Origin of the sequence: Pseudomonas sp. IT-196MI5 (assembly GCF_949767415.1) — a bacterium.
Lineage (GTDB): Bacteria > Pseudomonadota > Gammaproteobacteria > Pseudomonadales > Pseudomonadaceae > Aquipseudomonas.
In genome coordinates, this window is record NZ_CATKPZ010000066.1 from 1 (window position 1) to 55536 (window position 55536).

Annotated in this window: 58 protein-coding genes and 4 tRNA genes (1 of these 62 only partly in view); 56 read left to right on the top strand and 6 right to left on the bottom strand. The window is 57.6% G+C overall.

All coding sequences use genetic code 11. The annotated features are described in order from the left end of the window. Nucleotides 1-87 precede the first annotated feature (87 nt). The 49 genes from birA to bfr all read left to right on the top strand — a co-directional run bounded on the left by birA (nucleotide 88) and on the right by bfr (nucleotide 35504). Nucleotides 88-1047, top strand: a complete 960-nt coding sequence (birA, locus tag ACM6IK_RS24315) for a bifunctional biotin--[acetyl-CoA-carboxylase] ligase/biotin operon repressor BirA (protein WP_414876361.1) — start codon at nucleotides 88-90, stop codon at nucleotides 1045-1047. Beyond that, complete coding sequence (locus ACM6IK_RS24320) at nucleotides 1037-1786, top strand: pantothenate kinase (protein ID WP_414876362.1); 750 nt, start codon at nucleotides 1037-1039, stop codon at nucleotides 1784-1786. The genes birA and ACM6IK_RS24320 overlap by 11 nt, the downstream gene beginning before the upstream one ends. 7 nt (nucleotides 1787-1793) lie before the next feature. After that, on the top strand, nucleotides 1794-2234 hold the full coding sequence (locus tag ACM6IK_RS24325; RefSeq protein ID WP_414876363.1) for a hypothetical protein: 441 nt from the start codon (nucleotides 1794-1796) through the stop codon (nucleotides 2232-2234). Nucleotides 2235-2376: 142 nt separating this feature from the next. After that, nucleotides 2377-2461, top strand: a tRNA-Tyr gene (locus ACM6IK_RS24330). A gap of 24 nt (nucleotides 2462-2485) precedes the next feature. Beyond that, nucleotides 2486-2559: transfer RNA gene (locus ACM6IK_RS24335), tRNA-Gly, on the top strand. Nucleotides 2560-2585: 26 nt separating this feature from the next. Continuing rightward, nucleotides 2586-2661, top strand: a tRNA-Thr gene (locus tag ACM6IK_RS24340). A 174-nt stretch (nucleotides 2662-2835) separates the two neighbouring features. Beyond that, nucleotides 2836-2911 (top strand) — tRNA-Trp (locus ACM6IK_RS24345). 45 nt (nucleotides 2912-2956) lie between these two features. Next, the gene (secE, locus tag ACM6IK_RS24350) at nucleotides 2957-3325 is read left to right on the top strand and encodes a preprotein translocase subunit SecE (protein WP_007984402.1); all 369 of its coding nucleotides are present in this window, start codon (nucleotides 2957-2959) and stop codon (nucleotides 3323-3325) included. Between the two features lie 9 nt (nucleotides 3326-3334). Continuing rightward, nucleotides 3335-3868 carry a transcription termination/antitermination protein NusG gene (gene nusG / locus ACM6IK_RS24355; RefSeq protein WP_007984405.1) on the top strand — a complete coding sequence of 178 codons (534 nt, stop codon included), beginning with the start codon at nucleotides 3335-3337 and terminating at the stop codon, nucleotides 3866-3868. A gap of 117 nt (nucleotides 3869-3985) precedes the next feature. Further along, nucleotides 3986-4417, top strand: a complete 432-nt coding sequence (rplK, locus tag ACM6IK_RS24360) for a 50S ribosomal protein L11 (RefSeq protein ID WP_007933726.1) — start codon at nucleotides 3986-3988, stop codon at nucleotides 4415-4417. Next, nucleotides 4417-5112 carry a 50S ribosomal protein L1 gene (gene rplA, locus ACM6IK_RS24365; protein WP_003186095.1) on the top strand — a complete coding sequence of 232 codons (696 nt, stop codon included), beginning with the start codon at nucleotides 4417-4419 and terminating at the stop codon, nucleotides 5110-5112. The genes rplK and rplA overlap by 1 nt, the downstream gene beginning before the upstream one ends. A 198-nt stretch (nucleotides 5113-5310) precedes the next feature. Then, nucleotides 5311-5811, top strand: a complete 501-nt coding sequence (gene rplJ / locus ACM6IK_RS24370; protein WP_007970413.1) for a 50S ribosomal protein L10 — start codon at nucleotides 5311-5313, stop codon at nucleotides 5809-5811. A gap of 75 nt (nucleotides 5812-5886) precedes the next feature. Beyond that, nucleotides 5887-6252, top strand: coding sequence for a 50S ribosomal protein L7/L12 (gene rplL, locus ACM6IK_RS24375; RefSeq protein WP_108218340.1), 366 nt, complete (start codon nucleotides 5887-5889; stop codon nucleotides 6250-6252). Between the two features lie 220 nt (nucleotides 6253-6472). Then, a complete protein-coding gene (gene rpoB / locus ACM6IK_RS24380; protein ID WP_108218341.1) occupies nucleotides 6473-10546 on the top strand; it encodes a DNA-directed RNA polymerase subunit beta in 4074 nt (1357 codons plus the stop codon). A 64-nt stretch (nucleotides 10547-10610) separates the two neighbouring features. Beyond that, nucleotides 10611-14810 (top strand): DNA-directed RNA polymerase subunit beta', encoded by a 4200-nt coding sequence (rpoC, locus tag ACM6IK_RS24385; RefSeq protein ID WP_108218342.1) that lies wholly within the window; start codon nucleotides 10611-10613, stop codon nucleotides 14808-14810. Nucleotides 14811-15026: 216 nt separating this feature from the next. Next, a complete protein-coding gene (rpsL, locus tag ACM6IK_RS24390; RefSeq protein ID WP_003186084.1) occupies nucleotides 15027-15398 on the top strand; it encodes a 30S ribosomal protein S12 in 372 nt (123 codons plus the stop codon). A gap of 108 nt (nucleotides 15399-15506) precedes the next feature. After that, nucleotides 15507-15980 (top strand): 30S ribosomal protein S7, encoded by a 474-nt coding sequence (gene rpsG / locus ACM6IK_RS24395; protein ID WP_133752890.1) that lies wholly within the window; start codon nucleotides 15507-15509, stop codon nucleotides 15978-15980. A 30-nt stretch (nucleotides 15981-16010) separates the two neighbouring features. Next, nucleotides 16011-18116: an elongation factor G gene (gene fusA, locus ACM6IK_RS24400; RefSeq protein WP_007994652.1), complete on the top strand. Its 2106-nt coding sequence runs from the start codon at nucleotides 16011-16013 to the stop codon at nucleotides 18114-18116. A gap of 30 nt (nucleotides 18117-18146) precedes the next feature. After that, a complete protein-coding gene (gene tuf, locus ACM6IK_RS24405; protein WP_008053875.1) occupies nucleotides 18147-19340 on the top strand; it encodes an elongation factor Tu in 1194 nt (397 codons plus the stop codon). Between the two features lie 157 nt (nucleotides 19341-19497). After that, nucleotides 19498-19809: a 30S ribosomal protein S10 gene (rpsJ, locus tag ACM6IK_RS24410; RefSeq protein ID WP_003186070.1), complete on the top strand. Its 312-nt coding sequence runs from the start codon at nucleotides 19498-19500 to the stop codon at nucleotides 19807-19809. 80 nt (nucleotides 19810-19889) lie between these two features. Then, a complete protein-coding gene (gene rplC / locus ACM6IK_RS24415; RefSeq protein WP_003186059.1) occupies nucleotides 19890-20525 on the top strand; it encodes a 50S ribosomal protein L3 in 636 nt (211 codons plus the stop codon). A gap of 12 nt (nucleotides 20526-20537) precedes the next feature. Beyond that, a complete protein-coding gene (gene rplD, locus ACM6IK_RS24420) occupies nucleotides 20538-21140 on the top strand; it encodes a 50S ribosomal protein L4 (protein ID WP_003228735.1) in 603 nt (200 codons plus the stop codon). Continuing rightward, nucleotides 21137-21436: a 50S ribosomal protein L23 gene (gene rplW, locus ACM6IK_RS24425; RefSeq protein WP_002555488.1), complete on the top strand. Its 300-nt coding sequence runs from the start codon at nucleotides 21137-21139 to the stop codon at nucleotides 21434-21436. Before rplD ends, rplW begins: the two co-directional genes overlap by 4 nt. A gap of 14 nt (nucleotides 21437-21450) precedes the next feature. Next, nucleotides 21451-22275, top strand: a complete 825-nt coding sequence (rplB, locus tag ACM6IK_RS24430; protein WP_003228734.1) for a 50S ribosomal protein L2 — start codon at nucleotides 21451-21453, stop codon at nucleotides 22273-22275. A 16-nt stretch (nucleotides 22276-22291) separates the two neighbouring features. Continuing rightward, on the top strand, nucleotides 22292-22567 hold the full coding sequence (gene rpsS / locus ACM6IK_RS24435) for a 30S ribosomal protein S19 (protein WP_002555486.1): 276 nt from the start codon (nucleotides 22292-22294) through the stop codon (nucleotides 22565-22567). Between the two features lie 11 nt (nucleotides 22568-22578). Continuing rightward, nucleotides 22579-22911, top strand: a complete 333-nt coding sequence (gene rplV / locus ACM6IK_RS24440) for a 50S ribosomal protein L22 (RefSeq protein ID WP_003103908.1) — start codon at nucleotides 22579-22581, stop codon at nucleotides 22909-22911. 13 nt (nucleotides 22912-22924) lie between these two features. Further along, a complete protein-coding gene (gene rpsC / locus ACM6IK_RS24445; protein WP_008065719.1) occupies nucleotides 22925-23611 on the top strand; it encodes a 30S ribosomal protein S3 in 687 nt (228 codons plus the stop codon). 12 nt (nucleotides 23612-23623) lie between these two features. Beyond that, the gene (gene rplP, locus ACM6IK_RS24450; RefSeq protein ID WP_003232424.1) at nucleotides 23624-24037 is read left to right on the top strand and encodes a 50S ribosomal protein L16; all 414 of its coding nucleotides are present in this window, start codon (nucleotides 23624-23626) and stop codon (nucleotides 24035-24037) included. Beyond that, on the top strand, nucleotides 24037-24228 hold the full coding sequence (rpmC, locus tag ACM6IK_RS24455) for a 50S ribosomal protein L29 (RefSeq protein WP_002555481.1): 192 nt from the start codon (nucleotides 24037-24039) through the stop codon (nucleotides 24226-24228). Before rplP ends, rpmC begins: the two co-directional genes overlap by 1 nt. A gap of 2 nt (nucleotides 24229-24230) precedes the next feature. Then, the gene (gene rpsQ / locus ACM6IK_RS24460) at nucleotides 24231-24497 is read left to right on the top strand and encodes a 30S ribosomal protein S17 (protein ID WP_003176419.1); all 267 of its coding nucleotides are present in this window, start codon (nucleotides 24231-24233) and stop codon (nucleotides 24495-24497) included. Between the two features lie 23 nt (nucleotides 24498-24520). After that, on the top strand, nucleotides 24521-24889 hold the full coding sequence (gene rplN / locus ACM6IK_RS24465) for a 50S ribosomal protein L14 (protein WP_002555479.1): 369 nt from the start codon (nucleotides 24521-24523) through the stop codon (nucleotides 24887-24889). A gap of 11 nt (nucleotides 24890-24900) precedes the next feature. Continuing rightward, nucleotides 24901-25215 carry a 50S ribosomal protein L24 gene (rplX, locus tag ACM6IK_RS24470; protein ID WP_003176416.1) on the top strand — a complete coding sequence of 105 codons (315 nt, stop codon included), beginning with the start codon at nucleotides 24901-24903 and terminating at the stop codon, nucleotides 25213-25215. A gap of 22 nt (nucleotides 25216-25237) precedes the next feature. Continuing rightward, on the top strand, nucleotides 25238-25777 hold the full coding sequence (gene rplE, locus ACM6IK_RS24475; RefSeq protein ID WP_003210069.1) for a 50S ribosomal protein L5: 540 nt from the start codon (nucleotides 25238-25240) through the stop codon (nucleotides 25775-25777). Nucleotides 25778-25790: 13 nt separating this feature from the next. Then, nucleotides 25791-26096, top strand: a complete 306-nt coding sequence (rpsN, locus tag ACM6IK_RS24480) for a 30S ribosomal protein S14 (RefSeq protein WP_003176414.1) — start codon at nucleotides 25791-25793, stop codon at nucleotides 26094-26096. A gap of 209 nt (nucleotides 26097-26305) precedes the next feature. Further along, nucleotides 26306-26698 carry a 30S ribosomal protein S8 gene (rpsH, locus tag ACM6IK_RS24485; RefSeq protein WP_003186040.1) on the top strand — a complete coding sequence of 131 codons (393 nt, stop codon included), beginning with the start codon at nucleotides 26306-26308 and terminating at the stop codon, nucleotides 26696-26698. A gap of 12 nt (nucleotides 26699-26710) precedes the next feature. Beyond that, complete coding sequence (gene rplF, locus ACM6IK_RS24490; RefSeq protein WP_003176412.1) at nucleotides 26711-27244, top strand: 50S ribosomal protein L6; 534 nt, start codon at nucleotides 26711-26713, stop codon at nucleotides 27242-27244. Between the two features lie 10 nt (nucleotides 27245-27254). Further along, nucleotides 27255-27605 carry a 50S ribosomal protein L18 gene (gene rplR, locus ACM6IK_RS24495; RefSeq protein ID WP_003186037.1) on the top strand — a complete coding sequence of 117 codons (351 nt, stop codon included), beginning with the start codon at nucleotides 27255-27257 and terminating at the stop codon, nucleotides 27603-27605. 3 nt (nucleotides 27606-27608) lie between these two features. Further along, nucleotides 27609-28109 (top strand): 30S ribosomal protein S5, encoded by a 501-nt coding sequence (gene rpsE, locus ACM6IK_RS24500; protein ID WP_003186035.1) that lies wholly within the window; start codon nucleotides 27609-27611, stop codon nucleotides 28107-28109. Between the two features lie 2 nt (nucleotides 28110-28111). Further along, nucleotides 28112-28288: a 50S ribosomal protein L30 gene (gene rpmD / locus ACM6IK_RS24505; protein ID WP_003186033.1), complete on the top strand. Its 177-nt coding sequence runs from the start codon at nucleotides 28112-28114 to the stop codon at nucleotides 28286-28288. A gap of 3 nt (nucleotides 28289-28291) precedes the next feature. Next, nucleotides 28292-28729: a 50S ribosomal protein L15 gene (gene rplO, locus ACM6IK_RS24510; RefSeq protein ID WP_003228720.1), complete on the top strand. Its 438-nt coding sequence runs from the start codon at nucleotides 28292-28294 to the stop codon at nucleotides 28727-28729. Further along, complete coding sequence (secY, locus tag ACM6IK_RS24515; protein WP_003228718.1) at nucleotides 28730-30058, top strand: preprotein translocase subunit SecY; 1329 nt, start codon at nucleotides 28730-28732, stop codon at nucleotides 30056-30058. Between the two features lie 24 nt (nucleotides 30059-30082). Next, nucleotides 30083-30199 carry a 50S ribosomal protein L36 gene (gene rpmJ, locus ACM6IK_RS24520; protein WP_002555468.1) on the top strand — a complete coding sequence of 39 codons (117 nt, stop codon included), beginning with the start codon at nucleotides 30083-30085 and terminating at the stop codon, nucleotides 30197-30199. A gap of 130 nt (nucleotides 30200-30329) precedes the next feature. Further along, nucleotides 30330-30686, top strand: a complete 357-nt coding sequence (rpsM, locus tag ACM6IK_RS24525) for a 30S ribosomal protein S13 (RefSeq protein ID WP_009045849.1) — start codon at nucleotides 30330-30332, stop codon at nucleotides 30684-30686. 30 nt (nucleotides 30687-30716) lie between these two features. Further along, complete coding sequence (gene rpsK / locus ACM6IK_RS24530) at nucleotides 30717-31106, top strand: 30S ribosomal protein S11 (RefSeq protein WP_002555466.1); 390 nt, start codon at nucleotides 30717-30719, stop codon at nucleotides 31104-31106. 18 nt (nucleotides 31107-31124) lie between these two features. Next, nucleotides 31125-31745 (top strand): 30S ribosomal protein S4, encoded by a 621-nt coding sequence (gene rpsD / locus ACM6IK_RS24535; protein WP_003176404.1) that lies wholly within the window; start codon nucleotides 31125-31127, stop codon nucleotides 31743-31745. A gap of 22 nt (nucleotides 31746-31767) precedes the next feature. Next, on the top strand, nucleotides 31768-32769 hold the full coding sequence (locus ACM6IK_RS24540) for a DNA-directed RNA polymerase subunit alpha (RefSeq protein ID WP_007970428.1): 1002 nt from the start codon (nucleotides 31768-31770) through the stop codon (nucleotides 32767-32769). Between the two features lie 42 nt (nucleotides 32770-32811). Beyond that, the gene (rplQ, locus tag ACM6IK_RS24545; RefSeq protein ID WP_007970429.1) at nucleotides 32812-33198 is read left to right on the top strand and encodes a 50S ribosomal protein L17; all 387 of its coding nucleotides are present in this window, start codon (nucleotides 32812-32814) and stop codon (nucleotides 33196-33198) included. A gap of 237 nt (nucleotides 33199-33435) precedes the next feature. Continuing rightward, the gene (locus tag ACM6IK_RS24550) at nucleotides 33436-34890 is read left to right on the top strand and encodes a catalase (protein ID WP_414876364.1); all 1455 of its coding nucleotides are present in this window, start codon (nucleotides 33436-33438) and stop codon (nucleotides 34888-34890) included. Nucleotides 34891-35039: 149 nt separating this feature from the next. After that, nucleotides 35040-35504 carry a bacterioferritin gene (bfr, locus tag ACM6IK_RS24555; protein ID WP_414876365.1) on the top strand — a complete coding sequence of 155 codons (465 nt, stop codon included), beginning with the start codon at nucleotides 35040-35042 and terminating at the stop codon, nucleotides 35502-35504. 179 nt (nucleotides 35505-35683) lie between these two features. Here the strand turns inward: bfr and uvrA are convergent, their stop codons facing one another. Further along, nucleotides 35684-38518: an excinuclease ABC subunit UvrA gene (gene uvrA, locus ACM6IK_RS24560; protein ID WP_414876366.1), complete on the bottom strand. Its 2835-nt coding sequence runs from the start codon at nucleotides 38516-38518 to the stop codon at nucleotides 35684-35686. Between the two features lie 191 nt (nucleotides 38519-38709). Here uvrA and ACM6IK_RS24565 point away from each other — a divergent pair, with 191 nt between their 5' ends. Both ACM6IK_RS24565 and ACM6IK_RS24570 read left to right on the top strand, forming a co-directional pair. After that, entirely contained in the window at nucleotides 38710-40107 is a 1398-nt protein-coding gene (locus ACM6IK_RS24565) for an MFS transporter (protein WP_414876367.1), read from the top strand. 9 nt (nucleotides 40108-40116) lie between these two features. After that, nucleotides 40117-40632 carry a single-stranded DNA-binding protein gene (locus ACM6IK_RS24570; protein ID WP_007970128.1) on the top strand — a complete coding sequence of 172 codons (516 nt, stop codon included), beginning with the start codon at nucleotides 40117-40119 and terminating at the stop codon, nucleotides 40630-40632. A 104-nt stretch (nucleotides 40633-40736) separates the two neighbouring features. Here the strand turns inward: ACM6IK_RS24570 and ACM6IK_RS24575 are convergent, their stop codons facing one another. Further along, entirely contained in the window at nucleotides 40737-41285 is a 549-nt protein-coding gene (locus tag ACM6IK_RS24575) for a cysteine hydrolase family protein (protein ID WP_414876368.1), read from the bottom strand. A 101-nt stretch (nucleotides 41286-41386) separates the two neighbouring features. Between ACM6IK_RS24575 and ACM6IK_RS24580 the strand changes: the two genes are divergently transcribed. The 3 genes from ACM6IK_RS24580 (at nucleotide 41387) to ACM6IK_RS24590 (ending at nucleotide 44541) form a co-directional block, all read left to right on the top strand. Next, nucleotides 41387-42379, top strand: coding sequence for a GlxA family transcriptional regulator (locus tag ACM6IK_RS24580; protein WP_414876369.1), 993 nt, complete (start codon nucleotides 41387-41389; stop codon nucleotides 42377-42379). Nucleotides 42380-42683: 304 nt separating this feature from the next. Further along, on the top strand, nucleotides 42684-43793 hold the full coding sequence (locus ACM6IK_RS24585; protein WP_414876370.1) for a DUF3182 family protein: 1110 nt from the start codon (nucleotides 42684-42686) through the stop codon (nucleotides 43791-43793). Beyond that, nucleotides 43783-44541: an alpha/beta hydrolase family protein gene (locus ACM6IK_RS24590; protein WP_414876371.1), complete on the top strand. Its 759-nt coding sequence runs from the start codon at nucleotides 43783-43785 to the stop codon at nucleotides 44539-44541. The genes ACM6IK_RS24585 and ACM6IK_RS24590 overlap by 11 nt, the downstream gene beginning before the upstream one ends. Nucleotides 44542-44677: 136 nt before the next feature. Here the strand turns inward: ACM6IK_RS24590 and ACM6IK_RS24595 are convergent, their stop codons facing one another. From ACM6IK_RS24595 to ACM6IK_RS24605, 3 genes are read right to left on the bottom strand one after another with little or no spacing between them, the layout of a single operon-like run. Then, on the bottom strand, nucleotides 44678-45664 hold the full coding sequence (locus ACM6IK_RS24595) for a lysylphosphatidylglycerol synthase domain-containing protein (RefSeq protein ID WP_414876372.1): 987 nt from the start codon (nucleotides 45662-45664) through the stop codon (nucleotides 44678-44680). Further along, nucleotides 45651-46940, bottom strand: a complete 1290-nt coding sequence (gene clsB, locus ACM6IK_RS24600) for a cardiolipin synthase ClsB (RefSeq protein WP_414876373.1) — start codon at nucleotides 46938-46940, stop codon at nucleotides 45651-45653. The genes ACM6IK_RS24595 and clsB overlap by 14 nt, the downstream gene beginning before the upstream one ends. Continuing rightward, nucleotides 46937-47701 carry an endonuclease/exonuclease/phosphatase family protein gene (locus ACM6IK_RS24605; protein ID WP_414876538.1) on the bottom strand — a complete coding sequence of 255 codons (765 nt, stop codon included), beginning with the start codon at nucleotides 47699-47701 and terminating at the stop codon, nucleotides 46937-46939. Before ACM6IK_RS24605 ends, clsB begins: the two co-directional genes overlap by 4 nt. Before the next feature lie 614 nt (nucleotides 47702-48315). Between ACM6IK_RS24605 and ACM6IK_RS24610 the strand changes: the two genes are divergently transcribed. Further along, nucleotides 48316-50427 (top strand): mechanosensitive ion channel family protein, encoded by a 2112-nt coding sequence (locus ACM6IK_RS24610; protein ID WP_414876374.1) that lies wholly within the window; start codon nucleotides 48316-48318, stop codon nucleotides 50425-50427. Between the two features lie 155 nt (nucleotides 50428-50582). Here ACM6IK_RS24610 and ACM6IK_RS24615 read toward each other — a convergent pair whose 3' ends face one another. Beyond that, nucleotides 50583-54899, bottom strand: a complete 4317-nt coding sequence (locus ACM6IK_RS24615; RefSeq protein ID WP_414876375.1) for a DNA glycosylase AlkZ-like family protein — start codon at nucleotides 54897-54899, stop codon at nucleotides 50583-50585. A 305-nt stretch (nucleotides 54900-55204) separates the two neighbouring features. Between ACM6IK_RS24615 and ACM6IK_RS24620 the strand changes: the two genes are divergently transcribed. After that, nucleotides 55205-55536 carry the start of a sugar nucleotide-binding protein gene (locus tag ACM6IK_RS24620; RefSeq protein WP_414876376.1) on the top strand. It continues 553 nt past the right edge of the window, so the window shows 332 of its 885 coding nt (coding positions 1-332); it begins with the start codon at nucleotides 55205-55207; its stop codon lies beyond the right edge, outside the window.

Here is a 55536-nt window from a genome sequence, read left to right on the forward strand (position 1 = left end):
GTCGCGGAAAAGCCACGGCTGCTGGATTTCTATGCAATCGCTCGGTGCGTGGCTATCATGCGGGCCTCATTGTGAGGCGAGACCTGCATGCTGACGTTGTTAAAGCTTCTTAAAGATGGCCGATTCCATTCAGGACAAGCTTTGGGTGCTGCCCTGGGCATCAGCCGTAGTGCTGTGTGGAAGCAGCTTCAGCATTTGGAAGCTGAGCTGGGTTTGTCTATTCATAAGGTTCGTGGGCGCGGCTATCAATTGTCCGCGCCATTGGCGCTGCTCGATCCTGCCGAGATAAGCGCTCAGGCGCACTCTTGCGCCTGGTCCGTCCAGGTTTACGACTCAATCGACTCCACTAATGCCGAAGCGCTGCGCGCTATTGAGCGTGGGCAGGCAGCGCCCTTTGTGGTGCTTTCGGAGCGGCAGACAGCCGGACGCGGGCGACGTGGTCGCAAGTGGGTCAGTCCATTCGCAGAAAACGTCTATTACAGCCTGGTGCTACGTATTGATGGTGGGATGCGTCAGCTGGAGGGCTTGAGTCTTGTCGTTGGACTCGCTGTCTTGCAGACGTTGCGTGAGCTCGGTATTGCATCCGCTGGATTGAAATGGCCTAACGATGTTCTTGTAGGTCAGAAAAAAATCGCGGGAATACTGCTCGAGTTGGTTGGTGATCCTGCTGATGTGTGCCACGTGGTTCTGGGGGTGGGAATCAATGTCAACATGCAGTCCGCTGACGAGGTGGACCAGCAATGGACATCCATGCGGCTCGAGTCAGGTAAATTGTTTGATCGCAACCAATTGGTCGCGATGCTGGGGGAGATGCTGCAGCGATACCTGGCTCGTCACCAGGCGGGTGGGTTTTTGGCCATCCAGTCAGAGTGGGAGCAGAATCACCTGTGGCAAGGGCGAAACGTGTCGTTGATTGCCGGTGTTAATAAAGTTGATGGTGAGGTGCTTGGTATTGATGGCCAGGGCGCCTTGCGCCTGAAGGTGGATGGTGTGGAGAAAGTCTTCAGTGGTGGTGAATTGAGCCTGAGGTTGCGTGATGATTCTTGAGCTCGATTGTGGGAATAGTTTCATCAAGTGGCGCGTGCTTGCCGATAATGCCGGGCAGGTGCTTGGTGAGGGGGTCGTCGATTCCAATCTCGCATTGCTTGAGGGATTGAGGGGGCTCAAGGGGCTTGCCCTTACGTTTTGCCGGCTGGTGAGCGTCAGGACCGCGGAGGAGACCGCTGCGCTGACGTCTTTGCTGAGGGATGCCTTCGATGTGCCGGTTGTGTGCGCGTCGCCTGCGCGCGAAATGTCTGGCGTGCGCAATGGGTATGAGGAGTTTGAGCGGCTGGGTCTGGATCGGTGGCTGGCAATGCTTGGAGGCTTCCATCTGGCTTCAGGTGCGTGCCTGGTGCTCGACTTCGGTACAGCCGTGACCGCTGACTTTATCGCTGCGGATGGAGAGCACCTGGGTGGTTTCATCTGTCCGGGGATGCCGTTGATGCGCAACCAGTTGCGCACCCACACTCGCAAAATTCGTTATGGGGACCTGGCGGCTGAGCGGGCTCTGGAGAATCTTGTTCCAGGTCGCGCGACTGTTGAGGCTGTAGAGCGTGGCTGTTTGTTGATGTTGCGCGGCTTCGTATTGACTCAGCTCGAGTTGGCGCGCACCTACTGGGGTGAGGACTTTGCCGTGTTTCTCACCGGGGGAGATGCGAGCCTGGTTGCTGAGGTCGTGCCTCAGGCCAGGGTTGTTCCGGACTTGGTGTTTGTCGGATTGGCCATGGCCTGTCCCTTGTCCTGAGGTTTTTATGCGTTGGTTGTTTCTGCTGCTGCTTGTCCTCAATGGCTTCTACTACATCTGGCATCAACAAGAGGCTCCTCTGCGCGCGAAGGATGTCACGCCTTTGAGTCTGTATCGCGGCTCTCAACAAGATATCCGCTTGCTAAGCGAAGCAAGTGGCGTCTCCAAAGACAAGGCTGAGGCTGTCTCGACAGACAATGGCTGCCTTTATCTGGGCGGCTATACGCGCCAGGAGGCCGCGCAGGCGGTTGAGCGGCGCTTGAGCGGGATGGAAGTCAAGTATCAGTCCCTGCCGAAAGCTGCGACTGAGGGTGCGGGGTATTGGGTGCGTATCGCACCGGAAAGCCGGCGTTGGCTGGACGATTTGCAGTTGCAAAACCTTTCTAAAGAATTCAATGAGTTAAAACATAAAATAATGCCGTGCGAAGGGGTTGCGCCCACTGAATAGTTTGCATAGAATGGCGCCCGCTCCACAGCGAACACCGGAAACGGTAAGCGATGTGAAGCGAGGTCAACGCAGCTAACCTCAAGATTTTATTGAGAAAATGCTTGACAGAAGGCTGGCATGATGTAGAATGCCGGCTCGCTTAGGAGGGGTTCCCGAGCGGCCAAAGGGATCAGACTGTAAATCTGACGTCTACGACTTCGAAGGTTCGAATCCTTCCCCCTCCACCATTTTTAGCGAGAGCTGTAAGCCTCGCGGGTATAGTTTAGTGGTAGAACCTCAGCCTTCCAAGCTGATGATGCGGGTTCGATTCCCGCTACCCGCTCCACGTTTACAGGTTTTGCACAGTGTTACGCTCTTGTAGCTCAGTTGGTAGAGCACACCCTTGGTAAGGGTGAGGTCAGCGGTTCAAATCCGCTCAAGAGCTCCATATAACAAGGCAGATATGAAAATATCTGCCTTTGTTTTAGGTGGTAGTGGTTGCGCCTGATTGTGTTTCTGAAGGTTGCCGGTGTCATGGATGTCGGTGTTGCAACCAGGATTGCCTGGTAAGTGTTGTAAAGTCTTTTTCGGGTCGGCATAATGGTCGGCCTGATTTTGTTTTAGGTCAGTAGCTCAATTGGCAGAGCGACGGTCTCCAAAACCGTAGGTTGGGGGTTCGATTCCCTCCTGACCTGCCAGATTCACTCGGTGTGTCTGGCTTTCTTTTCACAGGATCTTCATAGATGACTCCTAAAGCTGAAGCTCAAGGCTCTCGTTTCGACCTCCTCAAGTGGCTTGTAGTAGTCGCTCTGGTGGTTGTTGGCGTTGTTGGCAATCAGTACTTTTCTGCTTCGCCGATCCTGTACCGTGTACTCGCATTGCTTGCTATTGCTGCTGTAGCTGCCTTTGTAGGCCTGCAGACAGTCAAGGGCAAGTCTTTCTTTGTACTGGTTAAGGAAGCGCGCACCGAGATTCGTAAAGTCGTTTGGCCAACTCGCCAAGAAACCACGCAGACCACGTTGATCGTTGTGGCTGTTGTCCTGGTTATGGCGTTGCTGTTGTGGGGGCTTGATTCCCTGCTCGGCTGGCTTGTTTCCTTGATCGTCGGCTAAGGGTGTCCCGTGGCTAAGCGTTGGTATGTTGTGCATGCTTACTCCGGTTACGAGAAGCATGTAATGCGCTCGCTGATCGAGCGCGTAAAGCTGGCCGGTATGGAAGATGGCTTCGGCGAGATTCTGGTTCCCACTGAAGAAGTGGTTGAAATGCGCAATGGCCAGAAGCGCAAAAGCGAACGCAAATTCTTCCCTGGCTATGTGCTGGTGCAGATGGATATGAATGAGGGTACTTGGCACTTGGTCAAGGATACTCCTCGGGTGATGGGTTTCATTGGCGGTACTGCCGATAAGCCTGCGCCAATCACCGATAAAGAAGCAGAAGCGATTCTGCGCCGCGTTGCCGATGGCAGCGACAAGCCGAAGCCGAAGACGTTGTTCGAGCCGGGTGAGTCGGTGCGTGTCAACGACGGCCCGTTTGCGGACTTTACCGGTGTTGTTGAAGAAGTTAACTACGAAAAGAGCCGGATCCAGGTCGCAGTGCTCATTTTCGGTCGCTCTACTCCGGTGGAGCTCGAGTTCAGCCAGGTCGAAAAGGTCTAGTTGAACAAAAATCCCAACCCCGCAGCCCTAGGCTGTGGGGTTTTGTCGTCACTGGGATAAACGCGCAAGTAACCGGGGAGCCTTTCGAGGCGTTCGAACCCGTAATTGGAGTGCCTCATGGCCAAGAAGATTACCGCTTACATCAAGCTGCAAGTGAAAGCCGCTCAGGCTAACCCAAGCCCACCTGTTGGTCCTGCTCTGGGTCAGCACGGCGTGAACATCATGGAATTCTGCAAGGCTTTCAACGCCCGTACTCAGGGTCTTGAGCCAGGTCTGCCGACTCCAGTGATCATCACTGTCTACAGCGACCGTAGCTTCACTTTCGAAACCAAATCCACCCCTGCTTCGGTTCTGCTGAAGAAGGCGGCCGGTCTGACCAGCGGTTCCGCTCGTCCGAACACCGTTAAGGTTGGCACCGTGACTCGTGCTCAGCTGGAAGAAATCGCGAAAACCAAAAACGCGGATCTGACTGCAGCTGATATGGAAGCAGCCGTGCGTACTATCGCCGGTTCTGCTCGTAGCATGGGCCTTAACGTGGAGGGTGTGTAATGGCTAAGCTGACCAAGCGTCAAAAGGCTATCGCCGGCAAAATCGAAGCAGGCAAGGCCTACAACTTTGTAGACGCTGCTGCCCTGCTGGCCGAGCTGTCGACTGTCAAGTTCAGCGAGTCGTTTGACGTAGCTGTGAACCTGGGTGTTGACCCGCGTAAATCCGACCAGGTCGTTCGTAGCGCTACTGTGCTGCCACACGGCACTGGCAAGACCGTTCGCGTTGCTGTGTTCACCCAGGGTCCAGCTGCTGAAGCCGCTCTGGCTGCCGGCGCTGACCGCGTAGGCATGGACGACCTGGCTGCCGAAATGAAAGGCGGCGACCTGAACTATGACGTAGTGATCGCATCCCCGGATGCCATGCGCGTTGTGGGTCAGTTGGGTCAGATCCTCGGTCCACGTGGCCTGATGCCTAACCCTAAAGTCGGCACCGTAACTCCAGACGTAGCTACCGCGGTTAAAAACGCCAAGGCTGGTCAGGTTCGTTATCGCACCGACAAAAACGGCATCATCCACACTTCCGTTGGCAAGATCGGCTTCGACGCCGTCAAGCTGAAGGAAAACGTTGAAGCCCTGATCGCTGATCTGAAGCGTATCAAGCCAGCTTCCTCGAAAGGCATTTACGTCAAGCGCGTTACCCTGAGCACCACTATGGGCCCAGGTCTGGTCATCGACCAAAGCTCGCTCGACGCGTAAGACACAGATTGGCGCAAGTAATTGCGCCAATTGAAAAATTGGGGTCCCTGCCTGGCGGGGGCTATCCAAGACCGTAGGCGACGCAAGTCTTAAACCACAAGCCTACGCAGATGGTGCTCCCGGTTCCTTACCGAATCAGACACCAAAACGACATCCGGTTTCGACCAGATGAAACGGTAACAAGCAGGAGTTAAACCCGTGGCAATTAAACTCGAAGACAAGAAGGCCATCGTCGCTGAAGTCAACGAGGCTGCCAAAGTCGCTCTGTCCGCTGTCGTGGCTGATGCCCGTGGCGTAACAGTAGGCGCGATGACCGGACTCCGTAAAGAGGCTCGTGAAGCTGGCGTTTACGTACGTGTTGTACGTAACACCCTGCTCAAGCGCGCTGTTGCCGACACTGAATTCAGTGTCCTCAACGACGTGTTCACTGGCCCTACCCTGATTGCGTTCTCCAAGGAACATCCAGGCGCTGCTGCCCGGATCTTCAAGGAATTCGCAAAGGGTCAGGACAAGTTCGAGATCAAGGCAGCTGCGTTCGAGGGCAAGTTCCTCGCAGCTAACCAAATCGACGTACTGGCAACTCTGCCGACCCGTGACGAAGCAATTTCTCAGCTGATGAGCGTGATTCAAGGCGCTACCAGCAAATTGGCTCGTACTCTGGCGGCAATTCGCGACCAGAAAGAAGCTGCTGCAGCCTAAGGCTCGTCAACTTCTCGCGTTTTTTGTTTTTTTCGATGGTCGCGTAGGCCGTCCCCAATATCAGGAATTAGATTCATGTCTATCTCTCAGAACGATATCCTTGAAGCAGTTGGCAACATGTCCGTAATGGAAGTTGTTGAGCTGATCAAAGCTTTCGAAGAAAAATTCGGTGTTACCGCTGCTGCTGCATCGGCAGGTCCTGCCGCTGCTGCCGCTGTTGTTGAAGAGCAAACTGAATTCAACGTCATGCTGCTGGAAGCTGGCGAGAAGAAAGTTAACGTGATCAAGGCAGTACGTGAACTGACCGGTCTGGGCCTGAAAGAAGCCAAGGCTGTAGTTGACGGCGCTCCTGCCATGGTTCTGGAAGCAGTGACCAAAGATGCAGGCGACAAAGCCAAAGCAACTCTGGAAGAAGCAGGCGCTAAAGTCGAGCTGAAGTAAGCATCGACTTTGCTCCTCCAGCCCGAGCGTTAAGCGACAGGCTGATGGCTGGTGGCTCTTGCCACCGGCCTTTTTCCGTTACTGGCAGCCGACTCGGTCGGTGCCGATAACGTGCTGTAACCACCCGATGCGGTGGCGCAAACCATGGGGTTTGCACGATTTTCTGGCTGCTCCCGTCGGGAGGGGCCAAACAAGCAGGTGACCAAGCTGGGGAACGCTGATGGCTTACTCATATACTGAGAAAAAACGTATCCGCAAGGACTTTAGCAAGTTGCCGGACGTCATGGATGTGCCGTACCTCCTGGCCATCCAGCTGGATTCGTATCGTGAATTCTTGCAAGCGGGAGCGACTAAAGATCAGTTCCGCGACGTGGGCCTGCATGCGGCCTTCAAATCCGTTTTCCCGATCATCAGCTACTCCGGCAATGCTGCGCTGGAGTACGTCGGTTATCGCCTGGGCGAACCGGCATTTGATGTCAAAGAATGCGTATTGCGCGGTGTAACTTACGCCGTACCTTTGCGGGTAAAAGTGCGCCTGATCATTTTCGACAAAGAATCGTCGAACAAAGCGATCAAGGACATCAAAGAGCAAGAAGTCTACATGGGTGAAATCCCCCTGATGACTGAAAACGGTACCTTCGTAATCAACGGTACCGAGCGTGTAATCGTTTCTCAGCTGCACCGTTCCCCGGGCGTGTTCTTCGACCACGACCGTGGCAAGACGCACAGCTCCGGTAAACTGCTGTACTCCGCGCGCATCATTCCTTACCGCGGTTCGTGGCTGGACTTCGAGTTCGACCCGAAAGACTGCGTGTTCGTGCGTATCGACCGTCGTCGCAAGCTGCCTGCCTCGGTACTGCTGCGCGCGCTGGGCTATACCACTGAAGAAGTGCTGGACGCGTTCTACACCACCAACGTATTCCACGTGAAGGGCGAGACCCTGAGCCTGGAACTGGTGCCTCAGCGCCTGCGCGGTGAAATCGCTGTCCTCGATATTCTGGATGACAAAGGCAAGGTTATTGTCGAGCAGGGTCGTCGTATCACTGCTCGCCACATCAACCAGCTGGAAAAAGCCGGGATCAAAGAGCTGGATGTGCCTCTGGACTACGTCCTGGGTCGCACAACCGCCAAGGTCATCGTGCATCCGGCAACCGGCGAAATCCTGGCAGAGTGCAACACCGAGCTGAACACCGAGATCCTTGCCAAAATCGCCAAGGCTCAGGTTGTTCGCATCGAAACTCTGTACACCAACGATATCGACTGCGGTCCGTTCGTCTCCGACACCCTGAAGATCGACTCCACCAGCAACCAATTGGAAGCGCTGGTCGAGATCTATCGCATGATGCGTCCTGGCGAGCCGCCAACCAAAGACGCTGCCGAGACCCTGTTCAACAACCTGTTCTTCAGTCCTGAGCGCTATGACCTGTCTGCGGTCGGCCGGATGAAGTTCAACCGTCGTATCGGTCGTACCGAGATCGAAGGTTCGGGCGTGCTGTGCAAGGAAGACATCGTCGCGGTACTGAAGACCCTGGTCGACATCCGTAACGGTAAAGGCATCGTCGATGACATCGACCACCTGGGTAACCGTCGTGTTCGCTGCGTAGGCGAAATGGCCGAGAACCAGTTCCGCGTTGGCCTGGTACGTGTTGAGCGTGCGGTCAAAGAGCGTCTGTCGATGGCTGAAAGCGAAGGCCTGATGCCGCAAGACCTGATCAACGCCAAGCCAGTGGCTGCGGCGGTGAAAGAGTTCTTCGGTTCCAGCCAGCTGTCCCAGTTCATGGACCAGAACAACCCGCTGTCCGAGATCACCCACAAGCGTCGTGTTTCTGCACTCGGCCCTGGCGGTCTGACTCGTGAGCGCGCCGGCTTTGAAGTTCGAGACGTTCACCCGACGCACTACGGTCGTGTTTGCCCGATCGAAACGCCGGAAGGTCCGAACATCGGTCTGATCAACTCCTTGGCTGCCTATGCGCGCACTAACCAGTACGGCTTCCTGGAAAGCCCGTACCGCGTGGTGAAAGACGCTCTGGTCACCGACGAGATCGTGTTCCTGTCCGCCATCGAAGAAGCCGATCACGTGATCGCTCAGGCCTCGGCCACGATGAACGACAAGAAAGTCCTGATCGACGAGCTGGTAGCTGTTCGTCACTTGAACGAATTCACCGTCAAGGCGCCGGAAGACGTCACCTTGATGGACGTATCGCCGAAGCAGGTAGTTTCGGTTGCTGCGTCGCTGATTCCGTTCCTCGAGCACGACGACGCCAACCGCGCGTTGATGGGTTCGAACATGCAGCGTCAAGCTGTACCAACCCTGCGTGCTGACAAGCCGCTGGTAGGTACCGGCATGGAGCGTAACGTAGCCCGTGACTCCGGCGTTTGCGTCGTGGCTCGTCGTGGCGGCGTGATCGACTCCGTCGACGCCAGCCGTATCGTGGTTCGTGTTGCCGATGACGAAGTTGAAACCGGTGAAGCCGGTGTCGACATCTACAACCTGACCAAGTACACCCGCTCCAACCAGAACACCTGCATCAACCAGCGTCCGCTGGTGCGTAAGGGTGATCGGGTTCAGCGTAGCGACATCATGGCCGACGGCCCGTCCACCGACATGGGTGAACTGGCACTGGGTCAGAACATGCGCATCGCGTTCATGGCATGGAACGGCTTCAACTTCGAAGACTCCATCTGCCTGTCCGAGCGTGTTGTTCAGGAAGACCGCTTCACCACGATCCACATTCAGGAACTGACCTGTGTGGCCCGTGACACCAAGCTTGGCCCAGAGGAAATCACTGCCGACATCCCGAACGTGGGTGAAGCGGCTCTGAACAAACTGGACGAAGCCGGTATCGTTTACGTAGGTGCTGAAGTTGGCGCAGGCGACATCCTGGTCGGTAAGGTCACTCCGAAAGGCGAGACCCAGCTGACTCCGGAAGAAAAACTGCTGCGTGCGATCTTCGGTGAAAAAGCCAGCGACGTTAAAGACACCTCCCTGCGTGTACCTACCGGTACCAAGGGTACTGTCATCGACGTACAGGTCTTCACCCGCGACGGCGTTGAGCGTGACGCTCGTGCCCTGTCGATCGAGAAGTCCCAGCTGGACGAGATCCGCAAGGACCTGAACGAAGAGTTCCGTATCGTTGAAGGTGCTACTTTCGAACGTCTGCGTTCCGCTCTGGTCGGCCACAAGGCCGAAGGCGGCGCCGGTCTGAAGAAAGGCCAGGACATCACCGACGAAGTCCTCGACGGTCTTGAGCACGGCCAGTGGTTCAAGCTGCGCATGGCTGAAGATGCTCTGAACGAGCAGCTCGAGAAGGCCCAGGCCTACATCGTTGATCGTCGCCGTCTGCTGGACGACAAGTTCGAAGACAAGAAGCGCAAACTGCAGCAGGGCGATGACCTGGCTCCAGGCGTGCTGAAAATCGTCAAGGTCTACCTGGCAATCCGTCGTCGCATCCAGCCGGGCGACAAGATGGCCGGTCGTCACGGTAACAAGGGTGTGGTCTCCGTGATCATGCCGGTTGAAGACATGCCGCACGATGCCAATGGCACCCCGGTAGACGTCGTCCTCAACCCGTTGGGCGTACCTTCGCGTATGAACGTCGGTCAGATCCTTGAAACCCACTTGGGCCTCGCGGCCAAAGGTCTGGGCGAGAAGATCAACCGCATGATTGAAGAGCAACGTAAAGTCGCCGAGCTGCGCAAGTTCCTGCACGAGATCTATAACGAGATCGGCGGTCGTCAGGAAAGCCTCGATGACTTCTCGGACCAGGAAATCCTGGATCTGGCTCAAAACCTGCGTGGCGGCGTTCCAATGGCCACTCCAGTGTTCGACGGCGCCAAGGAAAGCGAAATCAAGGCCATGCTGAAACTGGCAGACCTGCCAGAAAGCGGGCAGATGCAGCTGACCGACGGCCGTACCGGCAACAAGTTCGAGCGCCCGGTTACCGTTGGCTACATGTACATGCTGAAGCTGAACCACTTGGTAGACGACAAGATGCACGCTCGTTCTACCGGTTCGTACAGCCTGGTTACCCAGCAGCCGCTGGGTGGTAAGGCGCAGTTCGGTGGTCAGCGTTTCGGGGAGATGGAGGTCTGGGCACTGGAAGCATACGGTGCCGCTTACACTCTGCAAGAAATGCTCACAGTGAAGTCGGACGATGTGAACGGCCGTACCAAGATGTACAAAAACATCGTGGATGGCGATCACCGTATGGAGCCGGGCATGCCCGAGTCCTTCAACGTGTTGATCAAGGAAATTCGTTCCCTCGGCATCGATATCGATCTGGAAACCGAATAACACGTGACGCGAATCGAGAGTGGGGCTGTTTTGCCCGCTCTCTGCTCCGCCAGGAGGAAAGGCCTTGAAAGACCTACTGAATTTGCTGAAAAACCAGGGTCAAGTCGAAGAGTTCGACGCCATCCGTATCGGATTGGCATCGCCTGAGATGATCCGTTCGTGGTCGTTCGGTGAAGTTAAAAAGCCGGAAACCATCAACTACCGTACGTTCAAACCTGAGCGTGACGGCCTGTTCTGCGCCAAGATCTTTGGCCCGGTAAAGGATTACGAGTGCCTGTGCGGTAAGTACAAGCGCTTGAAGCACCGTGGCGTGATCTGCGAGAAGTGCGGCGTTGAAGTCGCGCTGGCAAAAGTTCGTCGTGAGCGCATGGCGCACATCGAACTGGCCTCGCCAGTTGCCCACATCTGGTTCCTGAAATCGCTGCCGTCCCGTATCGGCTTGCTGATGGACATGACCCTGCGTGATATCGAACGCGTTCTCTACTTCGAGAGCTACGTCGTTATCGATCCAGGCATGACCACCCTTGAAAAAGGTCAGCTGCTCAACGATGAGCAGTACTTCGAAGCGCTGGAAGAGTTCGGCGACGATTTCGATGCCCGTATGGGTGCCGAAGCTGTCCGCGAACTGCTGCACGCTATCGACCTGGAGCACGAGATTGGTCGTCTGCGCGAAGAGATTCCGCAAACCAACTCCGAAACCAAGATCAAGAAGCTGTCCAAGCGTCTGAAGTTGATGGAAGCCTTCCAGGGTTCCGGCAACCTGCCAGAGTGGATGGTGCTGACCGTTCTGCCGGTTCTGCCGCCAGATCTGCGTCCACTGGTCCCGCTGGATGGCGGTCGCTTCGCGACTTCCGACCTCAACGATCTGTATCGTCGAGTGATCAACCGTAACAACCGCTTGAAGCGCCTGCTCGATCTGTCCGCTCCGGACATCATCGTGCGCAACGAAAAGCGTATGTTGCAGGAAGCCGTCGACGCATTGCTCGACAACGGTCGTCGTGGCCGCGCTATCACCGGTTCCAACAAGCGTCCTCTGAAATCCCTGGCTGACATGATCAAGGGTAAGCAGGGTCGTTTCCGTCAGAACTTGCTCGGTAAGCGTGTTGACTACTCCGGCCGTTCGGTAATTACCGTAGGTCCGACCCTGCGTCTGCACCAGTGCGGTCTGCCGAAGAAAATGGCTCTCGAGCTGTTCAAGCCGTTCATTTTCGGCAAGCTTGAGATGCGTGGTCTCGCTACCACCATCAAGGCTGCCAAGAAGATGGTCGAGCGCGAGCTGCCAGAGGTTTGGGACGTTCTCGCTGAAGTGATTCGCGAACACCCGGTACTTCTCAACCGTGCACCGACCCTTCACCGTCTGGGTATCCAGGCGTTTGAACCGGTACTGATCGAAGGTAAGGCTATCCAGCTGCACCCTCTGGTCTGTGCTGCGTACAACGCCGACTTCGACGGCGACCAAATGGCCGTGCACGTACCGCTGACGCTGGAAGCCCAGCTCGAAGCGCGTGCGTTGATGATGTCGACCAACAACATTCTGTCGCCAGCCAACGGTGAGCCAATCATCGTTCCGTCGCAGGACGTTGTATTGGGTCTGTACTACATGACTCGTGAAGCGATCAACGCCAAGGGCGAAGGTCGTGTGTTCGCGGATCTGCAGGAAGTTGACCGTGTGTTCCGTGCCGGCGAAGCCGCACTGCACGCCAAGGTCAAAGTGCGGATCAACGAAACCGTCAACGACCGTGATGGCGGTAGCGTGAGCAACACCCGTATCGTCGACACCACTGTCGGCCGTGCGCTGTTGTTCCAGGTTGTGCCAAAAGGTCTGTCGTACGACGTCGTCAACCTGCCGATGAAGAAAAAGGCGATCTCCAAGCTGATCAACCAGTGCTATCGCGTGGTTGGTTTGAAAGAGACCGTTATTTTCGCTGACCAGTTGATGTACACCGGTTTTGCTTACTCGACCATTTCCGGCGTTTCCATCGGTGTTAACGACTTCGTTATCCCGGATGAGAAAGCCCGCATCATCGCGGCTGCAACCGATGAAGTGAAAGAGATCGAAAGTCAGTACGCCTCGGGCCTGGTAACTCAGGGCGAGAAGTACAACAAAGTAATCGACCTTTGGTCGAAAGCGAACGACGAAGTCTCCAAGGCAATGATGTCGAACCTCTCGAAAGAAAAGGTTATCGACCGTCACGGCAACGAAGTCGACCAAGAGTCTTTCAACTCGATGTACATGATGGCTGACTCGGGTGCGCGGGGTTCCGCAGCACAGATCCGTCAGCTGGCCGGTATGCGTGGTCTGATGGCCAAGCCGGACGGTTCCATCATCGAAACGCCGATTACTGCGAACTTCCGTGAAGGTTTGAGCGTACTTCAGTACTTCATCTCCACTCACGGTGCTCGTAAGGGTCTTGCGGATACTGCGTTGAAAACCGCTAACTCCGGTTACTTGACGCGTCGTCTGGTAGACGTTGCGCAGGATCTGGTTGTGACCGAAGTTGACTGCGGGACCGAGCACGGTCTGCTGATGACTCCGCACATCGAAGGCGGTGACGTTGTAGAGCCGTTGGGTGAGCGCGTATTGGGTCGTGTTATCGCCCGTGACGTATTCAAGCCGGGTACCGAGGACGTCATCGTTCCTGCTGGCACCCTGGTAGACGAGAAGTGGGTCGAGTTCATCGAGCTCAACAGCATCGACGAAGTGATCGTGCGTTCGCCGATCAGCTGCGAAACCCGCTTCGGTATTTGCGCCAAGTGCTACGGCCGTGACTTGGCTCGTGGTCACCAGGTGAACATCGGTGAAGCGGTCGGCGTTATCGCTGCCCAGTCCATCGGTGAGCCGGGTACCCAGCTGACGATGCGTACGTTCCACATCGGTGGTGCGGCAAGCCGGACCTCCGCAGCCGACAGCGTTCAGGTGAAGAATGGCGGTACCGTCCGCCTGCATAACCTGAAGCACGTTGAGCGAGTGGATGGTTGCCTGGTTGCTGTTTCCCGTTCCGGTGAGCTGGCCATCGCTGACGACTTCGGTCGTGAGCGCGAGCGTTACAAGCTGCCGTACGGTGCCGTGATTTCGGTTAAAGAAGGTGACAAGGTCGAAGCTGGCGCCATCGTGGCCAAGTGGGATCCGCACACTCACCCAATCGTTACCGAAATGAAAGGTACCGTGACCTACGTGGGCATGGAAGAAGGCATCACGATCAAGCGTCAGACTGACGAATTGACCGGTATGACCAACATTGAAGTACTCGACGCCAAAGATCGTCCAGCTGCCGGTAAGGACATCCGTCCTGCCGTGAAGATGGTCGATGACAACGGCAAGGATCTGTTGCTGCCAGGCACTGACGTTATCGCTCAGTACTTCCTGCCAGCCAACGCCCTGGTCGGTGTAGCGGATGGTGCGAAGATCGCGATCGGTGATGTTATCGCTCGTATCCCGCAAGAGACTTCGAAAACTCGCGACATCACCGGTGGTCTGCCGCGTGTTGCCGACTTGTTCGAAGCCCGTCGTCCGAAAGAAGCGTCGATTCTGGCTGAAGTCAGCGGCACCATCGCGTTCGGTAAAGAAACCAAGGGCAAGCGCCGTCTGGTTATCACCCCGAACGACGGTACCGATCCGTATGAAGAGCTGATTCCGAAGTGGCGTCACCTGAACGTGTTCGAAGGCGAACAGGTAAACCGCGGCGAAGTTATCTCCGACGGTCCGAGCGATCCACACGACATCCTGCGTCTGCTGGGTGTGAGTGCGCTGGCCAAGTACATCGTTAACGAGATCCAGGACGTTTACCGTCTGCAAGGCGTGAAGATCAACGACAAGCACATCGAGACCATCCTGCGTCAGATGCTGCGTAAAGTTGAGATCGCTGAATCCGGCGATTCCAGTTTCATCAAGGGCGACCAGATGGAATTGACTCACGTACTGGTAGAGAACGAGCGTTTGAGCGGCGAAGACAAGTTTGTCTCCAAGTTCACTCGCGTTCTGCTGGGTATCACCAAGGCGTCGTTGTCCACTGAATCGTTCATCTCGGCGGCTTCCTTCCAGGAAACCACTCGCGTACTGACCGAAGCGGCGGTAACCGGCAAGCGCGATTACCTGCGCGGCCTGAAAGAGAACGTGGTCGTGGGTCGTCTGATCCCGGCTGGTACCGGTCTGGCTTATCACAGCGAGCGTAAGCGCCGCCGTGATGCAGACAAGCCGTTGCGCGTAAGCGCCAGTGAAGTGGAAGCTGCACTGACCGAAGCGCTGAACTCGAGCGGTAACTGAGTTCTGCGGTAAATGAGTGTGAGGCCCTGGTCGCTCCGTTCATCGAATCGAGACATTTTGTCGAGGTTGGATGAGCGGGGAGGGCGGGGCCTTGCCTTGACTGGGGACAAGATCCTCTTTAGACTCTTGTACCCCTAAATTTGGCGGGAACTCGTTCCTGCCATTTTGCTTTTCTTGCAAGACAATAGCGTCGCAAGACAACAGTGGAGCTAGTAGATGGCAACTATCAACCAGCTGGTACGTCAGCCGCGTAAGCGTATCGTCGAGAAATCCGACGTGCCTGCGCTGCAGAACTGCCCGCAACGCCGTGGCGTGTGCACCCGTGTGTACACCACCACGCCGAAAAAACCTAACTCGGCACTGCGTAAAGTATGCCGTGTGCGTCTGACCAACGGTTTCGAGGTTTCCTCGTATATCGGTGGTGAAGGCCACAACCTGCAAGAGCACAGCGTGGTACTGATCCGCGGCGGTCGTGTAAAAGACTTGCCAGGTGTTCGTTACCACACCGTTCGCGGTTCGTTGGATACTTCCGGTGTTAAAGGTCGTAACCAGGGTCGTTCGAAGTACGGTACCAAGCGTCCGAAGTAATCGGCCGTTTTGCAGTTTTTCATTTTATTGAGTCGATAAGAGTAAGGTCGGGCACGCATCCATAGGAGCTGTCCCGGGCTAACCTGAAGACCGTTTGAGGGCTTATCAATGCCAAGACGTCGCGTAGCAGCCAAGCGTGAGATTCTGGACGATCCGAAATACGGAAGCCAAATCCTCGCCAAATTCATGAACCACGTAATGGAAAGCGGCAAGAAAGCCGTTGCCGAGCGTATCGTTTATGGTGCCCTGGATACCGTGAAGGCTCGTAAGGCCGGCACCGATCCCCTGGAACTCTTCGAAAAAGCACTCGACGCCATCGCTCCGCTGGTCGAAGTGAAGTCGCGCCGCGTTGGTGGTGCTACTTACCAGGTTCCGGTCGAAGTTCGTCCTTCCCGTCGTAACGCTCTGGCAATGCGCTGGTTGGTAGACTACGCCCGCAAGCGCGGCGAGAAGTCTATGGCTCTGCGTTTGGCTGGCGAACTGATGGACGCTGCCGAAGGTAAAGGTGCTGCAGTTAAGAAGCGTGAAGACGTTCACCGTATGGCTGAAGCCAACAAGGCTTTCTCGCACTACCGCTTCTAATTTTAGCGTCACTCATTTTGCGAGGGCTTTATGGCTCGTACAACACCGATTAATCGCTACCGTAACATTGGTATCGTTGCACACGTGGATGCTGGTAAAACCACCACCACTGAGCGCGTCCTTTTTTACACTGGCAAAAGTCACAAAATGGGCGAGGTGCATGACGGCGCCGCGACCACAGACTGGATGGTGCAGGAGCAGGAGCGTGGTATTACCATTACTTCTGCTGCCATTACCGCCTTCTGGCAGGGTTCTGCGAAGCAGCACAAGGACCAGTACCGTTTCAACGTCATCGATACCCCGGGCCACGTAGACTTCACTATTGAAGTTGAGCGTTCCCTGCGCGTACTCGACGGTGCGGTCGTTGTGTTCTGTGGTACTTCCGGCGTTGAGCCTCAGTCCGAAACCGTATGGCGTCAAGCCAACAAGTACGGTGTTCCACGTATCGTTTACGTGAACAAGATGGACCGTGCCGGTGCGAACTTCCTGCGTGTGATCGCTCAGATCAAGCAGCGTCTGGGTCACACTCCGGTGCCTATCCAGTTGGCCATCGGTTCCGAAGACAACTTCCAGGGTCAGATCGATCTGATGACCATGGAAGCCGTTTACTGGAACGATGCCGACAAGGGCATGACCCCTCGTCGTGAAGCCATCCCTGCTGAACTGCAGGAACTGGCTGAAGAGTGGCGCAACAACATGGTTGAGGCTGCGGCCGAAGCCAGCGAAGAGCTGATGAACAAGTACCTTGAAGGTGAAGAACTCACCATCGAGGAAATCAAGGGTGCTCTGCGTCAGCGTACTATCGCTGGCGAGATCGTTCTGGCTGTTTGCGGTTCTTCTTTCAAGAACAAGGGTGTTCCCCTGGTTCTCGACGCCGTTATCGACTACCTGCCGGCTCCAACCGACATTCCTGCCATCAAGGGTACCGACCCTGATGACGAGGAAAAGCAAATGGAGCGTCATGCAGACGACAACGAGCCGTTCTCGGCTCTGGCGTTCAAGATCGCTACCGACCCATTCGTGGGTACCTTGACTTTCGTCCGTGTTTACTCGGGCGTGTTGGCCTCCGGCGACGGCGTGATCAACTCGGTCAAAGGCAAGAAAGAGCGCGTGGGCCGTATGGTGCAGATGCACGCAAACGCCCGTGAAGAGATCAAGGAAGTACGCGCTGGTGACATCGCGGCCTTGATCGGCATGAAGGACGTCACCACTGGTGAAACCTTGTGCAACGCTGACAAGCCAATCATCCTGGTTCGCATGGACTTCCCGGAGCCGGTTATTTCGGTTGCCGTTGAGCCTAAGACCAAGGATGACCAGGAAAAAATGGGTATCGCTCTGGGCAAACTTGCTCAGGAAGACCCGTCTTTCCGCGTCAAGACTGATGAAGAGACTGGTCAAACGATCATCTCTGGCATGGGCGAGTTGCACCTGGACATCCTGGTTGACCGGATGCGCCGTGAGTTCAACGTCGAAGCCAACATCGGCAAGCCTCAGGTTTCGTATCGTGAGCGCATCACGAAGAATTGCGAAATCGAAGGCAAGTTCGTTCGTCAGTCCGGTGGTCGTGGCCAGTTCGGCCATTGCTGGATCCGTTTTGCTCCTGCTGACGAAGGTCAGGAAGGTCTGCAATTCGTGAACGAAGTAGTGGGTGGTGTGGTTCCTAAGGAATACATCCCGGCTATCCAGAAGGGTATCGAAGAGCAGATGAAGAACGGCGTTGTTGCCGGCTATCCGCTGATCGGCCTGAAGGCTACCGTGTTTGATGGTTCTTACCACGACGTCGACTCGAACGAGATGGCGTTTAAGGTGGCTGCTTCCATGGCGACCAAGCAACTGGCCCAGAAGGGTGGTGGTGAGTTGCTCGAGCCGATCATGGCGGTAGAGGTTGTTACGCCTGAAGACTATATGGGTGACGTGATGGGCGACCTTAACCGTCGTCGCGGCATGATTCTGGGTATGGAAGACACGGTCTCCGGCAAGGTGATCCGTGCTGAAGTTCCGTTGGGCGAGATGTTCGGTTATGCGACCGACGTTCGTTCGATGTCCCAGGGTCGCGCAAGCTACTCTATGGAATTCAAAAAATACAATACAGCTCCGTCGCACATCGTCGAAACTGTAACCAAAAAACAAGGCTGATTCAGTCCTTTAGGCAAGGAGTTAATTGTCGTGGCTAAAGAAAAATTTGATCGTTCCCTACCGCACGTCAACGTTGGCACCATCGGTCACGTTGACCACGGTAAAACCACTCTGACCGCAGCTCTGACTCGCGTTTGCTCCGAAGTTTTCGGTTCTGCAATCGTTGATTTCGATAAGATCGACAGCGCTCCAGAAGAAAAAGCTCGTGGTATCACCATCAACACCGCGCACGTCGAGTACAACTCGAAGATCCGTCACTACGCTCACGTTGACTGCCCAGGTCACGCTGACTATGTGAAGAACATGATCACCGGTGCTGCCCAGATGGACGGTGCGATCCTGGTTTGCTCGGCCGCTGATGGTCCGATGCCACAAACCCGTGAGCACATCCTGCTGTCCCGTCAGGTAGGCGTTCCGTACATCGTGGTTTTCCTGAACAAGGCTGACCTGGTAGACGACGCTGAGCTGCTGGAACTGGTCGAGATGGAAGTTCGCGACCTGCTGTCCACCTACGACTTCCCGGGCGATGACACTCCAATCATCATCGGTTCGGCTCGTATGGCGCTGGAAGGCAAAGACGACAACGAAATGGGCACCACTGCCGTTCGTAAGCTGGTTGAGACTCTGGACAGCTACATCCCAGAACCAGAGCGTGCTATCGACAAGCCATTCCTGATGCCAATCGAAGACGTATTCTCGATCTCGGGTCGTGGTACTGTTGTGACCGGTCGTATCGAGCGCGGTATCGTTCGCGTTCAAGATGCACTGGAAATCGTTGGTCTGCGTGACACCACCACCACCACCTGCACCGGTGTTGAAATGTTCCGCAAGCTGCTCGACGAAGGTCGTGCTGGCGAGAACTGCGGCGTTCTGCTGCGTGGTACCAAGCGTGACGACGTTGAGCGTGGCCAGGTTCTGGTTAAGCCAGGTTCGGTTAAGCCGCACACCAAGTTCACCGCAGAAGTTTACGTTCTGAGCAAGGAAGAAGGCGGTCGTCACACTCCGTTCTTCAAAGGCTACCGTCCACAGTTCTACTTCCGTACTACTGACGTGACTGGTAACTGCCAGCTGCCAGAAGGCGTTGAAATGGTAATGCCAGGTGATAACATCCAGATGGAAGTTACCCTGATCAAGACCATCGCAATGGAAGACGGCCTGCGTTTCGCTATCCGTGAAGGCGGTCGTACCGTCGGCGCTGGCGTCGTAGCCAAAATCATCGAGTAAGCATCTCTTTTGAGATAGCTTCGATGCTTTGAAAAGCCCCCGCTCAGCGGGGGCTTTTTTATTGGGTTGACACCTATCTGGGGCGTCTATAGAATTGCGCCTCCTTTTAACGGGCGTATTGCGCTCGCTGGGAATAGCAGCCGGAGTCTGAAATCCAATGCAAAATCAGCAAATCCGTATCAGGTTGAAGGCTTTTGACCATCGCCTGATCGACCAATCCACCCAGGAAATCGTGGAAACCGCGAAACGTACTGGTGCACAAGTGCGTGGTCCAATTCCACTGCCTACCCGTAAAGAGCGGTTCACCGTTCTGGTCTCCCCGCACGTCAACAAAGACGCGCGTGACCAGTACGAGATCCGTACTCATAAGCGCGTACTGGACATCGTCCAGCCAACGGATAAAACCGTTGATGCACTTATGAAGCTTGATCTGGCGGCCGGTGTGGAAGTACAGATCAGCCTCGGCTAAGACTCGGTCTTAGTCGTGTAACGCTCTGAAATGGGCGGCCATAGCGGGTGAAAGCCCCGTACACTCATGAGGTTTACAACATGACTATTGGTGTAGTCGGTCGTAAATGCGGTATGACCCGTATTTTCACCGAAGAAGGTGTCTCCATTCCGGTCACGGTCATTGAGATCGAGCCGAATCGCGTCACCCAGTTCAAAACTGAAGAGACCGATGGCTATCGTGCAGTGCAAGTCACTGTCGGCGAGCGTCGTGCTTCGCGTGTAACAGCAGCTCAGGCTGGCCACTTCGCTAAAGCGAACGTTGCCGCTGGTCGTACCGTAATGGAATTCCGCCTTGAAGAAGGCGAGTACCAGGCCGGCGATCTGATCAACGCTGAAATCTTCGCCGCTGGTCAACTGGTTGATGTAACCGGTCAGTCCAAGGGTAAAGGCTTCCAGGGTACGATCAAGCGTTGGAATTTCCGCGGGCAAGATAACACCCACGGTAACTCCGTATCCCACCGCGTTCCAGGCTCTATCGGCCAGTGCCAGACTCCTGGTCGTGTATTCAAGGGCAAAAAAATGTCCGGTCATATGGGCGCTGAGCGCGTGACCGTGCAGTCCCTCGAAGTAGTGCGCGTGGACGCTGAACGCAATCTGTTGTTGGTCAAGGGCGCTGTTCCTGGCGCTACTGGCGGCAACTTGGTTGTACGTCCAGCAGCCAAGGCTCGCGGTTAAGGGGAAGCTGACATGCAATTAAATGTAAATGACGCTCAAGCGATCGAAGTTTCCGAACTGACATTTGGCGGCGAGTTCAACGAGACGCTGGTTCACCAAGCAGTCGTGGCCTACATGGCCGGCGGCCGTCAAGGTAGCAAGCAGCAAAAGACCCGTTCCGACGTTCGTGGTGGCGGCAAGCGCCCATGGCGTCAGAAAGGTACTGGCCGTGCTCGTGCCGGTACTATCCGTAGCCCAATTTGGCGTGGCGGCGGTACCACTTTCGCAGCTCGTCCTCAGGATCACTCCCAGAAGCTGAACAAGAAGATGTATCGCGCAGCAATGCGTTCCATCCTTGCTGAGCTGGTGCGTACTGATCGTCTGGTCGTGGTTCAGGATTTCGCCGTTGAAACGCCGAAAACCAAAGACCTGCTGGGCAAGCTGAACAACATGAGCCTGACCGACGTTCTGATCGTGTCGGACGCTGTTGATCAGAACCTGTACCTGGCTGCTCGTAACCTGCCACACGTTGATGTACGTGACGTGCAAGGTTCCGATCCAGTTAGTCTGATCGCATACGACAAGGTGTTGATCACCGTGTCGGCCGTGAAGAAATTCGAGGAGCTGCTGGGATGAACCAGGAACGCGTATTTAAAGTTCTGCTTGGCCCGCACGTTTCCGAGAAGGCTACGGTTCTGGCAGACAAGAAAGGCCAGTTCGTTTTCAAGGTTGCTACTGATGCAACCAAGCTGGAAATCAAGAAGGCCGTCGAAAGCCTGTTCAGCGTGAAAGTAGAGCGTGTTACTACCCTGAATGTTCTGGGTAAGAGCAAGCGCACTGCTCGCGGTCTGGGCAAGCGTAATGACTGGAAGAAGGCAGTTATCTCCCTTCAGCCAGGCCAAGATCTCGATTTCAGCAGCAGTGCTGAGTAAGGAAGGGGTGCATCATGGCAATCGTTAAATGCAAACCGACTTCCCCTGGCCGCCGTTTTGTGGTCAAGGTGGTCAACCAGGAGCTGCATAAAGGCGCTCCTCACGCACCGCTGCTCGAGAAAAAATCGAAGACTGGTGGTCGTAACAACAATGGCCGTATTACTACCCGTCATATCGGTGGTGGTCATAAGCAGCATTATCGTATGGTCGATTTCCGTCGCAACGACAAAGATGGCATCGTCGCCACTGTCGAGCGTATCGAATACGATCCAAACCGTACTGCTCACATCGCACTGCTGTGCTACGCAGACGGCGAGCGCCGCTACATCATCGCCCCTAAAGGCGTGAGTGCTGGCGACCAGCTGATCGCAGGCGCACTGGCTCCAATCAAGCCAGGCAACGCTCTGCAACTGCGCAACATTCCAGTCGGTTCCACCGTACACGGCATCGAACTGAAGCCGGGTAAAGGCGCACAGATCGCTCGTTCCGCTGGTGCTTCGGCTCAGCTGATCGCTCGTGAAGGCGTTTACGTGACCCTGCGTCTGCGTTCCGGTGAAATGCGTAAAGTCCTGGCTGAATGCCGTGCGACCCTGGGCGAAGTCTCGAACTCCGAGCACAGCCTGCGTTCGCTGGGTAAAGCTGGTGCCAAACGCTGGCGTGGCGTTCGCCCAACCGTTCGTGGTGTTGCCATGAACCCGGTTGACCACCCACATGGTGGTGGTGAAGGTCGTACCTCTGGTGGTCGTCATCCGGTATCGCCATGGGGCTTCCCGACTAAGGGCGCGAAGACTCGTGGTAATAAGCGTACCGACAAAATGATCGTCCGTCGTCGCAAGTAAATAGAGGGATACGACAGTGCCACGTTCTCTGAAAAAAGGTCCTTTTATCGATCTTCACCTACTGAAGAAGATCGAAGTGGCGGCGGAAAAGAACGATCGCAAGCCGGTGAAAACCTGGTCGCGTCGTTCGATGATCCTGCCACAAATGGTCGGTCTGACCATCGCAGTACACAACGGTCGTCAGCACGTCCCAGTTCTCGTGAACGAAGACATGGTCGGCCACAAACTGGGCGAGTTTGCCGGTACCCGCACTTATCGCGGGCACGTGGCAGACAAGAAAGCCAAGCGTTAAGGGGTTAGGAAATGGAAGTAGCCGCTAAGTTGTCGGGCGCTCGAATCTCCGCCCAGAAAGCCCGCTTGGTCGCCGACCAGATCCGCGGGAAGAAGGTGGGCGAAGCGCTCAACCTGTTGGCTTTCAGCAGTAAGAAAGCCGCCGAGATCATGAAGAAAGTGCTGGAGTCGGCCGTAGCCAACGCCGAGCATAACGAAGGCGCAGACGTTGATGACCTGAAGGTCAGCACCGTTTTCGTCAACGAAGGGCGTTCGCTGAAGCGCATCATGCCACGTGCCAAAGGCCGTGCTGATCGCATCGTCAAGCGGTCTTGCCATATCACTGTCAAGGTTGCTGACAAGTAACGGAGTCGAAGAGATGGGTCAGAAAGTACATCCCATTGGCATTCGCCTGGGAATCGTCAAGGAGCACACCTCCGTCTGGTACGCAGACGGTCGGACTTATGCGGACTATTTGCTCGCAGATCTGAAGGTGCGTGAGTATCTCCAAGACAAACTAAAAAGCGCGTCCGTAAGCCGTATCGATATCCATCGTCCGGCCCAAACTGCACGTATCACCATCCACACCGCTCGTCCAGGTATCGTTATCGGGAAGAAAGGTGAAGATGTTGAGAAACTGCGTCAGGACCTGACCAAGCAAATGGGTGTGCCTGTGCACATCAATATCGAAGAGATCCGCAAGCCGGAGCTCGACGGTATGCTGGTTGCGCAGAGCGTAGCTCAGCAGCTGGAGCGTCGTGTAATGTTCCGTCGCGCTATGAAGCGCGCTGTACAGAACGCCATGCGCATTGGTGCCAAAGGCATCAAAATCCAAGTGAGCGGTCGTCTCGGCGGTGCTGAAATCGCACGTACTGAATGGTATCGCGAAGGTCGTGTGCCATTGCACACCCTGCGTGCCGACATCGACTATGCCAACTACGAAGCTCACACCACTTACGGTGTGATCGGTGTAAAGGTTTGGATCTTCAAAGGCGAAGTAATTGGTGGTCGCCAAGAAGAACTGAAACCACAAGCACCAGCGCCTCGTAAAAAAGCTGCTAAGTAAGGGGTACGCCAAATGTTGCAACCAAAGCGTACGAAGTTCCGCAAGCAGATGACAGGCCACAACCGTGGTCTGGCTCAGCGCGGTAGCAAAGTCAGCTTCGGCGAGTTCGCGCTGAAGTCTGTAGCTCGTGGTCGTCTCACCGCTCGTCAGATCGAGTCAGCGCGTCGTGCACTGACCCGTCACGTTAAACGTGGCGGCAAGATCTGGATCCGTGTATTCCCGGACAAGCCGATCTCCAAAAAACCTCTCGAGGTTCGGATGGGTAAAGGTAAGGGTAACGTGGAATACTGGGTAGCCCAGATTCAGCCAGGCAAAGTCCTGTATGAAATCGAGGGTGTAACTGAAGAGCTGGCGCGTGAGGCTTTTGCCCTGGCTGCTGCAAAGCTGCCGCTCGCCACCGCCTTTGTTAAACGGACGGTGATGTGATGAAAGCGAATGAACTTCGTGAAAAATCCGCACAGCAGCTGAACGAGCAACTGCTCGGCTTGCTGCGCGACCAGTTCAATCTGCGTATGCAGAAAGCAACTGGCCAGTTGGGGCAGTCTCATCTGCTCTCGCAAGTTAAGCGTGACATCGCTCGCGTGAAGACTGTGCTCAACCAGCAGGCAGGTAAGTAATCATGGCTGAAGCCGAAAAAACTGTCCGTACGCTGACTGGCCGTGTTGTCAGCGACAAGATGGACAAAACCATCACCGTTCTGATCGAGCGTCGCGTTAAGCACCCGATCTACGGTAAATACGTTAAGCGTTCGACTAAGCTGCACGCGCACGACGAAACCAATCAGTGCCACATCGGCGACAAAGTCACTATTCGTGAAACTCGTCCTTTGGCCAAGACCAAGTCTTGGGCGCTGGTTGATGTTCTCGAACGCGCTGTGGAAGTCTAAGGACTAGGGGTCGGAGAAATTATATGATTCAGACTCAATCCATGCTCGATGTGGCCGATAACAGCGGCGCTCGCCGTGTTATGTGCATCAAGGTGCTGGGTGGCTCCCATCGTCGTTACGCTGGTATCGGTGACATCATCAAAGTTACCGTGAAGGAAGCAATTCCTCGCGGTAAAGTGAAAAAAGGCCAAGTGATGACTGCTGTTGTAGTCCGCACTCGTCACGGCGTACGTCGTGCTGATGGCTCCATTATCCGCTTTGATGGCAACGCTGCTGTTCTTCTGAACAACAAGCAAGAGCCGATCGGCACCCGTATCTTTGGGCCAGTGACCCGTGAGCTTCGTACTGAGAAGTTCATGAAGATCGTCTCGCTCGCCCCAGAAGTGCTGTAAGGAGATCCGACATGCAAAAGATTCGTCGTGACGACGAGATCATCGTGATCGCCGGCAAAGACAAAGGTAAGCGCGGTAAGGTGCTTAAGGTTCTCGCTAACAACCGTTTGGTTATTGGCGGTCTGAACCTGGTCAAGCGTCATACCAAGCCTAACCCGATGTCGGGCGTACAGGGCGGTATCGTCGAAAAAGAAGCTCCGCTGGATGCTTCTAACGTCGCCATTTTCAACGGCGAAACCAACAAGGCTGACCGCGTTGGTTTCAAAGTAGAAGACGGCAAGAAAATTCGTGTCTTCAAGTCGACCCAAAAAGCGGTTGATGCTTGAACACTGCTAGGTAGATGAGACCATGGCACGACTAAAAGAGATTTACCGGAAGGAAATCGCTCCGAAACTTAAGGAAGAACTTAAGCTTTCGAACGTGATGGAAGTTCCGCGCGTTACCAAAATCACCCTGAACATGGGTCTGGGCGAAGCGATCGGCGACAAAAAAGTCATCGAGCACGCTGTTGCCGACCTGGAAAAGATCACCGGCCAGAAAGTCGTTGTGACCTACGCTCGCAAATCCATCGCTGGCTTTAAAGTCCGTGAAGGTTGGCCGATCGGCGTCAAAGTGACCCTGCGCCGTGAGCGTATGTACGAGTTCCTGGATCGTCTGCTGTCGATCTCCCTGCCTCGGGTTCGCGACTTCCGCGGCCTGAATGCCAAGTCCTTCGATGGTCGTGGCAACTACAGCATGGGCGTGAAAGAGCAGATCATCTTCCCGGAAATCGACTACGACAAGATCGATGCTCTCCGCGGTCTGGACATCACCCTGACCACCACTGCCAAGAACGATGATGAAGGCCGCGCTCTGCTGCGTGCGTTCAAATTCCCGTTCCGCAACTGATTGGAGTAGGACCATGGCCAAGATGAGCATGAAAAACCGCGAGCTGAAGCGTCAGCTCACGGTTGCCAAGTACGCCAAGAAGCGTGCAGCACTGAAAGCTATCATCGTTGATCTGAACGCAAGTCCAGAAGCGCGTTGGGAAGCTACAGTAGCCCTGCAGAAGCAGCCACGTGACGCAAGCGCTTCGCGCATGCGTAACCGCTGCCGCCTGACCGGTCGTCCACACGGCGTTTACCGCAAGTTCGGCCTCGGCCGTAACAAGCTGCGTGAAGCTGCCATGCGTGGTGACGTACCGGGTCTGGTTAAAGCCAGCTGGTAAGTACTGTCAAAGTCTCGGTGTCCAGGATCGCAAGATCCTGACCATCGGTGGCCTTGAATCTGGATCAAGCCCCTTTTGGGGCTTGATTCATTTCCGGGGTGTGTCTAGAATACCCGGCTCGCCTGAGCCCGTGTTTTTCATGCTCGGAGATTCTCGGCGACACGTAATAGCCGCAAGGCTAATTTTTTTGTATTAGGAGCGTCTAGCCCATGAGTATGCAGGACCCGTTAGCGGACATGCTAACTCGTATCCGTAATGCCCAGATGGCTGAAAAGTCCGTCGTAAGCATGCCATCTTCCACGTTGAAGGTAGCTGTTGCCAAAGTCCTGAAGGACGAAGGTTACATTGCGGGTTATCAGATCAGCAGCGAAATCAAACCACTGCTGTCCATCGAGCTGAAGTACTTCGAAGGCCGTCCGGTTATCGAAGAAGTGAAGCGCGTTAGCCGTCCAGGCCTGCGTCAGTACAAGTCCGTCGATGATCTGCCAAAAGTTCGTGGCGGTCTCGGTGTGTCTATCGTCTCCACCAACAAGGGTGTGATGACTGATCGTGCTGCGCGCGCTGCCGGTGTCGGCGGCGAAGTTCTTTGCACTGTGTTCTAAGGGGGGATAAGCATGTCACGCGTCGCTAAGAACCCCGTTAAGCTGCCAGCCGGCGTCGAAGTAAAATTCGCAGGCCAACAGCTTTCGGTGAAGGGTGCCAAGGGTACTCTTGAACTGAACATCCATTCGTCCGTTGAGATCGTTGAAGAAGCTGGTGAGCTGCGTTTCGCTGCTCGCAATGGCGATCAACAGACTCGCGCAATGGCTGGTACCACTCGTGCGTTGGTAAACAACATGGTCCAAGGCGTAAGCCAAGGCTTCGAGCGCAAGCTCCAGCTGGTCGGTGTTGGTTACAAAGCGCAAGCAAAAGGCACAGTGCTGAACCTGGCTCTTGGCTTCTCGCACCCAGTGGATTACGAACTGCCGGAAGGCATCACCGCTGAGACTCCTAGCCAGACCGATATCCTGATCAAGGGCATCGACAAGCAGCTGGTAGGTCAAGTGGCCGCCGAGATCCGCGACTTCCGTCCACCAGAGCCGTACAAAGGCAAAGGTGTGCGCTACGCGGACGAAGTCGTCCGTCGTAAAGAAGCCAAGAAGAAGTAGGGCATAGCAAATGACCGACAAAAAAGTTACTCGACTGCGTCGCGCTCGCAAAGCACGCCTGAAAATGCACGAACTCGAAGTCGTGCGTCTCTGCGTGTTCCGCTCTTCGCAGCACATCTACGCCCAGGTCATTTCGGCCGACGGCAACAAAGTCCTGGCAAGCGCCTCGACTTTGGATAAAGAACTGCGTGATGGTGCCACCGGCAACATCGACGCGGCCACTAAGGTTGGCCAGCTGGTCGCTACGCGTGCTAAGGCCGCTGGCGTCTCGCAAGTGGCTTTCGACCGCTCTGGCTTCAAGTACCACGGCCGCGTTAAAGCGCTGGCTGATGCTGCTCGTGAAGCTGGGCTGGAGTTCTAAGTTATGTCAAATAACGACCAAAAGCGCGACGAAGGCTACATCGAGAAGCTGGTTCAAGTTAACCGCGTAGCCAAAACCGTTAAAGGCGGCCGTATCTTCACTTTCACCGCGTTGACCGTGGTTGGTGATGGTAAGGGCCGTGTTGGCTTCGGCCGTGGCAAGTCGCGTGAAGTGCCTGCTGCGATCCAGAAGGCAATGGAAGCTGCTCGCCGCAACATGATCCAGGTTGATCTGAACGGCACCACTCTGCAGTACGCAATGAAGTCCGCTCACGGCGCTTCGAAGGTGTACATGCAGCCTGCTTCTGAAGGTACCGGTATCATCGCTGGCGGCGCTATGCGTGCTGTCCTCGAAGTTGCTGGCGTTCAGAACGTTCTGGCCAAGTGCTACGGCTCGACTAACCCGGTAAACGTGGTTCACGCCACTTTCAAGGGTTTGAAAGCAATGCAGTCTCCTGAATCCATTGCCGCCAAGCGTGGCAAAAGCGTCAAGGAGATCTTCTGATCATGGCTACCGTAAAAGTAACGCTGATCAAAAGCATGACCGGCCGCATCCCTAACCACAAACTGTGCGTTAAGGGTCTGGGTCTGCGTCGCATCGGTCACACTGTAGAAGTCCTGGATACTCCCGAGAATCGCGGGATGATCAACAAGGCTTACTACATGCTGCGTGTCGAGGGTTAATCGATGAAACTCAATGATCTGAGTCCAGCGCCGGGTTCCCGTCGCGAAAAGCATCGTCCGGGCCGTGGTATCGGTAGCGGTTTGGGTAAGACTGGTGGCCGTGGTCACAAAGGTCAGACCTCCCGCTCCGGTGGCACCATTGCTCCAGGCTTTGAAGGCGGTCAACAGCCGCTGCATCGTCGCCTGCCTAAGTTCGGTTTCGTTTCCCTGAAAGCCATGGATCGCGCAGAAGTGCGTCTGTCCGAGCTGGCTAAAGTGGAAGGCGACATCGTCACCGTGCAGTCCCTGAAAGATGCCAACGTGATCAACGTCAACGTACAGCGTGTGAAAATCATGCTGTCCGGTGAAGTGACTCGCGCTGTCACTATCGGCAAGGGAATCGGCGCCACCAAAGGTGCGCGTGCGGCTATCGAAGCAGCTGGCGGCAAGTTCGAGGAATAAATGGCTAAGCAAGGTGCTCTCTCTGCGCTCGGCAAAGGCGGTATGTCTGAACTCTGGGCTCGTCTGCGTTTTCTGTTCCTGGCGATTATCGTCTACCGAATAGGCGCACACATCCCGGTTCCAGGTATCAACCCGGACCGACTCGCGGACCTGTTTCGACAGAATGAGGGGACCATTCTTAGCTTGTTCAACATGTTTTCCGGCGGCGCGCTGGAACGGATGAGCATCTTTGCACTGGGGATCATGCCGTACATCTCGGCATCGATCATCATGCAACTGATGACCGCCGTCAGCCCGCAGCTGGAGCAGTTGAAGAAGGAAGGTGAAGCTGGCCGTCGCAAGATCAGCCAGTACACCCGCTACGGCACTGTCGTCCTCGCTCTCGTCCAGGCCATTGGCATGTCCATTGGCCTGGCGGGGCAGGGCGTTGCGTTCACTGGTGACTTTGGCTTCCATTTCGTCGCGGTATCCACGTTTGTGGCTGGTGCGATGTTCATGATGTGGCTGGGTGAGCAGATTACTGAGCGTGGTGTTGGCAACGGTATCTCGATGTTGATTTTTTCGGGTATCGTCGCCGGTCTTCCGAGAGCGATCGGGCAGTCTTTCGAGTCTGCACGTCAGGGTGATATCAACATCTTCGCCCTGGTTGCCATCGGTTTGCTGGCAGTAGCGATTATCGGTTTCGTGGTGTTCATTGAGCGTGGTCAGCGTCGTATCGCTGTTCACTACGCCAAGCGTCAGCAGGGCCGCAAGGTTTTCGCTGCGCAGACCAGCCACTTGCCGCTGAAGGTGAATATGGCCGGTGTTATTCCGGCTATTTTCGCGAGCAGCATTTTGCTGTTCCCGGCTTCGTTGGGTGCCTGGTTCGGTCAGTCTGAAGGTATGGGCTGGTTGCAGGACATCTCGCAGTCGATCGCTCCTGGTCAGCCGTTGAATATTCTGCTGTTTAGTGCAGGGATTATTTTCTTCTGCTTCTTCTATACGGCGTTGATGTTCAATCCGAAAGACGTAGCGGAAAACCTGAAGAAGTCCGGTGCCTTTATTCCGGGCATCCGTCCAGGTGAGCAGTCTGCGCGCTACATTGATGGCGTTCTGACTCGCTTGACCATGTTCGGTGCTCTTTACATGACGGCCGTCTGCCTGTTGCCCCAGTTCCTGGTGGTTGCAGCCAACGTACCGTTCTACCTTGGCGGGACCTCGTTGCTGATCGTCGTCGTGGTTGTGATGGACTTCATGTCCCAAGTACAATCGCACCTCGTTTCGCACCAGTACGAATCCCTGATGAAGAAAGCCAACCTGAAGGGTTACGGCAGCGGCATGCTGCGCTGACCCATAAGGTTCGAGGAGTTGGTGATGAAAGTTCGTGCATCGGTGAAAAAGCTGTGCCGTAACTGCAAGATTATTCGCCGCGAAGGTGTTGTTCGAGTAATTTGCAGCGCGGAACCGCGTCACAAACAGCGCCAAGGCTGAGTGTGATTGTGCTTCAAGCCCGGTAGCTAGTGCGCTACCGGGTTGATTATTTGTTATTACAGCGATATTATCTCGCGCCCTATTTCTTGGCTTCCGGGGCGTAGGTAGCTGTCAATTGGAGTCCCACTGAATGGCCCGTATTGCAGGCGTTAACATTCCAGATAACAAGCATACTGTTATCTCGCTGACCTACATCTATGGTGTTGGTCGCACTACTGCACAGAAAATTTGTGCAGAGACTGGGGTAAACCCAGCAGCAAAGATCAAGGATCTGAGCGACGAGCAAATTGAACAGCTGCGTGGCGAAGTGGCGAAGTTCACCACTGAAGGTGACCTGCGTCGCGAAATCAACATGAAAATCAAGCGCTTGATGGACCTCGGTTGCTATCGCGGTCTGCGTCATCGTCGCGGTCTTCCAGTGCGCGGTCAGCGTACCAAGACCAACGCGCGTACCCGTAAAGGTCCGCGTAAGCCGATCCGCAAGTAATCGCCCCAGCGAATCGACAGGAAAATTATCATGGCAAAACCTGCTGCTCGTCCTCGTAAAAAAGTTAAAAAGACAGTGGTTGATGGCATCGCCCACATCCATGCATCTTTTAACAACACCATCGTGACCATTACCGACCGTCAAGGTAACGCTCTTTCCTGGGCTACCTCCGGTGGTTCGGGTTTCCGCGGTTCCCGCAAGTCCACTCCGTTTGCTGCTCAAGTAGCTGCTGAACGTGCTGGTCAAGCTGCGCTGGAATACGGCCTGAAAAACCTCGACGTCAACGTCAAAGGTCCAGGTCCAGGTCGTGAATCCGCAGTCCGCGCTTTGAACGGCTGTGGCTACAAGATCGCCAGCATCACCGACGTGACGCCAATCCCGCACAACGGGTGCCGTCCGCCGAAGAAGCGCCGCGTGTAATCCAGGAGATTGTAAAGAATGGCTCGTTACATTGGTCCAAAATGCAAACTCGCTCGTCGCGAAGGCACCGATCTCTTCCTGAAGAGCGGCGTGCGCGCGATCGAATCGAAGTGCAACATTGAAGCAGCACCTGGTATCCACGGCCAACGCCGCGGTCGCCAGTCCGACTACGGCACCCAACTGCGTGAAAAGCAGAAGGTCCGTCGTATCTACGGCGTTCTCGAGCGTCAATTCAGCGGCTACTACAAAGAAGCTGCTGGCAAGAAAGGTGCAACCGGTGAAAACCTGCTGCAACTGCTCGAATGCCGTCTGGACAACGTTGTATACCGTATGGGCTTTGGTTCGACTCGTGCCGAATCCCGTCAGCTGGTATCGCACAAGTCGATCAGCGTAAACGGTCAGACCGTTAACGTTCCGTCCTACCAGGTTCGTGCTGGTGACGTGGTCGCTGTTCGCGAAAAAGCAAAAAATCAACTTCGCATTGTCCAAGCTCTCGATCTGTGTGCCCAACGTGGCCGCGTAGAATGGGTAGAAGTAGACACTGAGAAGAAGTCGGGCGTTTTCAAGAACGTTCCAGCTCGCAGTGATCTGTCCGCCGACATCAACGAAAGCCTGATTGTCGAGCTCTACTCCAAGTAAGGGCTAGAAAATAGGTGCATCCATGCAGATTTCGGTAAATGAGTTCCTGACACCCCGCCACATTGATGTGCAGGTTGTCAGTCCAACCCGCGCCAAGATCACTCTCGAGCCTCTCGAGCGTGGTTTCGGCCATACCCTGGGCAACGCGCTGCGCCGCATCCTGTTGTCCTCAATGCCCGGCTGTGCAGTAGTCGAGGCCGAGATTGACGGTGTGCTCCACGAGTACAGCGCCATCGAAGGTGTACAGGAAGACGTCATTGAAATCCTGTTGAACCTTAAAGGTCTGGCTATCAAGCTGCACGGTCGTGACGAAGTTACGCTGACCTTGTCGAAGAAGGGTTCGGGGGTGGTTACCGCTGCCGATATTCAGCTGGATCATGATGTCGAGATCGTTAATCCCGATCACGTAATCGCTAACCTGGCGTCTAACGGCGCCCTGAACATGAAGCTCGTAGTAGCTCGTGGTCGTGGTTATGAACCGGCAGACTCGCGTCAGAGCGATGAAGACGAAAGCCGCAGCATCGGTCGCTTGCAGCTTGACTCTTCGTTCAGCCCGGTTCGCCGTATCGCATACGTGGTGGAAAACGCCCGTGTCGAGCAGCGTACTAACCTGGACAAGCTGGTTATTGATCTGGAAACCAACGGTACTCTGGATCCTGAAGAGGCAATTCGCCGCGCTGCAACCATCCTGCAACAGCAGTTGGCTGCGTTCGTCGACCTCAAGGGTGACAGTGAGCCAGTGGTTGTCGAGCAGGAAGACGAGATCGATCCGATCCTGCTTCGCCCGGTTGACGATCTGGAACTGACTGTACGTTCGGCTAACTGCCTTAAGGCGGAAAACATCTACTACATCGGCGACCTGATTCAGCGTACCGAAGTAGAGCTGTTGAAGACTCCGAACCTGGGCAAGAAATCCTTGACTGAAATCAAGGACGTTCTGGCCTCCCGCGGTCTGTCCCTCGGCATGCGCCTCGACAACTGGCCGCCTGCAAGTCTTAAGAAGGACGACAAGGCGACTGCCTGATCGTCGTAATCACCGAACGTAGTGTTTGGTAAGGAATGAACCATGCGTCATCGTAAAAGTGGTCGTCACCTGAGCCGCACCAGCTCGCACCGCAAGGCCATGTTCCAAAACATGGCGGTGTCGCTGTTCGAGCACGAGCTGATCAAAACTACTCTGCCAAAAGCTAAAGAACTGCGCCGCGTTGCCGAGCCGCTGATCACTTTGGCCAAGACAGATAGCGTTGCTAACCGCCGTCTGGCTTTCGACCGTACTCGTTCGAAAGCTATCGTTGGTAAGCTCTTCAACGACCTGGGCAAGCGTTACGCTACCCGTGAGGGTGGCTACCTGCGCATCCTCAAGTGCGGTTTCCGCGCTGGCGACAACGCGCCAATGGCGTACGTCGAGTTGGTTGATCGTGCTACTGCTGGCGAAGCTGTATCTGCCGAGTAAGACGTCAGTCTGAAACAAAAAACCGGGCCTAGTGCCCGGTTTTTTGTGCCTGTAAGAAACGCGCCGTTTGTACAAGCGTCTCCTTCGTCCACATCGTCATCATGTGATGGGGATGATCATTAGTTTTTCTCTATCGATGTCTGCAAGTTAATGAATTTGTAGCTGTCATATTGATGATCAATACTCCCTCTCAGCCGATAGCCGGCAGTTCAAGACCGACAGAGGAAGGAAGATCGCATGAGCCAAAACACAACGCTTACCACCGCCAGTGGCGCTCCTGTTGCCGATAACCAGAATTCCCGCTCCGCCGGCCCTCGTGGCCCGCTGCTGCTCGACGACTTTCACCTGATCGAGAAGCTTGCTCACTTCAACCGTGAAAACATCCCTGAGCGTCGTGTACACGCCAAAGGCTCGGGTGCCTACGGTACGTTCACTGTGACGCGCGATATCACTCAATACTCCAGCGCGAAGCTGTTTGAGGCAGTCGGCAAGCAAACTCCGACTTTCCTGCGGTTTTCCACCGTGGGTGGTGAGCGTGGTTCGGCCGATACCGAGCGTGATCCGCGCGGCTTTGCCTTGAAGTTTTACACCGAGGAAGGCAACTGGGACATCGTTGGCAATAACACCCCCGTGTTCTTCATTCGCGATCCACTGAAGTTTCCGGACTTTATCCACACCCAGAAGCGTTTGCCGCAAAGCAACCTGAAAAGTGCCCAGATGATGTGGGACTTCTGGTCGCATTCGCCCGAGGCGCTGCACCAGGTCACCATCCTGTTCTCCGACCGGGGTATCCCGGATGGATACCGCCACATGCACGGCTTTGGCAGCCACACTTACAGCCTCATCAACGCTCAAGGTGAGCGTCACTGGGTGAAGTGGCACTACAAGACCAAACAGGGGATCAAAAACCTTGATCCTGCCGAGGCCGCGCGCCTGGCGGGTACTGATCCGGATTACGCTCAGCGCGACCTGTTCAATGCCATCGAGCAGGGTGATTTCCCGAAATGGCGCGTGTGCATTCAGATCATGAGCGAGGCTCAGGCGGCGGCGCACTACGAGAACCCGTTTGATGTCACCAAAACCTGGTCGCAGAAAGAGTTTCCACTGATTGAAGTCGGAGAGCTGGAGCTCAATCGCAATCCGCAGAACTATTTCGCGGAAGTCGAGCAGGCGGCGTTTGGTCCCAGCAATATGGTTCCAGGCGTTGGTCTGTCGCCGGATCGCATGCTGCAAGGGCGGGTCTTCGCCTACGCGGACGCTCATCGCTACCGTGTCGGCACCAATCACCAGCAGTTGCCCGTCAACGCTCCACGGAGTCCGGTCAACACTTACCAGCGCGATGGTTCGATGGCTTTTGGCAGCAATGGCGGTGCGACGCCGAACTATGAGCCGAACAGCTACGTCGAGTTGCCGAAGCAGGCGCCTCGTTATGCAGAGCCCGCGTTGGCTCTCAGTGGTGCCGCCGATCGTTACGATCATCGTGAAGATACTGATTACTACAGTCACGCTGGCGCGTTGTTCCGCCTGATGTCTGAAGAGCAGAAATCACTGCTGGTCAGCAACATCGCGGGTGCGATGGCGGGTGTGTCGAGCGATGTGGTCGATCGCCAGCTGCAACATTTCTACAAGGCTGACCCGGCGTATGCAGAAGCAATCGCAAAGCTGCTCAACGTACAGCTTAACGAAGTCTAAATGAGAAGCAGAACCGCCCTCGTTGGGGCGGTTTTTTGCGTTATTTCGGCTGCTTTTCTCAGAATGTCTTCGCTTTTATTGCGTCTATCGAGTGACGATAAGGGCATGTTGGTTCAAACTACAACTTTCAAGCAGGGAGATGTAGGGCGATGCAAGGCCACCCGGATGTGATCGATTACCTCAACACGTTGCTGACCGGCGAACTGGCCGCGCGTGATCAATATTTCGTCCACTCGCGGATGTATGAGGACTGGGGTTTCACCAAGCTCTACGAACGAATCAATCACGAGATGGAAGAGGAAGCAGGGCACGCTGATGCCCTGATGCGCCGGATTCTGATGCTCGAAGGCACGCCGCGCATGCGTCCGGACGATCTCGATGTCGGCACCACGGTGACAGAGATGCTCGAAGCGGATTTGCGCCTGGAATACAAGGTCCGTGCTGCGCTGTGCAAGGGCATCTCGCTCTGCGAGCAGCACAAGGACTATGTCAGCCGCGAAATACTGCGGGTTCAATTGCATGACACCGAAGAAGATCACACCTACTGGCTCGAAAAGCAGTTGGGTCTGATCAAGTTGATCGGGCTTGAGAACTACCTGCAATCCCACACCTGATTGCATAGGGGAAGCCCCAACGTCTTTTGTAGGAGCGAGCTTGCTCGCAAAAAATCTGAAGGCGCTGCGTTATCGTTTACGACCTTCGTCGGAACGCCGCCCGGAGCAAGCTGGCTCCTACAGATACAAAAAAGCCCCTGTCACCGATGAAGTGACAGGGGCTTTTTCGTGGGGCCAGGTTAAGCCCGATCACGCTCCAGCAGCGGCTTGAGGTAGTAACCGGTGTGAGACTGCTTCATCTCGGACACTTCCTCTGGCGTGCCGACTGCAATGATCTGCCCGCCCTTGGAACCACCTTCCGGGCCCAGGTCCACCAGCCAGTCAGCGGTCTTGATCACATCCAGGTTGTGTTCGATGACCACCACGGTGTTGCCGTGGTCGCGCAGGCGATGCAAAACGTCCAGTAGCTGCTGGATATCCGCGAAGTGCAGCCCGGTGGTCGGTTCATCCAGGATGTACAGGGTCTTGCCGGTATCGCGTTTGGACAGCTCGCGGGAGAGTTTCACCCGCTGGGCTTCACCACCGGACAGAGTGGTCGCCGATTGCCCCAGCTTGATGTACGACAGGCCGACGTCCATCAACGTTTGCAGCTTGCGCGCCAGGGCCGGTACGGCATCGAAGAACACCCGCGCTTCCTCGATGGTCATCTCGAGGGTTTCGTGGATGCTCTTGCCCTTGTACTTGATCTCCAGGGTTTCACGGTTGTAGCGCTTGCTCTTGCACACGTCGCAGGGTACGTAGATGTCCGGCAGGAAGTGCATCTCCACCTTGATCAGGCCGTCGCCCTGACAAGCCTCGCAGCGGCCGCCCTTGACGTTGAAGGAGAAGCGCCCCGGCCCGTAGCCACGGGAGCGGGACTCCGGTACGCCGGCGAACAACTCGCGGATCGGTGTAAACAGCCCGGTGTAGGTCGCCGGGTTGGAGCGCGGTGTGCGACCGATAGGGCTCTGGTCGATGTCGACGACCTTGTCCAGGTGCTCCAGGCCCTTGATGCTGTCGTGGGCAGCCGCTTCAAGGGTAGTGGCACCATTCAGCGCCGTTGCGCTCAAAGGGAACAGCGTGTTGTTGATCAGCGTCGACTTGCCGGAGCCGGACACGCCGGTCACGCAGGTCAGCAGGCCAATCGGAATCTCCAGGTCGACATTGCGCAGGTTGTTGCCGCGCGCGCCCTTGAGCGCCAGCGTCAGCTTCTTGTTGCGCGGTGTGCGTTTGGCCGGGACTTCGATCTTCACCCGGCCCGACAGGTATTTGCCCGTTAGCGAGTCCGGATGCGCCATGACCTCGGCTGGTGTGCCTTCGGCGACGATATGCCCGCCGTGCACACCCGCACCCGGGCCGATGTCCACCACGTAGTCGGCCAGACGAATGGCATCTTCGTCGTGCTCGACCACGATCACCGTGTTGCCGATATCGCGCAGGTGCTTGAGGGTGCCCAGCAGCCGGTCGTTATCGCGCTGATGCAGGCCGATGGAGGGCTCGTCGAGGATGTACAGGACGCCCACCAGGCCGGCACCGATCTGGCTGGCCAGACGAATACGCTGGGCCTCGCCACCGGACAAGGTGTCCGCACTGCGATCCAGCGACAGATAGTCGAGACCGACGTTGACCAGGAACTGCAGGCGTTCGCGAATTTCCTTGAGGATCTTGTCGGCAATTTCGCCACGCCGGCCGGTGAGCTTGAGCCCGCCAAAATAATCGGACGCATCGCCGATCGGCAGGTTGGTCACCGCCGGCAGGGTTTTCTCGCCAACCCACACATGACGCGCCTCACGCCGCAGACGGGTGCCGCGGCAATCCGGGCATGACTGGGTGCTGAGGAACTTGGCCAGTTCTTCGCGCACCGATGCCGATTCAGTCTCGCGGTAGCGTCGCTCCAGGTTCGGCACGATGCCTTCGAACGGATGCGAGCGTTTGACGATATCGCCACGGTCGTTCAGGTATTTGAAGTCGACGTTTTGCGAACCGCTGCCGTGCAGGATGAATTTCTGCTGATCGGCCGGCAGTTCGTTGAACGGTACTTCCAGGCTGAACTTGTAGTGCGAGGCCAGCGAGCCGAGCATCTGGAAGTAATAGACGTTGCGCCGATCCCAGCCACGAATCGCCCCTTCGGCCAGGGTCAGTTCGCCGTTGACCAGGCGCTTGATGTCGAAGAACTGCTTCACCCCCAAGCCATCGCAGGTCGGACATGCGCCGGCCGGGTTGTTGAAGGAGAACAGTTTTGGCTCAAGCTCGCTGATGGCGTGGCCGCAAATCGGGCAGGCGAAGCGTGCGGAAAAGATCATCTCTTCGCCGGGCTCGTCGTCCATCGGCGCCACCAGGGCGATGCCATCTGCCAGTTTCAGCGCGGTCTCGAAGGACTCCGCCAGGCGCTGTTGCAGGTCGGCGCGGACCTTGAAACGGTCGACCACGACATCGATCGTATGTTTTTTCTGCTTGTCGAGCTTGGGTGCTTCGTCCAGCTCATAGAGCTTGCCGTTGATCCGGGCGCGGACGAAGCCTTGGGCGCGCAACTCTTCGAAAACCGACAGGTGCTCGCCTTTGCGCTCGCGGATGACTGGCGCCAACAGCATCAGCTTGCTGCCCTCCGGTTCGGCGAGGACCAGGTCGACCATCTGGCTGACAGTCTGCGCTTCCAGCGGGATGTCGTGATCCGGGCAGCGCGGAATACCCACGCGTGCATAAAGCAGACGCAGGTAGTCGTAGATTTCGGTAATGGTGCCAACCGTCGAGCGCGGGTTGTGCGAGGTGGACTTCTGTTCGATGGAGATCGCCGGCGACAGGCCTTCGATGGTGTCGACGTCGGGCTTTTCCATCATCGACAGGAACTGCCGGGCATAGGCCGACAGCGATTCGACGTAGCGGCGCTGACCTTCGGCGTACAGAGTGTCGAAAGCCAGGGACGACTTGCCGGAGCCGGACAGGCCGGTGATGACGATCAGTTTGTCCCGTGGCAGGGTCAGGTCGATGTTCTTCAGGTTGTGGGTTCGAGCCCCACGAATCAGGATCTTGTCCAAGTTGGCCTCGCTCGGCGGGCGTCGAAAACGTAGGAGTATACGGCCAAATACTGGATGGATGCACACTGTCAGGCGAGTGGGTTACTGTCTTACATGAAGAGTGTGTCAGCAATGCGCGTCAAAGCGTCGCGATATACCCTGCCAATCGATGGGACTGGTAGAATCGCCGCCGGTTCACATGAGGTTTTTCCATGCACGATCCCCACAGCGAGCGCATGAGTGGCAGCGAGACCCGCGCAGCAAGCGGTCTGGCCCTGGTGTTCGCCTTCCGTATGCTTGGCATGTTCATGGTGTTGCCGGTACTGGCGACCTATGGGATGGATCTGGCCGGAGCCACGCCGGCCCTGATCGGCCTGGCGATCGGCGCTTATGGCCTGACCCAGGCAGTTTTCCAGATTCCGTTCGGTTTCATTTCCGACCGCATCGGTCGACGTCCGGTGATTTACCTGGGCTTGATCGTGTTTGCCCTCGGCAGTCTGCTGGCAGCCAATGCCGATTCAATCTGGGGTGTGATTGCCGGGCGAATCCTGCAGGGCGCCGGGGCGATTTCCGCGGCGGTCATGGCCTTGCTGTCGGACCTGACCCGCGAACAGCACCGGACCAAGGCCATGGCCATGATCGGCATGACCATCGGCCTGTCGTTTGCGGTGGCCATGGTGGTCGGCCCGCTGCTGACCCGCGCCTTCGGGCTGTCCGGGCTGTTCCTTGCCACCGGCGGCATGGCGTTGTTCGGCATCGTGATCGTGATGTTCATGGTGCCGCGCTCCACCAGCCCGTTGCAGCATCGAGAGTCCGGTGTCGCGCGCCAGGCGCTGATCCCGACCCTCAAGCATCCGGACCTGCTGCGCCTGGACCTGGGCATTTTTGTGTTGCACGCGATGTTGATGTCCAGCTTCGTCGCCTTGCCACTGGCGCTGGTCGAGAAGGCCGGGCTGCCCAAAGAGCAGCACTGGTGGGTGTACCTGACCGCGCTGCTGATCTCTTTCTTCGCCATGATCCCGTTCATTATCTACGGCGAGAAGAAACGCAAAATGAAACGAGTTTTACTCGGCGCCGTCGTGACGCTGATGCTCACTGAGCTATTCTTCTGGCAGTTCGGCGATAGCTTGCGGGCTCTGGTGATCGGTACGGTGGTGTTCTTCACCGCATTCAATCTGCTGGAAGCTTCGTTGCCATCGCTGATCAGCAAGGTTTCACCGGCGGGCGGCAAGGGTACGGCGATGGGGGTTTATTCCACCAGCCAGTTCCTGGGCTCGGCACTGGGGGGCATTCTTGGCGGCTGGCTGTTCCAGCATGGCGGTCTGTCGGTTGTGTTCCTCGGATGCGCCGGTCTGGCTGCCCTCTGGCTGGCCTTTGCTGTTACCATGCGAGAACCTCCCTACGTGACAAGCCTGCGCTTGCCGTTGTCGCCCGAGGCGATCCGCGAAGCGGGTCTGGTCGAGCGCCTGAAGGCGGTCGTAGGGGTAACAGATGCAGTGATAGTCGCTGATGAAGCGGCCATTTACATCAAATTGGACACCGAACTATTGGATCGCACCACCCTTGAAAGCCTGGTGAACAACCCGGACGGGGCAGCGTGCGTAGCCTAGGAGAACGTAATGGCCCGTGGGGTTAACAAAGTCATATTGGTCGGCACTTGCGGCCAGGATCCTGAAGTTCGTTACCTGCCGAATGGCAACGCCGTGACCAACTTGAGTCTGGCGACCAGCGAACAGTGGACCGACAAGCAAACCGGTCAGAAAGTCGAAAAAACCGAATGGCACCGTGTGTCGATGTTCGGCAAAGTTGCGGAAATCGCTGGCGAATACCTGCGTAAAGGTTCGCAGGTGTACATCGAAGGCAAGCTGCAGACCCGCGAGTGGGAAAAAGACGGTATCAAGCGTTACACCACCGAAATCGTGGTCGACATGCAAGGCACCATGCAACTGCTGGGCGGCCGTCCACAGGGCGATCAGCAGGGTCAGGGCGGCGGTAACAACTACCAGCAATCCGCTCCGCGCCAGCAGGCACCGCGTCCTGCTCCGCAACAGCAGCCACAGCGTCCAGCCCCTCAACAGGCTGCGCCACAACCGGCGCCGGATTTCGACAGCTTTGATGACGATATTCCGTTCTAGCGCAGCTGCAAGCCTCAAGCTACAAGCGGCAAGCTGAAACACAAAACCCGCACTTCGCCTGGAAGTGCGGGTTTTTTTATGGGCGGTGGAATTTAATCGCAGGCTCAGGCCGCGAGGAAATCGTTGGTCGACACCACGCTGGCATACGCAAACGCCAGGGCCGCCATGAACGCCGCATGAACCTGCGCCGCCGGAACCTTCACGCCATTGAACTCCAGATCACGGGTCGCGCAGGCGTCGTGGATCACGGTCACCTTATAGCCAAAGTCCGCCGCCGCACGGGTGATGCCGTCGACGCACATGTGGCTCATGCTGCCCACGACCACCAGTTCCTTGATGCCTTGCTCGTCGAGGATCGATTTCAGCTCGGTTTCGCGGAATGAATTGACGAAGTGCTTGAGCACCACCGGTTCGTCGGCACGGTTGAGCACTTTGGGGTGCAGCTTGGCGCCTTCGGAGTTCGGGGTGAAAAACGGTGCCTCTTCGGAGGTGAATTCGTGGCGGATGTGCACCACCGAATCACCGGCGTCGCGGAAGGCCTTTATCAAGCGTGCGGCGTTGTCTGCGGCGGCGTCGGCACCGACCAGCGGCCACTTGCCTTGGGGGAAGTAGTCGTTCTGGATATCGACTACGATGAGCGCTTGCTTGGCCATGACTGATTCCTCGAGGTGTGTGTTGGTGTGGAATGAAGTATTGGCTCTAGCAGGCGATTCGAGGATTGGCCGCACCGACAATAAGAGGGGGAAAACTGACAATGGATGCAGAAAGGGCAATCGCCGAGCTCGGTGTGTTGATCTATCCCGGCGCGCAGATGGCAGCGGTGCATGGTTTGACCGACCTGTTCGAGGTGGCCAACCGGATCGCCACCGAGCATCAGTCTGCGCAGTTGCCGCTGCTGCGGGTCAGCCATTGGCAGGTCGAGGGTGATCAGCCGCCGGTTCGGGTCTTCGACAGCCATCCCGGCCCGGAGCGCACCCCGGTGGCCGTGTTGATTCCGCCGTCGATCGCCGGTTTTTCCCAAGGCCAGGCGTCACAGGGATTGATCCGCTGGTTGCGCGAGCAACATGCCGGCGGCGCGACACTGGGCGGGGTTTGCGTGGGCTCTATCCTGTTGGCCGAAAGTGGTCTGCTCGACGGTCGTAGCGCCACCACCCACTGGACCTCGGCCAAAGCCTTCGCCGAACGTTACCCGGCGATCAGGCTCAAGGCCGACACACCGATTGTCGATGATGGCGATCTGATTACCACCGCCGGGCTGATGGCCTGGTCCGAACTGGGTTTGCGCTTGGTCAACCGGTTGTTGGGACCGAGCATTGCCACCAATACCGCACGTTTTCTGGTGGTGGAGCACAGCGACAGCGCCAGCGAGTGCGGCAGTAATTTTGCGCCGATTCTCAGCCATGGCGATGCGGCGATCCTCAAGGTGCAACACTGGCTGCAAAGTACCGGGGCGACCGATGTATCGCTGGCGGCGATGGCCGAAAAGGCAGGCCTGGAGGAGCGCACCTTCCTGCGGAGATTCCGCGCGGCTACCGGGCTCAAACCCACCGAATACTGCCAGCATCTGCGAGTCGGCAAGGCCCGGGAAATGCTCGAGTTCACCAACGGCACCATCGACCATATCGCCTGGACCGTGGGTTACCAGGATCCCGGGGCGTTTCGCGCGACATTCAAGAAAATCACCGGACTGGCGCCGAGTGACTATCGGACGCGGTTTGGGGTGAGTCCAGGATCTGTTGCACGGTAGTCGCATCACCTCGATTCCCTGTGGGAGCGAGCTTGCTCGCGATAGCGGTGTTCCAGACACATCAATGTTGAATGCCATGCCCTCATCGTCGGAACGCCGCCCGGAGCAAGCTCGCTCCCACAGGTTTGGGCTGGAGTCGTGCAAAATGCCGGAATATCGAAGGACTTCGTGCAGAATAAAACAGGCCACATGCCATCACTTTCTGCGCAACAGGCTGATTTGAAAAACGTTTCCCTGCATTGCGCCTTGGCCTGATCTCTGCACCCCTTCAGCTACATTCATAGCGTCGATTGAAGGGGGATGCATGACCCCAACAAACCGCAAGAAACTGGTGGTCGCCCATTCGGTGCTCGACGATGCGCCACTGCATGAAGTCGAAACCAACCGTGCGCTGGCCCGCTGGCTGGCGCAGATACTGGGGCTCGGGTACGGCGGCAGTTACGACCCGCAACGGCACGACGGGCGGGACCTCTACCTGTTGCCGACCCAGACCCTGGTGGGCGCTGCGGCTGCCCGGCAACTGGGGGTCAAGGGGCCGGAGGATTTGTGGGGCGGTTATGTCGACCACGACTTCATCTGCACCAAAGCCATCAGTCATGGATTGCTCAACCGCCATGCCCATGCACCGCGAGGCTGGGCGCCGTTGTTTTCCGAGCGGGTGCGCAGCGTGGTGCTCGACGGTCTCAGCGTGTTCTCGCTGGAGGATGCACGGCCAGCGGCGAAGCATCTGCTCCATACCGGCCCGATCCGCCTCAAGCCGATTCACGCCTGCGCCGGGCGGGGACAGGAAGTGATCGACAGCCTCGACCGGTTCGACGAAATTCTCGCCCGGCCCGAAGCTAAAACGCTGTTCACGGAAGGCGTGGTGTTGGAGCAGGACCTGGATCAAGTGATCACCCACAGCGTTGGTCAGAGTTTCATCGGCGGCAAGGTGCTGAGTTACTGTGGTGAACAATATTTGACCAAGGACGCAAGGGGCGAAGAGGTGTATGGCGGCTCGAACCTGTTGGTGGTGCAGGGCAGCTACGTCGATTTATTGAAGCTGGACCTGGCCGATGATGTGCGGGTGGCTATCAAGCAAGCGCAGGTGTTCGACAGCGCCGCGGATGAAGCCTATCCGCGTTTCTATGCGTCACGGCGCAACTACGACATCGCTCAGGGCATCGATAGCGACGGCAAACAGCGCAGTGGTGTGCTCGAACAGTCCTGGCGCATGGGCGGTGCCAGCAGCGCCGAGGTGGCGGCGTTGCAGAGTTTCATCAACGATCCTGGGATGTGCGCGATTCGTGTGTCTTCGGTGGAAACCTACAGCAATCAGCCGCTGCCGGCAGACGCCATTGAGGTATATCGCGGGTCGGCGCAAAGCAGTGAATTTCTCCTCAAGTACGTAACGGTCAAATCCTATGACGGCTAGAAGTGAATCCATTCAGATCGACATCGACAACGAACAGATGAGCGGGACTTTTCTGAGCCCCAAATCGAAAGTCCCCGGAGTGCTCTTCGTGCACGGATGGGGCGGCAGTCAGGAGCGGGATCTGGAACGCGCCAAGGGTATCGCCGGGTTGGGCTGTGTCTGCCTGACGTTCGACCTGCGCGGACACACCGGCGGCACCGGCATTCCATTGTCCCGGGTGACCCGCGAAGACAACTTGCGTGACCTGCTGGCAGCCTATGACCGATTGCTTGCGCACCCGGCTCTCGATACGTCGGCGATTGCCGTGGTCGGCACCAGTTACGGGGGGTATCTGGCCTCGATTCTGACCTCGCTCAGACCGGTGCGCTGGCTGGCGCTACGGGTACCGGCGTTGTATCGCGACGAGCAATGGCACACGCCGAAACGCGAATTGGACAAGCTGGATCTGCGTGATTACCGAGCTACCCTGGTACGTGCCGACAGTAACCGCGCCTTGCATGCCTGTTCGCAATTCACCGGGGATGTCCTGCTGGTGCAGTCCGAGACCGACGAGTACGTGCCCCACGCGACGATCATGAGCTATCGGGCAGCTTGCCAGCAGACGCACTCACTGACTCACCGCATCATCGATGGAGCCGACCATGCGCTGAGCGACCCGGTTTCGCAGCAGGCCTACACCTCAATCCTGGTGGACTGGATTACCGAGATGGTGGTGGGGGAGCGGTTGAGCATTATTCAATCATCCTGATATCGGGGTGTTCTTGCGGGCCTCATCGCGAGCAAGCTCGCTCCCACAGTGTCCGAGTCGTACACAAAATATATGTATACCGCTAAACCTGTGGGAGCGAGCTTGCTCGCGATGGCGGTCTTGGAAGCACCACAAATTATTTGGGCTTTTTCTCAATCCGCAACGCCTTGGCCTTGGCCTCCACCAGCAAATACATCACCACGCTAATCAACAGCGGCAAAATGAAATAAATCGCCCGATAGGCCAGCAGTCCCGCTACCAGACTGCCCCGCGAAACCTCATGTTGCAGCAGTGCCACGAACACCGCCTCGAGTACGCCAAGCCCGGCCGGGATGTGGGTGAGGACTCCGGCGATGGCGCTGATCAACAGCACACCCAGCACCAGTGGATAATCCAGTTTGCCTGGCAACAAGGTGAAAATCACCGCCGCCATCAGCGACCAGTTCAATGCCCCCAGGACCAGTTGCAACACGGCCATGCGCAGCGACGGCAGATCAATTTCCACGCCGCGAGTCGCCCACTCCCGACGTTTGGAAAACCGACACGCCGCCAGGTACCCGGTGCTCAGCAGCAACAACAAAACGCCCACGCCTTGCAGTGCGCTGCTGCTGAGTGTCCAGCCCGGTGGCATGTGCACCAGTCCGCTGCTGAACACCGCGCCGGCAATTATCATGTAGCCGAACCAGTTGGTCGCCAGGCTCAGGCCAAGAATTTTCGCGATGTTGCTCTTGCTCACCCCGAGCCGCGAATACAACCGGTAACGCATGGCGATGCCACCGACCCAGGCGCTCAGACTCAGGTTGAAGGCGTAGCTGATGATTCCCACGGGCAGGATCTGTTTCCACGTCAGGTTCTGGCGGATGTAGGTGCGACCAATCAGGTCGAAGCAGGCGTACACCAGAAAACTCACCAGGGTCAGCCCCGAGGCAATGATCAGCGTGCGCACCTTGAAATCGGCCAGGTTATCGAACACTTCGTTCCACTCGATGCGCTGGGCGAGCGTGGTGAACAGCACGATCAGCATCAGGAAAAACAGCATCGTCAGCGGTCGCTTCCAGCGACGCCATTGGAACTTGCCGGAGCTTTTGCCAGGAGAGGCCGAATGGGTCTCAGCGCGGTTCATGGTCAGCACTCCCGGTTGGCGGGGGGAAGGGTTTCAGGCGAGGTTTATGCGCCGGCAACCAACCGGCCCACGCCGGAAAATGCCGCAGGAAGTGAAACACCAGAAAGCCGATGGTCATGTGCCAGACACGCCCTCGTGGTGCGACGTCGGGAGGCATGGCTTTGCAATGGTTATGGCTGAGGTCTTGCAAGCGATCGAACAGATGACGATTGAAGGCCTGGTCGCGGATCAGCACGTTGGCTTCCAGATTCAACGACAGACTCAATGGGTCGAGGTTGCTGGAGCCGACGGTGCTCCAGTCTTCGTCCACCAGGGCGACCTTGCCGTGCAGCGGGCGGTCGCAATATTCGTAGATCTTCACGCCGGACTTGAGCAGGTAGTCATAGGTCATACGCGCGGCGAGCCTGGCCACCCGCATGTCTGGCTGGCCCTGCAGGATCAGCCGCACATCCACGCCTCGGCGGGCCGCGTTGCGGATCTCGCGCAGCAAGCGGAAACCGGGAAAGAAGTAGGCGTTGGCGATCACCGCTCGGCGCTGTGCCTGGCGCAACGCCTGGCGGTAAACCTCTTCGATGTCGGTCGGGTGTTCCCCGTTGTCGCGGTACACCAGCCGTACCTGGCCATCGTGATCGCTGAAGGCCAGTTCCGAGCGCCGCTGCCGACGGCGTTGCCACCAGTATTTGGCGTGCATCGGGCGACCGCATTGCAGCAGGGCGAAGTGATGGATGTCGGCCACGGCCGGGCCTTGCACCTCTACGGAATAATCCTGTTTGGCCCCGGGGCCGAAGTCGGCCAGATGGTCGGCGGAAAAGTTGATCCCGCCGACGAACGCGACGCGGCCATCCACCACCACGATCTTGCGGTGCAGGCGCCGGAACCAGTTGGTGCGGATGCCCAGGCGTTTCGGCGCCGGATCGAATATTTGCAGGTGTACGCCGGCCGCAGTCAGCGCGGTGAGGAATCCGGTACTCAGCTCGCCGCAGCCAAAGCCATCGAGGCTGACGATGGTGCGCACACCACGTTGAGCGGCTTCGATCAGGATCTGTTGCAGCTCATTGCCGACCTTGTCCTCGAACAGAATGAAGGTTTCCAGCAGGATTTCACTTTGCGCCCGACGCAGGGCTGCAAACACCCGGGGAAAGTACGCCTCGCCATTTTCCAGCAACTCGACCCGATTGCTGCCTTGCCAGCCGTATTCGACATCGATCGCTGTCGGCTCGTGGGTGGGCGGAGCGGGGATGTGTTCCAGCGTGGTTTTTTCCATCGACCGGCTCATAGCTCGATCTCCACCGACAGCGGGGCGTGGTCGGAAAGGTGCGACCAGGGCCGAGTGGACAGCACTTGCGGATGGCTGGCCTTGAGGTTGCGCACGTAGATGCGGTCCAGGCGCAATGCCGGCAAGCGCGCGGGGAAACTGCGCGCCGGTTTGCCATGCTGCGCGGCGAAGACTTCATGCAGACCGCTGGGCTTGAGAAACGCATCGGCGCGCTGGCGCCAGTCGTTGAAGTCCCCGGCGACAATCACCGGCGCATTGCCGGGCAGGGCGTCCAGGCGTTGGGTGAGCAACTTCAGTTGCGCGCAACGATGGGTTTCGCGCAGCCCCAGGTGCACGCAAATCGCATGCACCTCCTGACCGTCTCCGGGCATGCGCAACACGCAGTGCAAGAGCCCACGGTTCTCGTGGCCGCTGATGGACACGTCGAGGTTGTCGTGGCGGATGATCTGGAACTTCGACAACAGCGCATTGCCGTGATCGCCCGTCGGATACACCGCATTGCGTCCATAGGCGAACTGCGGCCACAGGGTATCGGCGAGGAATTCGTATTGCGGCATCGCCGGCCAATTGGTGTAGCGCTTGGGGTGCTGTTCGTGGGTGCCGTGGACTTCCTGCAAAAAAACCACATCGGCAGACACACTGCGCACCGCTTCACGCAGTTCCGGCAGGATGAAACGCCGGTTGAGCGCAGTGAACCCCTTGTGGGTGTTCACCGTCAGTACCGTGAAACGACAAGTGACGGACGAACCCTGTGCCCGCATTTCTGTTGCGTTTGAGTGTGCGGGAATATCGATGTGATTCGCTGTCATGTCGCCTCCCGCCTGACGGCTACTGTCTTTGGATGACTCTGGGGCGGCGGCGAAAGTTTCGATAGGACTACGGACGGTAGATTTTCTACTGAACACCACCGAATAACTGTGGGAGCAGGCTCGCTCCCACAGGGTTTATCAGTGGCCCGTGATAATGCGGGCAGAACCCTCAGTTGGTTCGGCATAGACCTGACCGTGGCGCTGGCGGCTTTTTCCTTCGGCACTAGACTGGTGGCGATGGTCGAACCGATCGAGAAAAACACCCCGTACGGACATTTGATATTTGCGTGCAGATCAAATATCGCGAGGGCGGATGCATATTTGTGGCGAGGGGGCTTGCCCCCGTTGGGGTGCGAAGCACCCCCAAAACCTACCGCTCGGATTCATCTGATGCACCGCATGCAATGGGTTTACGACTGCTTCGCAGCCGAGCGGGGCGATGTGGCGATCCGACAAGCCCCCTCGCCACATAAGGCGTCTCTGTCCGGCTATTCAGAGGCAATGTCCGAACTTGCCCGGCATTTCTCGATCAGTTCCTTACAGACACAGCCAAAGGAGTGGGTGCTTTGATCAGACTCAAGACCGCGATACTGCTGGGCGCGTTGCTGTTGCTGGGCAGCGAACAACTGGAAGCCGCCGCGATACCGGGGCTGCCGGCCACCGCGACACCGCTGGCGCACCCGGAACCGCTGGTGCAAGGGGGGTTGCTGGGGGCCATCAGCTCAAGCATCGACGAGGTCCAGAGCAAGCTTGATCTGGACCAAAACCTCGTCGACGTCTGGCGCCTGCGTGTCGACCTCGCGGCCGATGAAGTGGATCAGTTGGTCAATCAGCCTTCGGTCCGTTCGCCCTGGAGCGTCGCTGGCGATTTTCTGCTGCTGACCTGCGTGTGGGCAGCCGTGTTTGCCTGTCTTTGGCTGCTCGGGCGATTGTTGGTCAAACGCCTGTGCGAGCATCGCCTGTTGCTCAGCCGCGTGCGTGGCCAGGCCCTGCTCGGTTACTTATTGCCCTATACCCTTGCGGCGGTGGTCAGCCTGCCCCTGACGATTTATGCCAGCCAGTTCTTGCCGGCATCGGCGGGTCGGGTGCTGGCGCTGTGTCTGGCTTATGCCGCTAGCGCGGGGATATTTTCCGCGTCATTGGTGCTGTCGCTGGTGGTAGTGTTCAATGCCGGCCACAAACGGCGGGCGGTGCAGATCATTCGCGAGAAGAGTCCCCGACCGTTATTCGGTATCGGTTTTCTGGTGGCCTTGAGCGATGCCCTGACCAGCCCGCAGATCGCCCATCAACTGGGCAGCAATCTCACCAGCAGCATCGCCGTGTTCACCGGGTTGGCAGCGTCGATGTCCTTCGGCTTGCTGGTGATCCGCATGCGCCGCCCGGTCGCCCATGTGATCCGCATCCTGCCGCTGGCCCAGCGCCTCGGCCAGCCGGCGTTACGTGAAACCTTGCGGATATTTTCCGGGCTCTGGTATTGGCCGATTCTGTTGATGGTACTGGTTTCGATCATCAACCTGATCGGTGCCGGGGCGGACAACCAGAGAGTACTGCGCAGCGCCTTGTTCACCACGGTGTTGCTGATCGCCACGGTGTTTCTCAGCACCACGCTGCACCATCTGTTCAAGGCGCGTAGCGAAGCGGAGCTGCGCCGCAGCGGCGCCTACAAGGAGCGTTTTCTCAACTTGTCCCATGCCTTGCTGCGCATTGGCATGGCCATCGTGTTCATCGATATCCTCGGGCGGATCTGGGGTGTGTCGCTGTTCGAATTCGCGGTGAGCAATGCCGTGGGGCGGGCGATCAGTGATTCCCTGAGCCACATCGGCCTGATCCTGCTGGTGACCTGGATGGTTTGGGTGGTGCTCGACACGGCGATTCAGGAGGCCCTGAAACCACCGACCAACAAGCGCTCGGCGCGCCAGCCGAGTACGCGGGTGAAAACCATCCTGCCGCTGCTGCGCAACGCGATCAAAATCATCCTGGTGGTGATTTGCGCGATCACCACCATGGCTAACCTGGGGATCAACGTCGCGCCGTTCCTGGCAGGTGCCGGGGTCGTCGGCCTGGCAATCGGTTTCGGTTCCCAACAACTGGTGCAGGACGTGATTACCGGGCTTTTCATCATCATCGAAGACACCCTGTCCATCGGCGACTGGGTAGTGCTCGATTCCGGGCATGCCGGCACGGTCGAAGGCCTGACCATCCGCACCTTGCGCCTGCGCGACGGCAAGGGCTTCGTGCACTCGGTGCCGTTCGGGCAGATCAAGGCCGTGACCAACCAGTCGCGGCAATTCGCCTATGCGTTTTTTTCGGTGCAATTCACCTATGACACCGATGTCGACAAGGCCATCGAACTGATCCGCGAGGCCGGGCACTCCATCAGCAACGACCCGTTCCTGCGCTACAACCTGCAAGGTCCGCTGGATGTGTTTGGTGTCGACAGGATGGACCTCAACGGGGTGCTGCTGACTGCGCAATTCCGCACGGTGTCCGGTGGTCAGTATGCGGTGAGCCGGGCTTTCAATCAGCGATTGAAAAAGCTTGTGGATAACTGCCCGTGGGTGCATTTTGCGCAGACTTATCCACAGCAGGCGCTGGTGCCGAGGCATCCGGTCGAAGTGCCGCCGGAGGTCGAGCCAGAGCATGCTGCTGTGTTGATGCCGGATCGGCCGCGGTCTTAATAGTCAGTTTTGTACTTGAGGCTTTCAGTGGCTGGTCTGGCCCTATCGCGAGCAAGCTCGCTCCCACAGGGGATTTTCTGTGAATACAAATTTTTGGCACAACAGAGATCACTGTGGGAGCGAGCTTGCTAGCGATGGGGCCGGTCCAGACGACATCAATGCCGGATAAGCTTACTGCGCACTTCAGCCATCGCCTGTTCATTCAGTTCCCGCCAGAACTGCTGCTTGCCGGCAATCTCGGCAGCAACCGGCAAACCATCGCGGTACACCAGCCGATTGCTCACCAGCGCCGGGACTTTTACACCGGGCAACAGCGTGCCGGCGAGGTTCAACGGATCGACCCCGCACACTGCGACCAGGCTGCCGTCATGGGGCCGACGCCGGACCTCGCGCAGCAATGGAATCGCTTCGGGCAGGGCGAATTGCTCGCCCGCCAGGCCGCTGACAAACCTCCCGCCACGAATCTCGCCCCGTGCCTCCAGGCGATGGAAAGTGCGCAGCAGTTCGCGCCAGCTCGGCAGCCAGTCCGCCTCACGTTCCAGTAAGCGCCAGAACACCACGCCGTAGCGGCGTAGCAAGGTCATGGCGATGTGTTCAAGGGGTTCGGCTGGCGTTGGCGCGGGACGCTGGTTTTCCACCACGGGCGCGGCAGGTGCGCGTCGCAACAGGGCCCAGCGCCCGGCGTCGTCCATACCACCGATAAATGCCCCGCGCCCGCGCCGACGGTTGCGCGGCTGGCGCTTGCTGGTCGGGGTGATCAGTGCGCGCAATCCGGCGAAGCTGTCGGCATTCACCAGCCCTGCGCCCACCAGTTCCTGCAGGGCGATTTCCAGCTCCGAACGCAGCAGATGGGCCTCATGGATCAGCTCGTCGAAAAACAGCGCGCCGTGCTGGCTGAGGGCGGCGTGGACCTTTTGCGTTTTCGGCGACAGTTCGCTGACCGGCGTCTGTTCGGTCAAGCCGCTCCAGAGGCCGACCCGATTGCGCGGCAGCAATACGATCGGCGTGCTGCGCAGCGCGCTGCTGGCGCTTTTGTTGTGCGCAGTCAGACGCGTCCACACCAGTCTGCCGCTGCGGCACAACTCATCCAGCCAGGTCGCCGAGTAGTCCTTGATTCGCGCCGGCAGGATGTCGCTGTCCCAGGCGGAAGCGGCGGCGGGGTAGCCTTCGAATTGCGCAATAACGGCCGGCAAAACCGCCGCGCCCAGGCCCTGGCTTGCGCTCGACACATGCTGCCAGTCGAACAGGAATCGTATGAAATCCTGCAACGCCACTGGTTCGATTTCCCGGCGCAGGCGCTTGACCGTGTAGCGATGAATCCGCGCCAGCAAATGCCGCTCGCACCATTCTTGCTCAGCGGTGCCCGGGGTGAAGCGACCGCGTAGCACGTAGCCTTCGCGCTCCAGTTGCGTCAGGGCTTGATTCACTTGCGTAGCAGGCAAGCCGAGCGGTTCGGCAATGTGATCGAGCGCCAGCGGCCCGAAGGCGCTGAGTCGCGCGCGGATCAGTTCGAGGATGGCGTCGTCGGGGTCCCAGACCTCGTCGAAGTCCGGCAGCGCTTGCAGCGGTGGCGTCAATTCGGCCTGTGGATAAATCGCCCGCAGGCAGGTCAGGCGCTCCAGCGCCAGCCACAACGATTGGCCGGCGTTGATCTGCAAGCGGCTCGCGCGCCCGCTGTCGGCCAGGGTCGTGAGCCAATCGAGCCACTGCGGATTGGCACCGGCCTCGGCATCGGTGATGCACGCCAGGCTCATCAATGCTTCGTGCATTTCATCGACGCTGGAGGGCGCCGGCCAGGCTTCGTCGCGCACGGCGGCAATCGCCTCCGCGTCCAGCGCACCGAGGTCGTCGGTGGATTGCGGATCGCTCCAGCGGCGATTGAGCACGGCCTGGGTTCTACGTTCCTCCAGTGGCGCATCGTCGAGAAAGGTATAGGGCCGGGCGCTGAGAATCTCCGCCGCCAGCGGCGAGGGCGCCGGCAAGTCGCGACTGATCAAGCGAATGTCGCCGCGCTCCATGCGCCGCAACAGGGCCAGCCAGCCTTCAGTGTCCATGGCTTCGTGCAGGCAATCGTCGAGGGTTTGCTCTACCAGCGGATGGTCGGGAATCTCCCGTTCGCCGGCGAGGTTTTCCACACAGGCGATCTGATCGGGAAACACGCTGGCGATCAGGTCTTCGCTTTTCATCCGCTGGATCTGCGGCGGGACTTTGCGCCCGCCGCTGTAGCGCGGCAGCGCCAGGGCCACCCCGGCATTCCAGCGCCAGCGCACGCCGAACAGCGGCGCGTCGAGCACGGCTTGAATCAGGATGTGTTCGGCGCTGTTGCTGTGCAGGTAGCGCCAGACATCCTCCAGTTCAAAACTGTGGCTGGTGGACAGCGACAGCACGATGGCGTCTTCGCTGGCGGCGGCCTGCAGTTCGAAGTTGAAGGTGCGACAGAAACGCTTGCGCAGGGCCAGGCCCCAGGCACGGTTGATGCGGCTGCCGAACGGCGTGTGGATGACCAGTTGGGTGCCGCCGGACTCGTCGAAAAAACGCTCCATCAACAGCGTGTCTTGCGATGGCAGGGCGCCCAGCGTTTGTCGCGCGCGGGCCAGGTAGTCCACCAGTTGTCCGGCGCTGGCGAGGTTCAGGCCCAGGGTCTCGGTCAGCCAGTCGAGCGCGGGTTGCAAGTTGCCTGGTGCGGCCCCCAGCAGGTCGTCGAGTTGTGCCTGCAAGCGCGCCACCGCCGCGGACAATTCGGCGCTGCGCCCCGGCGCTTCACCGAGCCAGAACGGAATGGTCGGCGGCAGGCCCTGGGCATCCTCGACCCGGACTTTGCCGGTTTCCACCCGCAGGATCCGATAGGACGTGTTGCCCAACTGGAAGACATCCCCGGCGATGCTTTCCACCGCGAAGTCTTCGTTGACGCTGCCGATGTTCAGCCCTTGAGGCTCCAGCAGCACGCTGTAGTCGGCGTTGTCCGGAATGGTCCCGCCACTGGTCACCGCCGTCAGTTTTGCGCCACGGCGACCGCGCAGGGTGCGGCTCACGGCGTCGCGGTGCAGGTAGGCACTGCGGATGCCCTGACGCCCGTTGTAGCCCTCGGCGAGCATGTGCAGCAGCGCCTGATAGTGTTTGTCGTCGAGTGCGGCGAAGGGCGAGGCACGCCGCAGCATCTCCAGCAACGCCTGCTCCGACCACTCCTGGCAACTGACCTCGGCGATGATCTGCTGCGCCAGCACGTCCAGCGGCGCTTGCGGGATCAACAAGGTATCGAGTTCGCCCCGGCGCACGCAGTCGAGCAGCGCAGCGCATTCGATCAGGTCGTCGCGGGTGGTGGCGAACAAACGGCCCTTGGGCGTGCCGCCGACCTGGTGCCCTGAACGGCCGACCCGCTGCAGAAACCCGGCAATCGAACGCGGCGAGGCGATCTGGCACACCAGGTCGACGTCGCCGATGTCGATCCCCAGTTCCAGCGACGCCGTGGCGATCAGCACCTGCAGGTCGCCGCGCTTGAGTCGCTGCTCGGCATCCAGGCGAAACTCCTTGGCCAGGCTGCCGTGGTGGGCCGCCACGGCGTCCTTGCCCAGGCGTTCGCTCAGGTGCCGGCTCAGGCGTTCGGCCAGGCGCCGGGTATTGACGAAAATCAGCGTGGTCCGGTGTTCCCGGGCGAGGGTAGCGAGACGGTCGTAGACCAGTTCCCAGACATCGTTGGCCATCACCGCCGATAGCGGCACGGGTGGCACTTCGATGTCCAGGTCGCGGGGGCGGGCGTGGCCGATGTCGACGATCTCGCACGGACGGTCGCGACCGACCAGGAAGCGCGAGACAGCTTCGATGGGTTTTTGCGTGGCTGACAGGCCGATGCGCAGCAACCGCTCCGGGCAGAGTGCTTGCAGGCGTTCGAGGCTCAGGGTCAGATGACTGCCGCGTTTGCTGGCGGCCATGGCGTGGATCTCGTCGATGATCACCGTTTGTGTCGTGCCAAGCATCTGCCGACCAGAATCGGAACCGAGCAGCACGTACAGGGACTCCGGCGTGGTCACCAGAATATGCGGCGCCGTCTTGCGCATCGCCGAGCGGTCTTTTTGCGGTGTGTCGCCGGTGCGTACGGCCGTGGTGATCTGCAGTTCGGGCAGGCCCATCACGCGCAATTGCTCGGTAATGCCGGCCAGCGGGTTTTGCAGGTTGATCTGGATGTCGTTGGACAGCGCCTTGAGCGGCGAGACGTAGACCACCAGGGTGGCGTCGGGCAAGCCTTCGGGGCTTTCCAGGCCGCGGTGCACCAGGTCGTCGATGACGGCAAGAAAGGCGGTGAGGGTCTTGCCGGAACCGGTGGGCGCGGCGACCAGGGTCGAGCGGCGCTGACGGATCAACGGCCACGCCCGGGCCTGGGCGGCGGTGACCGCCGGGAACGTGTGGCTGAACCAGGCACTGACGGCAGGGTGAAAGCCGCTCAGGGCACTGTCTGCGGGGATGGGCAGGTTCATGCAGCAAGTTATGCGGGTGGGGGACGCAAGATGCAAGTACCGCTCGGGATCTCTGGTGGCCTTCAGGGCCTCTTCGCGGGCAAGCCCGCTCCTACAATGGATTTGTGTACGCCGGCTACTGTAGGAGCGGGCTTGCCCGCGAAGAGGCCAGTGGCAGCACCACAAATCCAGGGGATCTACACTTTACGGATGACGGTTGCGCACTAAACCCGCAAAATGCAACGATTCCGGCAAATACCAACGACATCGCCTGGGCGCGGTGTCGATAACGCCATTGTTTCAATCAGACTGGGCCTGCTGACTCTATGCGAATGCGCCTTATGTTACTGGGCGGCGGAAATGCCCTTGGGCAGGCGCTGATTCGCCTCGGTGCGGAGGAAGACATCGGTTTCCTCGCACCCCGCCCGCCCGAAAACGGCTGGGATGCCGCGAGCCTGACACAACTGCTCGACGACACCCGTCCCGATGCATTGATCAACCTTGCCTACTACTTCGACTGGTTTCAGGCAGAGGCGGTGAGCGAACAGCGTCTGGCCAGCCAGGAGCGTGCGATCGAGCGTCTGGCGGAACTGTGCCAGCACCACAATATCGTCCTGCTGCAACCTTCCAGCTATCGAGTGTTCGACGGCTCCCGTGC

Excerpts from the sequence above, each read along its gene's own strand:
- birA (WP_414876361.1), top strand. The coding sequence starts at position 88 with ATGCTGACGTTGTTAAAGCTTCTTAAAGATGGCCGATTCCATTCAGGA.
- ACM6IK_RS24320 (WP_414876362.1), top strand. The coding sequence starts at position 1,037 with ATGATTCTTGAGCTCGATTGTGGGAATAGTTTCATCAAGTGGCGCGTG.
- ACM6IK_RS24325 (WP_414876363.1), top strand. The coding sequence starts at position 1,794 with ATGCGTTGGTTGTTTCTGCTGCTGCTTGTCCTCAATGGCTTCTACTAC.
- secE (WP_007984402.1), top strand. The coding sequence starts at position 2,957 with ATGACTCCTAAAGCTGAAGCTCAAGGCTCTCGTTTCGACCTCCTCAAG.
- rplK (WP_007933726.1), top strand. The coding sequence starts at position 3,986 with ATGGCCAAGAAGATTACCGCTTACATCAAGCTGCAAGTGAAAGCCGCT.
- rplA (WP_003186095.1), top strand. The coding sequence starts at position 4,417 with ATGGCTAAGCTGACCAAGCGTCAAAAGGCTATCGCCGGCAAAATCGAA.
- rplL (WP_108218340.1), top strand. The coding sequence starts at position 5,887 with ATGTCTATCTCTCAGAACGATATCCTTGAAGCAGTTGGCAACATGTCC.
- rpoB (WP_108218341.1), top strand. The coding sequence starts at position 6,473 with ATGGCTTACTCATATACTGAGAAAAAACGTATCCGCAAGGACTTTAGC.
- rpsL (WP_003186084.1), top strand. The coding sequence starts at position 15,027 with ATGGCAACTATCAACCAGCTGGTACGTCAGCCGCGTAAGCGTATCGTC.
- rpsG (WP_133752890.1), top strand. The coding sequence starts at position 15,507 with ATGCCAAGACGTCGCGTAGCAGCCAAGCGTGAGATTCTGGACGATCCG.
- fusA (WP_007994652.1), top strand. The coding sequence starts at position 16,011 with ATGGCTCGTACAACACCGATTAATCGCTACCGTAACATTGGTATCGTT.
- rpsJ (WP_003186070.1), top strand. The coding sequence starts at position 19,498 with ATGCAAAATCAGCAAATCCGTATCAGGTTGAAGGCTTTTGACCATCGC.
- rplC (WP_003186059.1), top strand. The coding sequence starts at position 19,890 with ATGACTATTGGTGTAGTCGGTCGTAAATGCGGTATGACCCGTATTTTC.
- rplD (WP_003228735.1), top strand. The coding sequence starts at position 20,538 with ATGCAATTAAATGTAAATGACGCTCAAGCGATCGAAGTTTCCGAACTG.
- rplW (WP_002555488.1), top strand. The coding sequence starts at position 21,137 with ATGAACCAGGAACGCGTATTTAAAGTTCTGCTTGGCCCGCACGTTTCC.
- rplB (WP_003228734.1), top strand. The coding sequence starts at position 21,451 with ATGGCAATCGTTAAATGCAAACCGACTTCCCCTGGCCGCCGTTTTGTG.
- rplV (WP_003103908.1), top strand. The coding sequence starts at position 22,579 with ATGGAAGTAGCCGCTAAGTTGTCGGGCGCTCGAATCTCCGCCCAGAAA.
- rpsC (WP_008065719.1), top strand. The coding sequence starts at position 22,925 with ATGGGTCAGAAAGTACATCCCATTGGCATTCGCCTGGGAATCGTCAAG.
- rplP (WP_003232424.1), top strand. The coding sequence starts at position 23,624 with ATGTTGCAACCAAAGCGTACGAAGTTCCGCAAGCAGATGACAGGCCAC.
- rpmC (WP_002555481.1), top strand. The coding sequence starts at position 24,037 with ATGAAAGCGAATGAACTTCGTGAAAAATCCGCACAGCAGCTGAACGAG.
- rpsQ (WP_003176419.1), top strand. The coding sequence starts at position 24,231 with ATGGCTGAAGCCGAAAAAACTGTCCGTACGCTGACTGGCCGTGTTGTC.
- rplN (WP_002555479.1), top strand. The coding sequence starts at position 24,521 with ATGATTCAGACTCAATCCATGCTCGATGTGGCCGATAACAGCGGCGCT.
- rplX (WP_003176416.1), top strand. The coding sequence starts at position 24,901 with ATGCAAAAGATTCGTCGTGACGACGAGATCATCGTGATCGCCGGCAAA.
- rplE (WP_003210069.1), top strand. The coding sequence starts at position 25,238 with ATGGCACGACTAAAAGAGATTTACCGGAAGGAAATCGCTCCGAAACTT.
- rpsN (WP_003176414.1), top strand. The coding sequence starts at position 25,791 with ATGGCCAAGATGAGCATGAAAAACCGCGAGCTGAAGCGTCAGCTCACG.
- rpsH (WP_003186040.1), top strand. The coding sequence starts at position 26,306 with ATGAGTATGCAGGACCCGTTAGCGGACATGCTAACTCGTATCCGTAAT.
- rplF (WP_003176412.1), top strand. The coding sequence starts at position 26,711 with ATGTCACGCGTCGCTAAGAACCCCGTTAAGCTGCCAGCCGGCGTCGAA.
- rplR (WP_003186037.1), top strand. The coding sequence starts at position 27,255 with ATGACCGACAAAAAAGTTACTCGACTGCGTCGCGCTCGCAAAGCACGC.
- rpsE (WP_003186035.1), top strand. The coding sequence starts at position 27,609 with ATGTCAAATAACGACCAAAAGCGCGACGAAGGCTACATCGAGAAGCTG.
- rpmD (WP_003186033.1), top strand. The coding sequence starts at position 28,112 with ATGGCTACCGTAAAAGTAACGCTGATCAAAAGCATGACCGGCCGCATC.
- rplO (WP_003228720.1), top strand. The coding sequence starts at position 28,292 with ATGAAACTCAATGATCTGAGTCCAGCGCCGGGTTCCCGTCGCGAAAAG.
- secY (WP_003228718.1), top strand. The coding sequence starts at position 28,730 with ATGGCTAAGCAAGGTGCTCTCTCTGCGCTCGGCAAAGGCGGTATGTCT.
- rpmJ (WP_002555468.1), top strand. The coding sequence starts at position 30,083 with ATGAAAGTTCGTGCATCGGTGAAAAAGCTGTGCCGTAACTGCAAGATT.
- rpsM (WP_009045849.1), top strand. The coding sequence starts at position 30,330 with ATGGCCCGTATTGCAGGCGTTAACATTCCAGATAACAAGCATACTGTT.
- rpsK (WP_002555466.1), top strand. The coding sequence starts at position 30,717 with ATGGCAAAACCTGCTGCTCGTCCTCGTAAAAAAGTTAAAAAGACAGTG.
- rpsD (WP_003176404.1), top strand. The coding sequence starts at position 31,125 with ATGGCTCGTTACATTGGTCCAAAATGCAAACTCGCTCGTCGCGAAGGC.
- ACM6IK_RS24540 (WP_007970428.1), top strand. The coding sequence starts at position 31,768 with ATGCAGATTTCGGTAAATGAGTTCCTGACACCCCGCCACATTGATGTG.
- rplQ (WP_007970429.1), top strand. The coding sequence starts at position 32,812 with ATGCGTCATCGTAAAAGTGGTCGTCACCTGAGCCGCACCAGCTCGCAC.
- ACM6IK_RS24550 (WP_414876364.1), top strand. The coding sequence starts at position 33,436 with ATGAGCCAAAACACAACGCTTACCACCGCCAGTGGCGCTCCTGTTGCC.
- bfr (WP_414876365.1), top strand. The coding sequence starts at position 35,040 with ATGCAAGGCCACCCGGATGTGATCGATTACCTCAACACGTTGCTGACC.
- ACM6IK_RS24565 (WP_414876367.1), top strand. The coding sequence starts at position 38,710 with ATGCACGATCCCCACAGCGAGCGCATGAGTGGCAGCGAGACCCGCGCA.
- ACM6IK_RS24570 (WP_007970128.1), top strand. The coding sequence starts at position 40,117 with ATGGCCCGTGGGGTTAACAAAGTCATATTGGTCGGCACTTGCGGCCAG.
- ACM6IK_RS24575 (WP_414876368.1), bottom strand. The coding sequence starts at position 41,285 with ATGGCCAAGCAAGCGCTCATCGTAGTCGATATCCAGAACGACTACTTC.
- ACM6IK_RS24580 (WP_414876369.1), top strand. The coding sequence starts at position 41,387 with ATGGATGCAGAAAGGGCAATCGCCGAGCTCGGTGTGTTGATCTATCCC.
- ACM6IK_RS24585 (WP_414876370.1), top strand. The coding sequence starts at position 42,684 with ATGACCCCAACAAACCGCAAGAAACTGGTGGTCGCCCATTCGGTGCTC.
- ACM6IK_RS24590 (WP_414876371.1), top strand. The coding sequence starts at position 43,783 with ATGACGGCTAGAAGTGAATCCATTCAGATCGACATCGACAACGAACAG.
- ACM6IK_RS24595 (WP_414876372.1), bottom strand. The coding sequence starts at position 45,664 with ATGAACCGCGCTGAGACCCATTCGGCCTCTCCTGGCAAAAGCTCCGGC.
- clsB (WP_414876373.1), bottom strand. The coding sequence starts at position 46,940 with ATGAGCCGGTCGATGGAAAAAACCACGCTGGAACACATCCCCGCTCCG.
- ACM6IK_RS24605 (WP_414876538.1), bottom strand. The coding sequence starts at position 47,701 with ATGCGGGCACAGGGTTCGTCCGTCACTTGTCGTTTCACGGTACTGACG.
- ACM6IK_RS24615 (WP_414876375.1), bottom strand. The coding sequence starts at position 54,899 with ATGAACCTGCCCATCCCCGCAGACAGTGCCCTGAGCGGCTTTCACCCT.